52 protein-coding genes and 1 pseudogene (1 of these 53 running past the window's edge) are annotated in these 57,671 nt (G+C 40.1%); 22 read left to right on the plus strand and 31 right to left on the minus strand.

Annotated elements, in window-relative coordinates:
• The 11 genes and pseudogenes from V7K60_RS05160 to V7K60_RS35110 form a co-directional block, all read right to left on the minus strand.
• On the minus strand, nucleotides 1-1,154 hold a 1,154-nt coding region (locus V7K60_RS05160), incomplete at its 3' end, for a hypothetical protein (protein ID WP_334923498.1).
• A gap of 7 nt (nucleotides 1,155-1,161) precedes the next feature.
• Nucleotides 1,162-1,716: a class I SAM-dependent methyltransferase gene (locus V7K60_RS05165; protein WP_334923500.1), complete on the minus strand. Its 555-nt coding sequence runs from the start codon at nucleotides 1,714-1,716 to the stop codon at nucleotides 1,162-1,164.
• On the minus strand, nucleotides 1,713-2,786 hold the full coding sequence (locus V7K60_RS05170) for a polysaccharide pyruvyl transferase family protein (protein WP_334923502.1): 1,074 nt from the start codon (nucleotides 2,784-2,786) through the stop codon (nucleotides 1,713-1,715). Before V7K60_RS05170 ends, V7K60_RS05165 begins: the two co-directional genes overlap by 4 nt.
• Nucleotides 2,787-2,797: 11 nt before the next feature.
• Nucleotides 2,798-3,367, minus strand: a complete 570-nt coding sequence (locus V7K60_RS05175) for a class I SAM-dependent methyltransferase (protein WP_334923504.1) — start codon at nucleotides 3,365-3,367, stop codon at nucleotides 2,798-2,800.
• A 4-nt stretch (nucleotides 3,368-3,371) separates the two neighbouring features.
• Nucleotides 3,372-4,085, minus strand: coding sequence for a TylF/MycF/NovP-related O-methyltransferase (locus V7K60_RS05180; RefSeq protein ID WP_334923505.1), 714 nt, complete (start codon nucleotides 4,083-4,085; stop codon nucleotides 3,372-3,374).
• Nucleotides 4,086-4,095: 10 nt separating this feature from the next.
• Entirely contained in the window at nucleotides 4,096-5,397 is a 1,302-nt protein-coding gene (locus tag V7K60_RS05185) for an ABC transporter ATP-binding protein (RefSeq protein WP_334923506.1), read from the minus strand.
• A 2-nt stretch (nucleotides 5,398-5,399) separates the two neighbouring features.
• Nucleotides 5,400-6,254, minus strand: a complete 855-nt coding sequence (locus tag V7K60_RS05190; RefSeq protein WP_334923507.1) for an ABC transporter permease — start codon at nucleotides 6,252-6,254, stop codon at nucleotides 5,400-5,402.
• A gap of 43 nt (nucleotides 6,255-6,297) precedes the next feature.
• A complete protein-coding gene (locus tag V7K60_RS05195) occupies nucleotides 6,298-7,656 on the minus strand; it encodes a glycosyltransferase family 2 protein (RefSeq protein ID WP_334923509.1) in 1,359 nt (452 codons plus the stop codon).
• A gap of 3 nt (nucleotides 7,657-7,659) precedes the next feature.
• Nucleotides 7,660-8,793: a hypothetical protein gene (locus tag V7K60_RS05200; protein ID WP_334923511.1), complete on the minus strand. Its 1,134-nt coding sequence runs from the start codon at nucleotides 8,791-8,793 to the stop codon at nucleotides 7,660-7,662.
• Nucleotides 8,790-10,160, minus strand: a complete 1,371-nt coding sequence (locus V7K60_RS05205) for a hypothetical protein (protein WP_334923513.1) — start codon at nucleotides 10,158-10,160, stop codon at nucleotides 8,790-8,792. The genes V7K60_RS05200 and V7K60_RS05205 overlap by 4 nt, the downstream gene beginning before the upstream one ends.
• A 350-nt stretch (nucleotides 10,161-10,510) precedes the next feature.
• Nucleotides 10,511-10,811 (minus strand): annotated as a pseudogene (locus V7K60_RS35110) (hypothetical protein); the annotation flags it as partial.
• Nucleotides 10,812-10,970: 159 nt separating this feature from the next.
• Here V7K60_RS35110 and petP point away from each other — a divergent pair.
• From petP to V7K60_RS05230, 4 genes are all read left to right on the plus strand, one after another.
• The gene (petP, locus tag V7K60_RS05215) at nucleotides 10,971-11,162 is read left to right on the plus strand and encodes a cytochrome b6f subunit PetP (protein ID WP_334923517.1); all 192 of its coding nucleotides are present in this window, start codon (nucleotides 10,971-10,973) and stop codon (nucleotides 11,160-11,162) included.
• Nucleotides 11,163-11,282: 120 nt separating this feature from the next.
• Nucleotides 11,283-12,383, plus strand: a complete 1,101-nt coding sequence (locus V7K60_RS05220; protein WP_334923518.1) for a Get3/ArsA fold putative tail anchor-mediating ATPase NosAFP — start codon at nucleotides 11,283-11,285, stop codon at nucleotides 12,381-12,383.
• A gap of 190 nt (nucleotides 12,384-12,573) precedes the next feature.
• Nucleotides 12,574-13,620 carry a chlorophyll synthase ChlG gene (gene chlG, locus V7K60_RS05225; RefSeq protein ID WP_334923520.1) on the plus strand — a complete coding sequence of 349 codons (1,047 nt, stop codon included), beginning with the start codon at nucleotides 12,574-12,576 and terminating at the stop codon, nucleotides 13,618-13,620.
• A 110-nt stretch (nucleotides 13,621-13,730) separates the two neighbouring features.
• Complete coding sequence (locus V7K60_RS05230) at nucleotides 13,731-14,018, plus strand: hypothetical protein (RefSeq protein WP_334923522.1); 288 nt, start codon at nucleotides 13,731-13,733, stop codon at nucleotides 14,016-14,018.
• Between the two features lie 61 nt (nucleotides 14,019-14,079).
• Here V7K60_RS05230 and V7K60_RS05235 read toward each other — a convergent pair whose 3' ends face one another.
• From V7K60_RS05235 to V7K60_RS05255, 5 genes are all read right to left on the minus strand, one after another.
• Nucleotides 14,080-15,036 carry an MDR/zinc-dependent alcohol dehydrogenase-like family protein gene (locus V7K60_RS05235; protein ID WP_334923524.1) on the minus strand — a complete coding sequence of 319 codons (957 nt, stop codon included), beginning with the start codon at nucleotides 15,034-15,036 and terminating at the stop codon, nucleotides 14,080-14,082.
• A 96-nt stretch (nucleotides 15,037-15,132) separates the two neighbouring features.
• Complete coding sequence (locus tag V7K60_RS05240; RefSeq protein ID WP_334923526.1) at nucleotides 15,133-15,705, minus strand: hypothetical protein; 573 nt, start codon at nucleotides 15,703-15,705, stop codon at nucleotides 15,133-15,135.
• 216 nt (nucleotides 15,706-15,921) lie between these two features.
• Complete coding sequence (locus tag V7K60_RS05245) at nucleotides 15,922-16,728, minus strand: inositol monophosphatase family protein (protein ID WP_334923528.1); 807 nt, start codon at nucleotides 16,726-16,728, stop codon at nucleotides 15,922-15,924.
• A gap of 70 nt (nucleotides 16,729-16,798) precedes the next feature.
• Nucleotides 16,799-18,232: a BCD family MFS transporter gene (locus V7K60_RS05250; RefSeq protein WP_334923530.1), complete on the minus strand. Its 1,434-nt coding sequence runs from the start codon at nucleotides 18,230-18,232 to the stop codon at nucleotides 16,799-16,801.
• 102 nt (nucleotides 18,233-18,334) lie between these two features.
• Nucleotides 18,335-18,487: a hypothetical protein gene (locus V7K60_RS05255; protein ID WP_334923532.1), complete on the minus strand. Its 153-nt coding sequence runs from the start codon at nucleotides 18,485-18,487 to the stop codon at nucleotides 18,335-18,337.
• Here V7K60_RS05255 and V7K60_RS05260 point away from each other — a divergent pair.
• The 4 genes from V7K60_RS05260 to V7K60_RS05275 all read left to right on the plus strand — a co-directional run bounded on the left by V7K60_RS05260 (nucleotide 18,486) and on the right by V7K60_RS05275 (nucleotide 23,969).
• On the plus strand, nucleotides 18,486-19,496 hold the full coding sequence (locus V7K60_RS05260) for a hypothetical protein (RefSeq protein WP_334923534.1): 1,011 nt from the start codon (nucleotides 18,486-18,488) through the stop codon (nucleotides 19,494-19,496). The two genes, V7K60_RS05255 and V7K60_RS05260, sit on opposite strands and share 2 nt — an antisense overlap.
• Nucleotides 19,497-19,527: 31 nt before the next feature.
• Nucleotides 19,528-22,230 carry a dynamin family protein gene (locus V7K60_RS05265; RefSeq protein WP_334923536.1) on the plus strand — a complete coding sequence of 901 codons (2,703 nt, stop codon included), beginning with the start codon at nucleotides 19,528-19,530 and terminating at the stop codon, nucleotides 22,228-22,230.
• Nucleotides 22,231-22,560: 330 nt separating this feature from the next.
• Nucleotides 22,561-22,785: a hypothetical protein gene (locus V7K60_RS05270; protein ID WP_334923538.1), complete on the plus strand. Its 225-nt coding sequence runs from the start codon at nucleotides 22,561-22,563 to the stop codon at nucleotides 22,783-22,785.
• Between the two features lie 236 nt (nucleotides 22,786-23,021).
• On the plus strand, nucleotides 23,022-23,969 hold the full coding sequence (locus V7K60_RS05275; protein ID WP_334923540.1) for an aldo/keto reductase: 948 nt from the start codon (nucleotides 23,022-23,024) through the stop codon (nucleotides 23,967-23,969).
• Nucleotides 23,970-23,979: 10 nt separating this feature from the next.
• Here the strand turns inward: V7K60_RS05275 and V7K60_RS05280 are convergent, their stop codons facing one another.
• The 3 genes from V7K60_RS05280 to rimO form a co-directional block, all read right to left on the minus strand.
• Nucleotides 23,980-24,558: a Uma2 family endonuclease gene (locus tag V7K60_RS05280; RefSeq protein ID WP_334923542.1), complete on the minus strand. Its 579-nt coding sequence runs from the start codon at nucleotides 24,556-24,558 to the stop codon at nucleotides 23,980-23,982.
• 196 nt (nucleotides 24,559-24,754) lie between these two features.
• Complete coding sequence (locus V7K60_RS05285; RefSeq protein ID WP_334923544.1) at nucleotides 24,755-26,284, minus strand: DEAD/DEAH box helicase; 1,530 nt, start codon at nucleotides 26,282-26,284, stop codon at nucleotides 24,755-24,757.
• Nucleotides 26,285-26,565: 281 nt separating this feature from the next.
• Complete coding sequence (rimO, locus tag V7K60_RS05290) at nucleotides 26,566-27,885, minus strand: 30S ribosomal protein S12 methylthiotransferase RimO (RefSeq protein WP_334923546.1); 1,320 nt, start codon at nucleotides 27,883-27,885, stop codon at nucleotides 26,566-26,568.
• Between the two features lie 755 nt (nucleotides 27,886-28,640).
• On the opposite strand from rimO, the gene btpA reads away from it, so the two are divergent.
• The 6 genes from btpA (at nucleotide 28,641) to V7K60_RS05320 (ending at nucleotide 35,593) form a co-directional block, all read left to right on the plus strand.
• A complete protein-coding gene (gene btpA, locus V7K60_RS05295) occupies nucleotides 28,641-29,489 on the plus strand; it encodes a photosystem I biogenesis protein BtpA (RefSeq protein WP_334923548.1) in 849 nt (282 codons plus the stop codon).
• Between the two features lie 90 nt (nucleotides 29,490-29,579).
• Nucleotides 29,580-30,563 carry a vitamin K epoxide reductase family protein gene (locus V7K60_RS05300; protein ID WP_334923550.1) on the plus strand — a complete coding sequence of 328 codons (984 nt, stop codon included), beginning with the start codon at nucleotides 29,580-29,582 and terminating at the stop codon, nucleotides 30,561-30,563.
• Nucleotides 30,564-31,186: 623 nt separating this feature from the next.
• Nucleotides 31,187-33,391 carry a CHASE2 domain-containing protein gene (locus V7K60_RS05305; protein ID WP_334923552.1) on the plus strand — a complete coding sequence of 735 codons (2,205 nt, stop codon included), beginning with the start codon at nucleotides 31,187-31,189 and terminating at the stop codon, nucleotides 33,389-33,391.
• A gap of 768 nt (nucleotides 33,392-34,159) precedes the next feature.
• Nucleotides 34,160-34,366 carry a hypothetical protein gene (locus V7K60_RS05310; RefSeq protein ID WP_334923553.1) on the plus strand — a complete coding sequence of 69 codons (207 nt, stop codon included), beginning with the start codon at nucleotides 34,160-34,162 and terminating at the stop codon, nucleotides 34,364-34,366.
• A 166-nt stretch (nucleotides 34,367-34,532) separates the two neighbouring features.
• Nucleotides 34,533-35,042, plus strand: coding sequence for a helix-turn-helix domain-containing protein (locus V7K60_RS05315; protein ID WP_334923555.1), 510 nt, complete (start codon nucleotides 34,533-34,535; stop codon nucleotides 35,040-35,042).
• Complete coding sequence (locus V7K60_RS05320; RefSeq protein WP_442944344.1) at nucleotides 35,039-35,593, plus strand: IS630 family transposase; 555 nt, start codon at nucleotides 35,039-35,041, stop codon at nucleotides 35,591-35,593. The genes V7K60_RS05315 and V7K60_RS05320 overlap by 4 nt, the downstream gene beginning before the upstream one ends.
• Before the next feature lie 48 nt (nucleotides 35,594-35,641).
• Here the strand turns inward: V7K60_RS05320 and nadB are convergent, their stop codons facing one another.
• The 3 genes from nadB to V7K60_RS05335 all read right to left on the minus strand — a co-directional run bounded on the left by nadB (nucleotide 35,642) and on the right by V7K60_RS05335 (nucleotide 39,209).
• Entirely contained in the window at nucleotides 35,642-37,318 is a 1,677-nt protein-coding gene (gene nadB / locus V7K60_RS05325) for an L-aspartate oxidase (RefSeq protein WP_334923559.1), read from the minus strand.
• Nucleotides 37,319-37,467: 149 nt separating this feature from the next.
• Complete coding sequence (gene psbU / locus V7K60_RS05330) at nucleotides 37,468-37,896, minus strand: photosystem II complex extrinsic protein PsbU (protein ID WP_334923561.1); 429 nt, start codon at nucleotides 37,894-37,896, stop codon at nucleotides 37,468-37,470.
• A gap of 533 nt (nucleotides 37,897-38,429) precedes the next feature.
• Entirely contained in the window at nucleotides 38,430-39,209 is a 780-nt protein-coding gene (locus tag V7K60_RS05335) for a DUF3120 domain-containing protein (protein WP_334923563.1), read from the minus strand.
• Between the two features lie 445 nt (nucleotides 39,210-39,654).
• Here V7K60_RS05335 and V7K60_RS05340 point away from each other — a divergent pair, with 445 nt between their 5' ends.
• The 7 genes from V7K60_RS05340 (at nucleotide 39,655) to V7K60_RS05370 (ending at nucleotide 51,064) form a co-directional block, all read left to right on the plus strand.
• Complete coding sequence (locus V7K60_RS05340) at nucleotides 39,655-40,479, plus strand: undecaprenyl-diphosphate phosphatase (protein ID WP_334923564.1); 825 nt, start codon at nucleotides 39,655-39,657, stop codon at nucleotides 40,477-40,479.
• A gap of 264 nt (nucleotides 40,480-40,743) precedes the next feature.
• Complete coding sequence (locus V7K60_RS05345; RefSeq protein ID WP_334923565.1) at nucleotides 40,744-42,069, plus strand: TIGR03279 family radical SAM protein; 1,326 nt, start codon at nucleotides 40,744-40,746, stop codon at nucleotides 42,067-42,069.
• A gap of 1,397 nt (nucleotides 42,070-43,466) precedes the next feature.
• Nucleotides 43,467-46,265, plus strand: coding sequence for a glycoside hydrolase family 10 protein (locus tag V7K60_RS05350; RefSeq protein WP_334923928.1), 2,799 nt, complete (start codon nucleotides 43,467-43,469; stop codon nucleotides 46,263-46,265).
• Between the two features lie 530 nt (nucleotides 46,266-46,795).
• Nucleotides 46,796-47,557 carry a hypothetical protein gene (locus V7K60_RS05355; protein ID WP_334923567.1) on the plus strand — a complete coding sequence of 254 codons (762 nt, stop codon included), beginning with the start codon at nucleotides 46,796-46,798 and terminating at the stop codon, nucleotides 47,555-47,557.
• 215 nt (nucleotides 47,558-47,772) lie between these two features.
• Nucleotides 47,773-48,969, plus strand: a complete 1,197-nt coding sequence (locus V7K60_RS05360; RefSeq protein ID WP_334923568.1) for an EAL domain-containing response regulator — start codon at nucleotides 47,773-47,775, stop codon at nucleotides 48,967-48,969.
• Nucleotides 48,970-49,138: 169 nt separating this feature from the next.
• Nucleotides 49,139-50,482 (plus strand): PQQ-dependent sugar dehydrogenase, encoded by a 1,344-nt coding sequence (locus V7K60_RS05365; protein WP_334923570.1) that lies wholly within the window; start codon nucleotides 49,139-49,141, stop codon nucleotides 50,480-50,482.
• A 174-nt stretch (nucleotides 50,483-50,656) separates the two neighbouring features.
• Complete coding sequence (locus V7K60_RS05370; protein ID WP_334923572.1) at nucleotides 50,657-51,064, plus strand: phosphomannose isomerase type II C-terminal cupin domain; 408 nt, start codon at nucleotides 50,657-50,659, stop codon at nucleotides 51,062-51,064.
• A 60-nt stretch (nucleotides 51,065-51,124) separates the two neighbouring features.
• On the opposite strand, the gene V7K60_RS05375 is transcribed toward V7K60_RS05370, so the two are convergent.
• The 7 genes from V7K60_RS05375 to dndE form a co-directional block, all read right to left on the minus strand.
• Nucleotides 51,125-51,883, minus strand: coding sequence for a HEAT repeat domain-containing protein (locus V7K60_RS05375; protein ID WP_334923574.1), 759 nt, complete (start codon nucleotides 51,881-51,883; stop codon nucleotides 51,125-51,127).
• Nucleotides 51,884-52,057: 174 nt separating this feature from the next.
• Nucleotides 52,058-52,567: a GNAT family N-acetyltransferase gene (locus V7K60_RS05380; protein WP_334923576.1), complete on the minus strand. Its 510-nt coding sequence runs from the start codon at nucleotides 52,565-52,567 to the stop codon at nucleotides 52,058-52,060.
• 21 nt (nucleotides 52,568-52,588) lie between these two features.
• Nucleotides 52,589-52,777: a hypothetical protein gene (locus V7K60_RS05385; protein WP_334923578.1), complete on the minus strand. Its 189-nt coding sequence runs from the start codon at nucleotides 52,775-52,777 to the stop codon at nucleotides 52,589-52,591.
• A 131-nt stretch (nucleotides 52,778-52,908) separates the two neighbouring features.
• Complete coding sequence (locus V7K60_RS05390; RefSeq protein WP_292777370.1) at nucleotides 52,909-53,331, minus strand: ABC transporter permease; 423 nt, start codon at nucleotides 53,329-53,331, stop codon at nucleotides 52,909-52,911.
• Nucleotides 53,316-54,617: an AmpG family muropeptide MFS transporter gene (locus tag V7K60_RS05395; protein WP_334923580.1), complete on the minus strand. Its 1,302-nt coding sequence runs from the start codon at nucleotides 54,615-54,617 to the stop codon at nucleotides 53,316-53,318. Before V7K60_RS05395 ends, V7K60_RS05390 begins: the two co-directional genes overlap by 16 nt.
• A 143-nt stretch (nucleotides 54,618-54,760) precedes the next feature.
• Nucleotides 54,761-56,218, minus strand: a complete 1,458-nt coding sequence (locus tag V7K60_RS05400; protein ID WP_334923582.1) for a DNA phosphorothioation-associated putative methyltransferase — start codon at nucleotides 56,216-56,218, stop codon at nucleotides 54,761-54,763.
• 99 nt (nucleotides 56,219-56,317) lie between these two features.
• Nucleotides 56,318-56,704, minus strand: coding sequence for a DNA sulfur modification protein DndE (dndE, locus tag V7K60_RS05405; RefSeq protein WP_334923584.1), 387 nt, complete (start codon nucleotides 56,702-56,704; stop codon nucleotides 56,318-56,320).
• A 58-nt stretch (nucleotides 56,705-56,762) separates the two neighbouring features.
• On the opposite strand from dndE, the gene V7K60_RS05410 reads away from it, so the two are divergent.
• On the plus strand, nucleotides 56,763-57,143 hold the full coding sequence (locus tag V7K60_RS05410) for a hypothetical protein (RefSeq protein WP_334923586.1): 381 nt from the start codon (nucleotides 56,763-56,765) through the stop codon (nucleotides 57,141-57,143).
• Here the strand turns inward: V7K60_RS05410 and V7K60_RS05415 are convergent.
• A complete protein-coding gene (locus V7K60_RS05415; RefSeq protein WP_334688066.1) occupies nucleotides 57,124-57,324 on the minus strand; it encodes a hypothetical protein in 201 nt (66 codons plus the stop codon). The two genes, V7K60_RS05410 and V7K60_RS05415, sit on opposite strands and share 20 nt — an antisense overlap.
• A 58-nt stretch (nucleotides 57,325-57,382) precedes the next feature.
• Nucleotides 57,383-57,671 carry the final stretch of a maltose alpha-D-glucosyltransferase gene (gene treS / locus V7K60_RS05420; protein ID WP_334923588.1) on the minus strand. The gene runs 3,098 nt beyond the window's last position, so the window shows 289 of its 3,387 coding nt (coding positions 3,099-3,387); the start codon falls outside the window, past its right edge — the gene reads right to left on this strand; the stop codon is at nucleotides 57,383-57,385.

The raw sequence follows: 57,671 nt of genomic DNA on the forward strand, positions 1-57,671 counted from the left end.
TTTTTTTCCAAATTCTCATTATCACTTTTTAATTCCTGAATATTTTTTTCTAAGTTTTCATTTAGTCCCTGAATATTTTTTTCCAAATTCTCATTATCACTTTTTAATTCCTGAATATTTTTTTCTAAGTTTTCATTTAGTCCCTGAATATTTTTTTCCAAATTCTCATTTAGTTCCTGAATATTTTTTTCTAAATTCTCATTTAATTCCTGAATATTTTTCTCCAAATTATTATTTCTCGCACGCAATGAATTAACTTTAGCCTTCATAACGCGGCGCAATTCAGTATTTTCTGATTGTAAACCTTTAATTGTAGATTTAAAATTTAGTCTGTCATTCTGTAGTTCTATAAGTTGTTTTTTTAGAAGTGAATTTTCCTGTTCCCAATTGTTTGAACCATGCAAATAAAGATAATTACGCCAATAAACACTCATATACTTTTTGCGTGGTCCTTTAAAATGCAAAATTTTTTTCTCTTTTAGCTCATATACATCTAAATCAGATTCGTAATCAGGAGAAAAATTATAAATATCACAAGATAATAAAAGAATTTTTATGCTATCAATTTCTATAGTGCCTGGATGAATTTCGCTACCTTTTTGCCAGTTAATTGCATCTGCTAAAGCATATTGATCGCCCCACCATTGAGACTTTTGTCTATATTTTTCTATGTACAATAAATAAAGCTTTTCAAAAAAAGTAACTACGGCTTTTCTATGTAGTTTTGAAATATAAATTACTCCACCATTGATAGGCATTTCTTTATCATCACGAACTGTAAAAGCTAAATCAAATTCTTGTAAAAATAATGATTCTATATTATCGTTAACTAATATATCTGAATCCAGAAAAACAATATCCGATTCAAAGTCATGACTTTTTATAAAATGTAGCTGTGACACCAAACGACTCAGCATAATTGTTCGCGAATCAACTTGGTATCTTTGAACAGTTACATCTAAAGGTAAAAAGGACAAATTAGTATCTAAATCAGTAAGGATAATTTTTTTACAATAACTGTGAAATTTATCAATAGACTTAAACATTAAGTTTATCGACTGTTGATAATCATAAAAATTATTTTGATCCAAAGGAGTATTCTGTTCAATATCCTCTCCTGGAACTTCAGCATGAAATGTGACAAATGTAATCATCTTTAAATTAGTTTTTTACTCCAGACATTACTAAATAAGGATTTGGATATTTGCGAACCAAAATTGATTCATGTATGGTAAACTTTTCTAATATAACTTCCCTAACAGCCTGTTCGCTAAAACGGTAGAAGTCAGCATTGTAAGCAATACCATGACGCTTAAAAGTGAGAGTGGTGTTCATATAGTCCGTGGGTAATGTCATGTAAATGGGAACACCAACAATAAATATACCTCCTGGCTTAAGCACGCGATAAATCTCTTCTACAGACTTCCAAAAATATCTGTCATGTTCTAAAACTGAAGATGACATGACGCAATCAAATTCCTTGTCTGCAAACTCGAGCAGGTTACTATTACCAAGTACAAGTTCATATTTTTGCAATTCCGGGGAATTTTTTTTAATTTTCTGTGCATTTAAAGCTACCTTTCTAGAATATTGAAAGCAAGGTATTGATAGCAATGTCCATGTTGCTGCACCCACTTCTAGTGCAGCAGAGGGAGACTTATTCTGGTAAAATGAAGCTAGAATTTTAGCAAAAGCTGCAAAAACCTTTGGACTCATAATACCTTCTCCTGTAAATAATCGACAAATTTTTGCATATTAGTAAAATAATTAATACAGTTTTTGCGATATATTTCAAAGTCATAATTAAAATATTCGTTCAAATTATTAAAATCACATATAGGAAATTCTAATAAATTAGAAAAGCCAATACATCTTTCGTCTACATAGGTCAGAAATGATTTTTTTGCTTGACTTAAAAAATACAAATGAGCATGTAGTCTACTGCCTATATGTAAATCGCAACTATTGTAAAAGCTTAAACATTCATCTACAGATGTAGGTTTAAAAATTTGAAACCCTTTATCTCGAGCATAATTTCTTAATGACAATGGAGTTTTATCATATTTTTTCAAAACTTTTATCTTCAAGGTGTTCCAAATACTATCTTGATTATTTTGCAAATTACTTTTAATTTCCAGAAAATCTTGATGTAAAGACAGTATTTTACGAGATTTTCTATACTTATTAGCAACAAAATTAATTGTCTTAGTCTCTCTATCCCAAAAATCTTGTCTTTCCGTTACAGTTACTACAACAGTTTTTGCTTGATGATAAAATCCTGCATCGTCAAGGATTTTATCATCATACATAACTGGACAACCAGTCAATAAAAAATTATCAAGAAGTTCTGGCAGGCTATTGTTTAAGTACTGAATAGTTAAAGGACAACGCCACGAAGAGAAGCTAATTCTTTCATGGATAGCTCTGAGTATCTCTTTTGTAGTATTAGACATATCAATATTTTGCTTTGGAATACCATGAATCCCAATACCAAATGGCACAACAGGAACTTTGATCTTAGCTAGTGTAGCAAGGCTCATGCCAGGTACTATAATAAAATTATCATTTAATTGATTAGCCCCTGCTAGAATTAAGGCTTTCGTAGAATTGATTTTATCGATGTCATTTTCAGATAATTCTTTTCTTGATGTAAACAAATATTTGCATTCAGCAGGATATAATAGCTTAATTAAATTATTGAGAATAAATCCGTCACCTATATTGACAGCTTTCTTGTTCTGGATTTCAACAGGAACTATATAAGGTGTAATAACAGCATAAGCCATATTAAATTTATTTATTGAATATTATATGTTTTAGTAAAAGAGTGATTTTGAAGTAACCATAATCCTGTTTTTCCTTCATTTGTTAACTTAAATTTTTTTTGAATTAAATAATTTTTTTTAAATTTTATTTCTAGCTCTTGGCAAGAATAATGATGTAACCATACTTTCTTTGATATATCAGTTGGAGAATATGCTCCTGAGTCACTAACAACGTAGCTGATTAAATAAAAATTAGATATTTCAGAAATTTTAGCTAATAAATTATCAAGATCGCCAATGTATTCTAATAAACCCAAACAAAATACAACATCAAAATTTAAAGACGGCATTTCAGATTCTAGATTTATTTTGTATGTACTTTCTAATTGTGGTTGCAAGTCATATCCATAGTAATCAAACTGATTACCGAGCTTGGCGGTAAGCACAGACTTTAACCTTTCATTTCCACAACCAAAATCAGCAATTTTAATTGGATTAATATTATTAATTAACGAAATATCATTGGCAATCAGCATCTCTACTGCACTTTCTGCACGTATTTGCCAGCTTTCAGCACTTTGACTATCACAGTTAAATCTCATACTCCTAGCGTACCTTAGTTAAAACTATAGATCTTTGACAAAATAAAATATCAAAATTTCCCAGTTCTATTAATTCATCTACCGCTTTTTTACAGCCAGAGTAGGAACTATAATCATCAAATACAATTACAGAATTAAGACTCATCTGAGGAGTAATTCTGTCAATACAAATTTTTACTGAGTCATACCAGTCACAATCAATATGGGCAAATGCTACGGTATCTTGAACATTTAAACTTTCCTGAAAAAGCCCTTGTATTAACTGAATATTATCTGATTCCAAATTGAAGGCAAAACTTTCTATATTGTTAATGACAATATCCTTTAAATTCTGAATATAGCCATAGTATTCATTTCCTCCCAAGCCCTGAGATTTACCGCTGCTAATCTCTGCGTATCTATTGTGTGCATCAACACCATCTCGTTCAGAAGGGGGTGGTATCATACTAAATACATCGAAGAGGTGTAAAGGTACAGAATTTGGCTTCATGTGAGCTATCAGAATTGCAGAACCACCCAAGGCGCATCCAGCTTCGATATAGAAACCATGAACTTGTTTTATTTGAATATATTTGATTGCTCGGCAAATATTCTCTAGCTTTGGGTAGCCACAGTAAGTTAAATTCTTTTCTCGGATCTTATTAATAATTGCAGATTCTTGAAAAAACTCTTTTTCAAATAATTGTATTTGTTCCGTTTTAGAAAGAGGTGTTTCCATATAAACTGAATTAATGACAATCAATTTCCCATTGACACGGTTGATAAAATGATGATTGACTAATAGACTGATTAGCTTTTACTTTAAATTTAAATGATTCAACTATGTCTAAAATTGTATAGTAACTACCATTTGCAGTGATATTAATCTTCATCGAATATACTCCAGTTAATAAACCACAGTATGGCATAATTAGTTTTAATGAGTGTTCTCCCTTTGTTATTTTAATAAATCCAATATCATCTGCACTTTGGATAAAAAGATTACACCTTTCTTTATCAGATAAATCTCTAATTATGAGATTGATACTAGCATCTTCGATTTCTTCGTATGCCTCAAATGTGATCTTGAGGTATGCAGGTTTACCAGATATGAGTGTCTCTAAAAGTTTATCTTTGGAATTCTGAAAAGAAAGGGATTTAATCTTGAGTGTAGAACTGACAGAATTACCAGAAAATAATACTTCGCCAGGGGTTAACACTTTTGCATTACTAACTTGGTTAGTAGATAAATCCTCTTCATACTTTTGAATAACTAAATTTGCATTACCACTCATCACTAGCTTGCCTTTTGCTAGATAAGCAGCAGAATCACAATTAGATGTAATTGCACTTGCACTATGAGAAACTAAAACAAATGATACGCCACTTTTACGAAGTTCGGATAGTTTACGGTAGCATTTTGTTCTAAACTTAAAATCACCGACTGCTAGCACTTCATCAATTAAAAGAATATCGGGATTTGTATAAATAGCACTAGCAAATCCCAACCTAGCTTTCATACCAGAACTGTAAGTTCTCACAGGAGCATCAATTGCATCCCATATCTCAGCAAAATCAAGCACTTCTTGAAAGCGGAGTTCTATCTCTTTTCGAGATAATCCAAAAATAGACATATTAATATAGACATTTTCTCTGCCACTAAGCACAGGATTAAAACCTGCACCTAATGCAATCAGGGCTGCTAATCTACCTTTAACTTTTACATAGCCATTATCTGGTTTAATCAACCCAGTAATAATTTTTAGTAAAGTTGTTTTACCACTACCATTAACTCCAATTAAACCTATAGATTCACCACGCTTAACTTCTATATTGACGTTATCAAGCGCCCAAAACTCTCCTTTTCTTAATTTGTTGCTGTATCTCGGTTTGCCGACTAATTCTGCGCCAATATCTTTGAGACCATAGAGGTAAGATTGCTTGAGATTCCGGCAAAATTTTTTCGATACATTGTTGACAGAAATAATTACATCAGTATCATCTTCACCTTCAGATGATACTGAAACACTGTTATTTATTTGCATAGTCATGCTTAACTTATCCTCTCAATTAGAAAAGGTATAGACAGGCGGTATATTAACCACCCTAGAATGAATCCCACTAAAGTTATAACGCTCATAATTAAAAACAAAGTTAATTGTGATAACTCTCCTGTGGTAATTAACTCTTGTGCTGTTACTAGTAAGGGGGTGACAGGATTTAGCTTGACTAAAACAGATAGGATACCGCTACTAGGGGTAGGATAAGCAATGGGAGTCAAAAAAAACCAAACTAAGGTGATTACTTCCATAGCTCGCGATACGTCTTGCACTAAATTCATTACAGGAACCAGCCAAAGTCCTATAGATACTCCTAATAGAATTAAAATAATGAATGCAATCGGTGCAAAAATTATTGTCCAACTCACTGAAACTTTGAATAGTAGAAATAAAACGATTAGAAAGACTAGCTTGATCGACAAGTTAAATAGTACTTGACCTAATTGAGTTAGAATAATTGCCTCGTGGGGAAATTTAACTTGAGCAAGCAGTGGGCGGGATGTATCTATGGCTATTTGAGGACTATTAAGAGCATCTAAAAATGTTTGCCATAAAATAGTACCTAACATGACGTAGGCAGGGTAAGGTATGTCAGTTTTATCTACACGAACCAGTCCTGTATTATTAGCAAAAGTTAATCCGGCGGCTGTCAGAGCGGGAGGTACAATAGCCCAAGCAATTCCCATGAAAGACCGCCTGTATTCAGCTCTAATATTCCTACTTAGTAATCGCCAAGCCAGTTCACGGCAACCAAACAAATCTTGAAACATTTCCCGAAATAACTGAATCGGATGCAGTACTCTACTTTCAGGGGTATATATTACTTCTGGTCTACTTTTTTTCCTCACCTTTTCTACCACAATTTTTATCAATATTTTGATTTTGTCAATTTTAAGTCAATCCTAGTTTTTTATACAATCGGCGATAAGCTAAACAAATTTTTAATAAAGCTGGCACATTTAAAGACATAGCAAGTACATCTGATGTAACTTTTGTTAAATTAGGGCTGATTCTATGGAAATGCCCCAAGTTAGGATGAAAAGAGCGCAATTTCTCATGAATCTCCTCAACGATAGTGCGGGTTCTGGTTTCAGATTGTCCTGGTTCATGGTAAACCTGAAGAGAACCAACATAAATATGGCGAAAACCAGCGTCTAGAGCGCGCAGGCAATAGTCTGCATCATTATACTGTGTAGGAAATTCTATAGCATTAAGTCCGCCCATCTCACACCAAACTTGTCGGGAAATGGCAGCACAAGCAAACCCATTACCAGCTGCATAGTGAATTGTTTGAGAAAGAGGATTAACTGTGGATTCTTGGATGCGTACTGGACGAGTGCCTATAGGCAAACAAGTTTGTACTCCTGAAGACACGAGTCGTCCTTTTTTCCCTATGGTGCGAAGACCAACGCTAGCAACTTTTGGTGTCATTGCCCAATCAGCAAGGGTTTGTAAAACATTTTTATCTAGAAAGCGGGCATCATTATTCAGCATGAAGATGACTTCACCGACTGATGCTTCTGCGGCCATGTTAGTTTGAGCGCTATGGTTAAAAGGAGCGTCATAATTCAAGTGGCGAACTAGGATTTCTTGAGGTATGAGACGCTTTATTTGTTCCTCCACGGCTTGTCTATTAGCAGGCTGGGACTGATTATCTACAAGTACAATTTCTATATTGGCACTGACTGCTTGCTGAACAATAGATTTCAGACATACTTCCATTAGCTCTGGGCGATCGCGATAGTTAATAATAATACTGATGCTTTTAGCTTTTTTGCTGGGCGTGGGGTAGCTTAAAGCCCGGTAGATAAAACTGTTTTGTAACCCTACGAAGCGTAGAACATGATTTAATTGTATTATTTTGACTGTGGGACTTTTGCTGAGAACAGCCAAAGCACCTGAGGTATCATCTTTCCTAGATAAGTGTCCTTCTTGTAATAACTTGTGTAAAATATCGCCACGAATCGCACACCGGCCTGCATGATTGATATGCGGGTATAAAAGAGAATCTTTCTCTGGCCACTCCACACGAAAAGGGGTCAATCTTCCTCTTCTAGACATGGAAAACAGTAAGTCATCCCAAATGAGCGCTTCCGGTAGTACGTCATTTTCTATATTTTGAGAAATTTTTTCTAAACTAGAGTAGAGACTTTTAGTTGATAACTGACCGTTAATTTTTTCAATTACATAAGTTGTCATAGATGTAGTAATTGGCTTTGTGCTGTCGGCAAAACAGAAATTTATAGACATTTCTCAGGCATTTAATGTGTATTTTTTTTGAATATCAATTGCAATTAAATTTAAAATGCGAGTTACAGCATCACCAGCTATGAGATTGCGACTAATATAGAGATGTGCTTGTTGCTGTATTGCCAAACGTCCTTCAGTAGTTTGTAATTTTTCCACAAACCTAATCCAGTCTCCTAATTCGTTAATTAGTGGCAGTGGTTGATACTTTTGCAAATTTAAACCATAGCTAATTACACCCACAGGACACTGGTATTTGGCTGCATCTAATGCCACGGTTGATGGTGTAGTAATTGCACCATCTGCAATTGCAATCAGTGCTGGTGCAGTAAAAGCTTCCCATTGAGGATTCCGTGGGTTGGCAATGACGATATTATCTGCCTGAGGTAAGTGTCCCTGGTATTTATCTGTTAGCCATACACCAGCATGGTGTGGTTTTACCAAAAAAGTAGTATTGGGAAAATGCTGTGCTGTCTTCTCCATATCTTGAAGAAAAAGTATCCTGTATTGCTCGCTATAGCGTTCCCAATGTAAATTCTCAAATACAACTATTAAGTAATTACGATGATTGGAAAATTCGACTTTTGCAGTCGCGGTTGAATTAATATATTTAGGACAGCCAATAGTAATACATTTGCTGCGTGTTTCCACAGCTAGTTCTTCTGGTAGTAAGGCAGTATCACCCCAAGTTAATAATTTTTTTGAGGCAAATCTGGTGTTTTCTGCCGTATAAAGCTCATCAAAATAATTTAAGCCAATATTCTCAAAACCATGCTGCAAAGTGTAGGTTAATACTCCTGACTTATTTGCTCTTTTAGTCAAAGCATAAGCAGCCTTATGAGGACCAGCAGTACTTTCAGAGGCCGTTATCAACGCTCGGATACCAAGTAAGTTTGGTTCTACTCCTGTTAAAATTCCCAAGCGGGAAACCTTTGAATATTTAACTTCTAATTTTTCTAAGGCGTTTTTAACTCGTGGTGATTTATTTAATATCTGATCGAGTACGCAGACTTGATACACAAGGTCATTCCTACTTTGTAAACCCACCAACAAAGGCAAAACTAAATCCAAATCTTGGATTAAGTGTATAAATAGTAGTACTGTTGGTTTATGGTTCCAAAAACGTATAAAGTTAATCACACTACTTTACCAGTAACTCGATTGATCACATTTGCCCACTGAGTGGCGATCGCTTCACCACTGTAATTCTGCTTAATAATCGATTGTGCCATTTCTATATGCTTATTAACCAAATGATGATCAGTTAGGTATACCCTTAGTCCCTGTTCCCATTCATCACACATTATACAATTTTGAAAATTTTTGAGTGCTGGTGTCTTTGTCGCCACAACAGGTACTCCTAAAGATAAAGAAAGAACTGTACGGTTGGCAGACTTCCCAATGCTAAAGGGAGTTTTAGAGTTGGGTACTATTGTGACATCGCTTTGAGATATATGTTGATAGATATTTATTGGGTCCCAGTCTATATATTCTGTAGAAAAAGGTAATGGAAGTATATGTTTGGAATATTTTTCGTAATTATTACTAACAACCAATAATGTAAAGTTTATTTCATTACTTGTTTTGATTAGATGTTCAGCTATATCCAATATGTTTAGCATACCAAAATTACCATAGCTAGCTCCATGATGACCAAACCAAATTATTCTTTTTACATCCTTTGCTATTAATAAATTGTTGCCTAATTTTGAGTGTTTTGATAGCTTACTAGATATAGATTTATCAATCACTTGCTGTTTTATATCTTTACTTTTAATGAAAAATGTAAATGGCAAAATGGCATTTGATGTCAGGGTTTTTTCAGAAACATTAAATTTTCGTTCAGTCAGCGTTGTTTCATTTACCTCGATTTGCGATCTTAATCTGCTTAACCTAACTTTGATTCCAGATATATTTTTTTTATAAATCTGCATTATTTTTGGGTAAAATTGTTTATATAAGCTAATAAATTTGACTTCAAAAACACTTTTTAGCACTAGCAAAAAGGAGGTTGGTCTATAAATAGCTATTTTAATCCAACGTGTCCATTTAATACAATTCATCGCTTGCTTCACATCTTCCAGTGTTTCGTTGCCATCTGGAATTATGAAGATTGGGATAGATTCTCCTATTTCTGCTCTGATGACATTTTCTAATACTATACCTGTGGTTACTATTGCTGAAGCCACTTTGGCCATTTCTTTAAAGTTCTCAGATGGAATATTGTCTATCCTAGTTGTATATTCTTCGATAAATATATTATCACAAATGTCTATAATTATTGGCACACCCAATTTATGCGCTTTTTTTGCTATATCTAAATCTTCACGTTTAAAACTTTTTACAAAAATAATAACATCTAATTTTTTATTGAATTTTATTTCATCACAATTAGAGTAAATACAGGATTTATAACCACACAATTCAAGATAATGTAATGGTATTAAGCATCGATAACGAAGACTAGCTAAGTTTATATTTAGAGAACTGGCTTTCCAAATTAACATATTTCTTTGGCTGGAGAACACACTTAATTTATATTAAAAACACAACTGTTTTAAAAACTAAAAGTAGGATAATGCAGCTAAGGCTCTCTGCCTTACGGATGAATTTTCATATTTTCTGCAACAATATCTGCTTTCTCGTTCAATCCCGACACACACGATTTTTCTCCATAAAGCTTTGTAGCTATGAAAATATACTGGGTGTTCCTTGGAGAATACATCATGACTAGCAAATAATACTTAAATTATTTTGGATATTATACAATGAATCGGTTATTGCCAAGTGTATCTTTACTACAAAATATAACTTCTGCTGGCAAAACTACTTTCCTTGTTAAAGGTACGAGTTTTGTTTAACTTAAACTACCTGGATCAATTAAGAGCGATCGCAAATACTCTGCTAATCGATCAGCCCGTTGGCACTCCTGTTCAGCCCGTTGATGTTCCTGTTCTGCTTGTTCTCTTCGGGTCAGCATCCAACCTGCAGAATTATACCAACGCAACCACAAACCTGTTGTCTGTTGATAAGAACCATTGCCAAAGACCCAATCCTAGTTCTAACTCTTTTAACCATAAGCGGTTCTCTGGTAAAGATATTGCCTCATAGCGAGTGCTTATGAGTTGAAAGGGACGCAAATGATTTTCATAATGATCGCTGTCGTTCTTGTTATAACCGTCATTGAACCTCAGAAGTCATAAGTCATTTACTATTCTCCTTCATCTCTCTCACTTCCTGATCTCCCCTGAATTTATGAGAGCAGAGTCACGGATTCCGCTACACTGAGACTTGGTTTATCTGAATTGTAATCAGGCATGGAAATCGGACAAAAGGTTAAAGTCTTTCGTTTACGCGATCGTGTTTCTCCCCCAGTTGTGAAAAAACTCGGACAAGTGGGTATCATCCAAGGCTACAAACTCACCGATGGTGGCAGTATCGGTGTAGTGGTGCAGTTTGACGACAATTCTTCCACCTGGTTTTTTGAAGATGAAATCAAACCTGTGTAGTAGTAAATAACTCAGATCCGGATTTTTTTTGGCATCTTAAATTTCAAGCACAGGTTGAGAGTCTTTGTTGAATGTTAAGTTGGAGTTGAAAAGCTCGGCGGTGAAAACAGGAATCAAATAATGGCTCTAATATTGACATTTTTGGGCAAAGGCGGCACCGCTCGTACCAAAATTGCGATCGCCGCCGCCAAATTATTGGCAAGTCAAGGCAAGCGCGTACTCCTAGCAGGACAAGCAGAACCAACATTGCAAATCCTGCTGGGTACTCCCATTGCTGCCGATCCCCAGGAAATCGCTCCCAATTTGCAAGTAGTCCAGTTTCAAGCATCTGTACTGCTAGAACGCAACTGGGACGAAGTGAAGAAACTTGAGGCGCAATATCTCCGCACGCCCATCTTTAAAGACGTTTTTGGTCAAGAACTGGTAGTATTGCCGGGGATGGACAACGCCCTAGCACTGAATGCTATCCGCGAATATGATGCCAGTGGCAAATATGATGCGATCATCTACGATGGCGCGGGCGACTCTTTAACGCTGCGAACGTTGGGTTTGCCAGAATCTCTGAGTTGGTACATCCGGCGATTTCGGCAATTATTTGTCAACTCCGATTTGGGGAAAATGATTACTGAATCACCCTTGATTCAGCCGCTGATTAGCAGTTTTTTCAATATCAACTGGACAGCAGATAACTTTGCAGGTCCCACTAACCAAGTCAATAATTTCTTAGAAAAGGGGAGAGCCGCTCTTGCCGATCCCAAGCGTCTCGTTGCTTTCTTAGTGACTACAAAAGATCCGATTGAAGTAGCAAATGCTCGTTATTTATGGGGTAGCGCTCAACAAATCGGTTTAACTGTCGGTGGTGTTCTGCTTGTGTCTAGTGAGACAAATGTCAATCTGTCAGAGGAATTTATACCCCTACCTGTGAGTGTTGTTCCCGACTCGCCCACAGGTGACTGGCAACCACTGATAGACGCTCTACCCAACTTTGAAGCACAAGCTTTACAGGCTCCCAAACCAATTGAAATAGACATCCACAATCGTCAAGTACGCTTATTCTTGCCAGGATTTGACAAAAAGCAGGTCAAGCTTACCCAATATGGGCCAGAAGTCACGATAGAAGCAGGAGATCAGCGGCGCAATATTCCCTTACCCCCGGCGTTGAGTGGCAGACCCGTTGCTGGAGCAAAGTTTCAGAATAATTATTTGATAATTTCGTTTTAATTTATGGGGGTGGGGAATGGGGAATGGGGGATGAGGGAGATGAGGGAGATGAGGGAGAAAAATTAATAACCAATTCCCAATTCCAAATTCCCAATTCCCAATGACGCCAGTCGCCTCAAGTCGGGAAACCCGCCCACGGCGCTGGCTCCCCAATGCCCAATTCCCAATACCCAATTAATTAGTAAAAATTATGTCAGAATCAACTCCCATTACCCCAGAACCTAACCCATCTGAAGCACTAGACTTAGTGGCAAATAATGCCAATGAGCAAGCGAACGCATCTGCCGATCGCAGTGCGAAAACTAGGCAGATGCTGGGGATGAAAGGTGCAGCGTCTGGGGAAACTTCAATTTGGAAAATTCGTTTACAGCTAATGAAGCCGATCACCTGGATTCCCCTAATTTGGGGTGTAGTCTGTGGTGCGGCTTCTTCTGGTAACTATACTTGGACGCTGGAAAATGTGTTGAAGGTAGCAGCCTGTATGTTACTGGCTGGGCCATTGATGACAGGTTACACCCAAATCCTCAATGATTACTACGATCGCGAAATCGATGCCATCAATGAACCTTATCGCCCCATTCCCTCTGGGGCAATTCCCCTACCCCAGGTAATTATTCAGATTTGGGTATTACTGATTGCTGGCATTGGTTTAGCATTTTTGCTGGATGTGTGGTCTGGTCATGAATTCCCGACAATTACAGCGATCGCGATCATCGGTTCTTTCATCGCCTACATTTATTCTGCACCTCCCCTGAAACTCAAGCAAAACGGCTGGCTAGGTAGCTACGCCTTGGGTGCAAGCTACATTACCCTACCTTGGTCTACAGGACACGCTTTGTTTGGTGAACTGAATTCCACAATTGTGATTTTGACAATGTTCTACAGTTTGGCTGGATTGGGTATTGCCATTGTCAATGACTTCAAGAGTGTAGAAGGCGATCGCCAGTTAGGATTAAATTCACTACCCGTAATGTTTGGCATCACCACCGCAGCATGGATTTGTGTAGTGACAATTGACGTATTTCAAGGATTGATTGCAGCTTATCTCGTCAGCATCCATGAGAATTTGTATGCAGCAATACTAGTACTGCTAATCATCCCGCAAATCACCTTGCAGGATATGTATTTCCTACGCGACCCTGTAAAGAATGATGTTAAGTACCAAGCCAGCGCCCAACCTTTCCTGGTTCTGGGAATGCTGGTAACAGGTTTAGCACTGGGTCATGCTGGCGTTTAACTTATACTTTTATAAGGAAAAAGTTAGGAATTAAGAGCAAAGGCAGAGACGTTCCGCCTCCGGTTAAGAGATAATATACTTTTAACTCCTAATTTGTATTAGGACATACTGTGTTAGAACTGATGTCTTTTCTTCTTCATGGAATTCAACCTTTATTAGTCCCGATTTGCTTTATCGTTGCTTGGACTGTAAGTATTCTCGCCGTTTTGAGTCTCTGGTCGGCGGTGCGAGATAGTGTAACTACAGCCAAGCAAATGTATCAAATCCCCTGTACTGGTTGTCAATTTTTTACCGATAATTACCGTCTTAAATGCACTGTACGTCCATCTATTGCCAATACAGAAGAAGCGATCGATTGTTCTGACTATCAACCGAAGACAAATCCTTATCTGTATTAGGGACTGGGGACTAGGAATTGGGAATTAGAGACTGGGAAAGAGTTTCACCAATGTTCAATAACTAATTACTAATATCCAGTAAGATTTTTAAAACACCCCGACTTTGGGCGTGTTCAAAAGCTGCAAGCCCTTCAATCAGGGGGTAAGTGGCATGAATCAGGGGTTGGACGTCAACTTTTCCTGTGGCTAGTAACTGGAGGGCTGGAGCAAAGGGGCCACAACGGGAGCCGATGAGGGTGATTTCATCCACTACTAAAGAAGAAGCATCTAGGCTGAGGTTGCCAGCATAAGTACTTTTCAGTACAAGAGTACCACGGGGACGTAGGGCGCGGCGGGCGATCGCAAATCCTTCTGGGTTGCCGGTACATTCTACTGAGATATCAAAATATCCATCTGTAACAGCGTCGGCCAGACTCGTTTTTATCCCCCGTGCTTCTAAGTTAGCCAGTTTATCTCGATGACGACCCACAGCTAAGAGTTCACAGCTAGTTAGGGCTAGTGTCTGTGCTACCAACTGCCCTAGTTTGCCATCTCCAACCACTAGCACCCGATCGTTTGGATGCAATTGCACTTGCTGCTGAATTTCCAAAGCTGCTGCTATCGGTTCGGTAAATGTTGCTATTTCTGTTGGTACATTCTCAGGTACGGGATGCAGGTTCTGCACCGGCAAACAGAGATATTCACTAAAAGCTCCGTTGCGGTTGACAATACCCAGAACTGTACGATTTTCGCAGTGAGTTGGTTGTCCACTACGACAAAACCGACAATGCCCACACACAGCGTTGATTTCTCCAACTACGCGTTGGTTAACTAAGTATTCTGGCCCTTGTTCGACAATACCGACAAATTCATGCCCCAAAATACCAGTATAAGGATAGTAGCCTCTGAGTAGTTCCAGGTCAGTGTTACAGATACCTGCACGCAAGACGCGTACCAAGGCTTCTCCCGGTGGTGGTTCAGGAACGGGAATATCTGTACGTAATTGCAACTGGTTGTTTTCGAGCCAAAGTCCTTTCATTTTTCTTCACGTCCTTTGCCTAATTATGTTGTCATACCACTTTGAAAAATTTTTATAAATATATACGGGCGTATATCTGTACCCCTATAACCACACCTATGTCTCTGTAGAAGGTATTTCTTTAATTCTAGTTACATCAACTTTGCTTAACCAAGTAACTAAGTCATCTGAACCAAGTGCAATCTCACTTCCCAAGGTTTTGATATAGAGAAGTCCGTCACTAATAATTAAATCTCTAATTGGATACCAGGAATCTCGTGTTCTAATCAGAAGTTCTAACGGAATCCCTGGTCTGGAAGTATAATTGCGATATTTCCACCAGGCTCGCCATAGGATGACACATTTAGTACAGTGCATTTGATAGCCTTTGGGAACTTCGCAGTATTGATACTGATAAAAACCCCGACTATCTACTTCTCCTTTGAGGATATAACTATATTCTGCTAATGCCTGATTTATCAATTCCCACTGGGTTGATTTTGGAGAAATCGAGAATTCAGATTGGGTGTTAGATAGTTGAGCAGTGGCAATTACGCCTTCGGATTTTGCTGTCAGTTGATTGGTTTTATACACTGTTTGCGCTGTCAAAACAGGATTTGACAACAAAACGTCTTTTTTCTGAATAGAGTTTTGTACAAACTCTCGAATTAAATCTAGATTAGACAACATAAAATTTTTTATACTAAATTAACCAGTGTGATGAAAGCCACAACACTACTTAAATTAATAAATACACTGGTTTTTTGCTTAAACCAGGATTATTACTAGCTTTATTTATACTCAATTCTTTGTTTGACTAGGGTTTTGTTAAGTTTAATATCGGGTATATTATTGTCCACTAGCCTGGTTGAGAAAATCACTGCTTACAAGTGGATGAGCTGCAAATTAAATTTTTATGCCTTCGAGAAAAGGTTGAAATACCGAAACTAATTCAGGACGACTAACTACAAGGGTGGGAAAAGAGCGATCACTATAATCTTCTCCCGGTGACAACGGAAACGGCTCTGACTTAAGTGATGACCACATCCCACCAGCAGCTTGGACAATTACCCAAGCTCCGGCTAAGTCCCAAACTTTTGGTGTCGCCTCAATACCACCTAGAGTAGCCCCAGTGGCAACTGTCAAAAAGTTATAGCTAGCCACACCCAACATCCGAATTTTACAGGGAAAGCCGTTTTGGATAACTGCGGTGCTACGGGAACAGAGGTTAAAAAAGTGATTGTTGCTGGGACTATCAGTACTGGTGTGGATGGGGTGGTTGTTGAGAAATGCTCCTGTTGGTGTTGCTAAACCAGATGAACCTGCCCAGAAACCATGAAAAGCTTGATTCAAGGTTGGTGCGTAAACATAACCAAAAATGGGTGTACCTCGATACAGTAAACCCAGAGAGATTGTCCAGATGGGAATGCCGCGTGTAAAGTTGGTTGTACCATCTAGAGGATCAATTACCCAGCACCACTCCGTACCGGGAAATGACTGATCGCTCTCTTCACTCAAAATGCCGTAACCAGAAAAATTAGAAGCGATCGCATCTCGAATTTCCTGATCTGCCCATTTATCTGCTTGCGTCACCAAACTACCATCAGCTTTTTGGTCAGCCTGTACTTGCCCAAAATCTTGCATTAGCTGCTTGCCCACTCTGGTAGTGGTAGTTTGGGCAAAATCAAGAATTGTTGTCCAAAAATCATTCATTGGTTAATTCTCACGCAAAGGCATTCCTGAGCGACAATTAGGTAGATTCAGGTTAGCTTAAGTTTCTAGTTTAGTCTAAATCGCTTTCTAAAACTGAAGCGATCGCTTGCTTGGTACTGGTTTGAAATTCTGTGACGTTCACCCGATTCAAAAACCAAATCGACAGCACCATTCCCACTGCTTCTAGAACGAATACCAGTCCATAAGCTAACTCTAGGCTTGGTAAAAACTTGCGTCCAATATCCAAAACTGTACCTCCGATTACTACCGCCACACCTCTAGAAAGGGACTGCGCTAATCCCCATGCCCCAATAAATGTACCTGCGGCTTCTGCTGCGGTAAGATCCAACATTAAGCTAATTGCTCCTGTAGTTAGGAAACCTGCGGCTAAACCGAAAAAGAACAAACCTAGTTTGAGAGCTGCTGCATTAGCTGTGAATCCTGATATACCCAGCAATATTGTACAGAATGCTACCAACATACAGCCTAGACGTGCAGTTCTGCGCTTACCCAAACGCGGGACAATGTAAAAGCCCGTAACGCCGTAGGCAATCAGTAAACCCGTTCCATAGAAAATATTTAATTTGGTACTTTCCGCTAAGGGCATTTTAAATACTTGACCCGCATAAGGTTCCAAAATCGGGTCTTGCATAAATAAACTGATAGTCATCACCAGTAGAAAGGTGAAAAAGATGCCTGTTTGTGGACTAGCTGTCAATATTTTCCAAGCATTGCCCAGAGTAATGCTGTCTTCCCGATTTACCAGCGTGGAACGGCTTAAGTATTGAGAGTATTTTTTTTCTACACCGAATGTTGCTGCGATCGCTAAACCAAATACAATTGCTGGGACGATAAAAAATAACCTGTTGACCGCTCCTTGCAAGGTTTCTACCGTTGCTTCTGGCGTTAACTGTTTTAGCAAGCTGCCACTGATAATCGCCCCAACAATAATCCCCACCATTAGCATCGACCAAACTACGCCGACTACTTTAGAACGGTTATCTTCTTCAGATATATCCACCAACAAAGCAGCAAAGGCAGTACTGCTAGCACAAATTCCTAAACCGTATACAGCGAAAACTAAAGCTAAAAGCGCTGTCCAGCCGATTGTTTGGGTTGTCCAAGCCCAACCACCTGCACTAGTAGCGGCAAGATTCATCTGCCACATTACTTGTACAGCTAAAAAGGCTGCGATCGCAAATATTGCTGCACCCACCCATACATAAGCTGTGCGATGGTTTCCCCATAACGGCTTGGCATCTGAAATCTGGCCGAACCAGACACGGGAAGGAGCAACAAATAAGGGCAGTGCTAGAACTACTGATACCAGCGTCGCCGGAATTGCTATTTCTTGAATCATGACTCTGTTGAGTACGCCCAGAGTCAAAATGGACATCATGCTCAACCCCATTTGAAATAAACCCAGCCTGAACATAGTCAGCAGGTTTACTCTTGGCAGAGATAGGGTTTTTGTTTTGGTATCAAATACTTCACCACTTGCCATAGCTACTTTTTTGTATGGTTTATTAGAATTTAATCTCTCTCTCTTTAAATAAAGATAAACCCTAGCTGCTCGAAATCAGCGAATGAAAAGTGAAAGTTGCGATCACGCCAAAATGTGACCGATTACGATGCTCATGACTTCATCGCAGGCGATCGCATCTGATGCCCAAATGGGAACTATAAGAAAATAAGCCAATATCATGCTTTGGTATGAAGCAAAGAAACGTAATACATCACAATATATTTGTTTATCCATGTCTAACGAACAAGAGCATAATTCCGCTTTTAATGCAGCTGCCAACATTAACGTTCAATATGCCCAATTACAAGATTTATCCTTAAGTGCAGCCCGTAGATTATACAAAGGTGGGATTCGATCTGGTGATCCGCTCAGAACCAGAGTGCAAGCCCAAGAAATGTTAGATAAAATCCCTCCATCTCAAAGAGCAGGCATTGATGGCAAATCTACTGATGTTAATACCCAACAATACCTCTCAGATAAGCACGCTAGTCATATCAAACCGCATAGCAAAGGCGGCTCAAATGATTCCAAAAATATCAAGTGGGAAAACGCTAAAGATAATTTAGCCCGTGGCGATAAACCCATGACTTTGCAGGAGCAAATGAGACTAGATGCCAAATGGCATTTTGACAACCTAACAGGTGCAGTCAAAGCAGGTGTTAAAGCCGCGCCCCTTGGAGCAGCTATTGGTGTAGCGACAGCAGCACCATTTTCGTTACTAACTAATGCGCTGCGGGTAGTTCGGGGTGAAATTTCTGCACAAGAAGCCGGTATAGAAACATTGAAAGATACCGTAAAAGGCGGCACAGTTGGGGGTGTGACAGCGTTTGTAACCACAACACTAGCAGCAGCTTGTCCACCAATTGCGATCGCTTTAACCGCAGCCGCACCAGTTTTAGCTGTTGTTGGAACTGCGGGTATGGTTTACGAGTTTTTCAAAATCCTCAATGACCATAAACAAACGGTGAAAATCTATTATGAATCTTTAACTAAGCAAGAATTAGAAAGATTACAAGCAATTGAGAACGAACTGATTTATGAACACCTCAAAAATCTAGAATTTTTGGCTGAAGCATCAGCAATTAATCAAGAAATTACAAATCTTCCAATTGTACCAGGAATAGAAGGGGCTATGCAACGGTTAGGTGAATCAGTCGCTCTTGCTAAATCTCTAGGATTAACATCAGCAGATAGTAAATTGCTTGCTGGTTCTCAGCTGCCTTATCTTCCCACAGAAAAGTAGGAATTAAATTTTAGAGGATTACATAGTTTTTATGCTTCCTTTTATTTTCGGTGCTCTTGGATTAGCTGTTGGAGCTGTTGTTGGTGCTTTTACTACTCACGCTGTTGGGGAAAGTGATAGACAAGCTGCCAAGCATCATAGGACTGTAGCAAATGAACTAGCTGATAAATATACAAACTTGGAGCAAAAATACTATGAACTAGCTGATAAAACAAAAAAACAGATTCTCAATTTAACTCACCAGCACGCTTTAGATGAAGTTGAAAAAGATTGTTTGCGTTTAGCAGTTAGATTACAGCATAATCTGATTTGTCTGATGTGGGCTATTGATAGAGAGCCAACAGAAGCTGCTTTGAAGGAATTTATCAACGCAGTAGAACTAACAAACAATGTTCTCTGCAAAATAAATGAAGAGTTAATTTGTGTACCCAGTGACTATTATGCACGTAATTTTATTGCTATTGTTCAACGCAGAATCATTTCAATGAAACCGAGAAATATAAACAATGAGAGAATGTTAATGAAACTATCTTCTAAAAATATGCCTGAGCACGATTTTCAAGAAACCTATAATAGAATTCGTAATACTGGTGATAAACTCTTAAACTACTTGAAAGAACTTCGTGCTGGACGGCTCAAGGAAGGAGATAGTACCCAAGGATTACAGAGTGTTGAAGATAATATTACCAAAGCTCTAAAAGCTTTAGCGGAACAAAAATATCAGGTGGCTGTGATTGCAGCAATGAAAGCAGGTAAGAGTACCTTTTTGAATGCCATAATTGGTGCAGATGTCTTAGCAAGTGAAGCAGAATCTTGTACAGTTTGTCGTACAGATATCCGTCCAATCGATGCCAGACAAACACCCAGACTTTTAGAATATCAAGCAGATAAACGAGAACCTATAGTTTTAATAGAAGGTAAAGCAAGAGAAGTTCGGCAAAGATTTTTAGAGCGTACCCATGAAATTCGAGCTAAATCTAATCAAGATAATACTACACGCTTTGAATTAGAACATCCCATTGAAGCAATTAGTACAATGCCATCCCTAGCAGGTTTCACATTAGTTGATACTCCTGGCCCCAATGAGTGGAAGTCTACCTCGTTTAACACTACTTCCTTAAAGCAGACTGCTTTAGAAGCTCTCCGAACTTGTGATGCCATATTATTCATTCTGGATTACATAGCATTTAGGAACAACACGAACGCAGAATTGCTTCAAGATTTAATTGAGCAGCGTAGAGAATTTTTAGCAGAGAATACAGGTAAGATTTACTTTATTCTTAATAAAGTAGATAGAAAAGGGGAGAGCGATAGACCTATCGCAGATGTTATAGAATCCTTAAGAATAAATTTAGTTGAATTTGGTATCCCAAAACCAATTATTTATTCAGTCAGTGGATGGCAAGGATTGTTATCTAAACTTATTCAACAGGGGAAGGCAACTGATAGTCATATTAAAGACTTTGAAAAATTTTTTACCCCCACAGATACCGAAAGAGATGAAGAAGGAAACCGTATTATTCCCTCAGCAAAAAAACTTGCACCACAAAGTTTAAATGATAGTGGTATTCCCAAAATTGAAGAGACAGTAATTCAAACTATTACTCAAAATTCAGGATGGAATTTATTGAGCGATGTTTTAAATGAATTGAATAAAGCAGCTAAAGATATTGATGAAATATTTATTACAGATATCCGAGGCTGGCAGTTAGAATTTGAGGAACTGCTACAAAAAGTAGAAAAGTACAAAAAACATTCTGATTTAGCAATAAATCAGGTAGCAACCGTAAAAAAGTCCGTAGAAACACAAAAGCAAATATTAATCAGTACGTTCAGCCAAGGGATTAATAAATTTGCCGAAAGTGCTAAAAAACGCATAGTATCAGAGATTGAGAGAGTGGCTGAAAATCAATCTAAAAAGGTTTTAAAGGACAAAAAGACTCAAAACCTTCTCACATATATATGGGATAACTTCAGTTCTTTACTTGAAGAATCTTCCAGTTCTGATCCCTATAAAATCAAGGTCAAAAACAAAAACGATGCTGAGAAAATCGGTAAAACCATTAATGAATACTGTACCCCTATAATACAAAATTTTTGGTTAGATACTCAAGACAGGCTAGTTAGAGATGGAACAAAAATACGTGAAAGTTTAGTTAAAAAGATTAAACGAGAAATACAGGCTATTTCTGATGAACTATCTGAGTCTATTAAAAATGATTTGCAAGTAGAAATAGGTAATAATCCAATTCAATTTCCTGACTTTGAATTTTCTGGTATTGATGCCAAAATTCAACATCAGCAAGAAGTATTTACTAGAACTAAGAAAGAATCAAGGACGAATAGCCGCTGCTGTCAATCAGATAACGTCTATCAAGTAGATATTCCGTATGAGGAAACAGTATCTTACTATGAAATTGATTTACGACTGACTTCTCAAGGAATTCAGCAAAATATTGACTCACAAGTGAAGAGAAACATAGAGTTGCTTCAGCGTGTTATTGAAAAACAAGTATCAGATGATTTTCGGAAAGGCGAAAAGCAAATCAATGACTACATCAATAGGTTTCAAGTTGAATTTGACTCTTTACTTAAAGAACGGGCAACAAGGGAAGTAGAAGCTTCTGAGGTTATTGCTAATCTCGAAAGTCAAAGAATCAAAGTGACTGAATATCTTAACGAATTAGTGTCTATTCGAGAAAATCTTGATAGTTGGAAACCAAGGAATCGATAGAATCCATTAAAAGCCTAAAAAATCACTTGAAGCCAATGCTATGTAACAGAAGTACATAGCATTTACTCAAAGAACGCTTGTGGTATTAAAGCTGAAAGAGCCATACCACAAGCGTTTATTACTTTTGGCTTTCAAGTAAACCTAATAGTAATACTTACTAAAGTTATAGTATTGCGCTGTAACTTTATCAGACGCAATCAAGTAATATAAAAACATCAATGTGAAAATGTGGTTTTAACTACGCTATTCCATTAAATTAGTAAGATAAACTTGCCGTATGTATGTCATCAAAGTACTTAGCTTCATCTAGTAATCAAAAAGGCATAAGCAATGAGTAAAGAAGCAGTCAAAGTAATATTATGGGAAGAAAATCAAAAAGATTTTCTAAAAAAGTTCTATGATCTCCAATTTACTCCCAGAGTAGGAGAGGAAGTTTACCTAAAAAAGGAAAGATGGAAAGTAACCAGGGTTGAGCATGATGTAGAAATTAGTGAGATTAATGTCTATATGGAATTAATCAAAAAAGCCAAACAGGATAAATCATCTAATTCATAAATACAAGTAAATACACTCAACTATTATTAAAGGGAGGTTATTAGCCTCCCTTAATTCTGAGAATAAATATATTGTCAAATGTAATTTGTTAATCTTTATGCAAGCTGCGATGTCTACGACGGGCTACGCCTACCCACCACAAGATTTGCAGCCAAGTGGTGGCGATCGCACCGTATTTTGCCTATAACGATACACTATAAAAGTAAAGAAATGTAAATAAATTAAATTTTGCAACCGTGGAAAATATTACATTGGGGCAAAATGGCCCAGTTGTTACACCTTTGTGCATAGGCACTTGGGCTTGGGGTGATAAACTATTTTGGAATTATGGCGATCGCTATGGGCCAGAAGAGTTACAAGAAGCCTTCACAGCAGCCTTAGAAGCTGGTATTACCTTCTTTGATACTGCTGAAGTCTACGGAATGGGAAAGAGCGAGAAGTTTTTAGGACAATTTCTGCAACAGACACAACAACCTGTGCAAATCGCTACAAAATTTGGCCCCCTACCGTGGCGATTTACAGCCCAATCCGTCTCAGATGCTTTAACAGCCAGCCTCAAACGCTTGCAATTAGAACGAATCGCCCTGTATCAAGTTCATTGGCCTTTTGCCTTCTTTTTAAGCCAAGAAACTTTGATGAATGCCCTAGCGGATGAAGTGAAGCAGGGTAGAATTGCCGCAGTTGGTGTGAGTAATTACTCAGCAGAGCAAATGCGAGACGCACATCAAATATTGGCGGCCCGTGGAGTGCCTTTGGCTGTAAACCAAGTGCGCTATTCTTTACTCAGTCGTCAAGTTGAAAGCAAAGGTATTATCGCAACTGCGCGTGAGTTGGGTATGACTATTTTGGCTTATAGTCCTTTGGCACAAGGATTACTTACAGGCAAGTACACTATTGATAGTACTGAAACCCCCACTGGCCCGAGGAAAATAGACCCGCGATTCAAGAAAGAAGGTCTGCAAAAAATTGCCCCAGTCATATCTTTGCTACGCAGCTTCGGGGAAAAATACGATCGCACTTCTGCCCAAGTTGCTCTCAACTGGTTAATTGCTCAGGGGAATGTTATTCCTATTGCTGGGGTGAAGACAGCCGAACAGGTGCGGCAGAATGCTGGTGCTTTGGGCTGGAGATTGAGCGACGATGAAATTGGAGAATTAGAACAAGTTAGTCGTCTTTGGCTGTAGTATTTCTAAACTACTCAAACACAGGCGGCCAAAGTTCTGACACTACTAGCTCCCAACCTGGTAATAAGTCTGGTAGTGTCAGTTTATTACTATCCTGCAAGAGAATTGGTTCTTGGTTGAGTCGATAAACGGTGAGCGTCAATTTGTCAGGATCAATTAGGATACCAACTGTACATCCAAGTTGTAGAAATAGCTGAATCTTTTCTACCAATGGTTTGATGCGGTCTGACTTAGATTTTATCTCTACCATCAAGTCAGGCACTAATTCCACAAAGTCACGCTTGCTTGTTTTTAATCTATCAGCACGAAGAAAAGATACATCGGGAGCGCGGAGATTTCGTTTTTCATTATCAGCTTCTTTCCCGTTTTCAGTTTCTAATGTAGGCAAAATAAAACCAGCGCTAGAACCAGTCACCCGTCCTAGCCTCTGTGGGCGTACCCAGTTGCCAAGTAATCTAACTAACTCAGCGCCTATTTCCTCTGACTCATAATCTGATGGCCCCATAACAATTATATTTCCGTCTACCAGCTCCATCTGCCATTCTGGATGCTCTGCTTGTAGTTGCTCTAAGTCTGGGATAGTGAACATAAGACCACGAAGAATGCATCTTTAATTTATCTTCCTACAAACGGGTAGAAGAAATTATCCAAAAAGCCAAAAAGTCAAGAGCTAAAGCCAAAATCTTGACTCTTAACTCTCAACTCTCAATTTTATATGTGGATTTTGGATTGCAGAAAAAATCTAAAAATCTAAAATCCAAAATTGATTAACTTCTAACTGTTGACTAAGAAGCTGATTCTCTAGCTGTAGGTGAACCTATCTTTTTACTAGGAGATACAGAAGAATCCTGCCCACTTGTCCGCAGTTTTGGCTTGGGAGAAGAATGTCTTTCTTCACCATTGTTGCTATCTGATTTCCATGCAGAACGGGGACGATCGCTGGAAGATTCACGACGTTTGCCGAGTCTTGGTTTGGGAGCAGAAGATTCCTCTTGAGGAATTTCCACGTCTGAACTCAACCAAGCGGGACGAGTTTGATCGTAAGCGATTTGTAGTGCAGCTGCGGCGATCGCTTGAGCATCGTATTCTTCAATTAGTTCGCTAACAATCGGCAAGAATGAAGCCAAACGCTCACCTGTCAAAGCTTCCCGCACCTGCTCTTGCAATTTCAGGATGTGTCGCGCTTCAATCTGGGCGCGTGTAGGAATGGTCAGCAATTGCCAACTTTGGCGGTTATGACGTTCAAATGTTTGCTGTTTGCGCCGTTCAAATGGTTGTACTAAAGAAATTGCTGTTCCTTCTTTACCAGCACGACCAGTACGACCAATGCGATGGACATAGGTTTCTACGCTATCGGGTAAGTCGTAGTTGATCACATGGGAGAGTTGATCGACATCTAACCCTCGGGCTGCAATATCAGTTGCTACCACCCAGCGAACTTGACGGTTACGGAATCTGACTAATAACCGTTCCCGTGCTTGTTGAGACAAGTCACCGTGGTATTCATCGACACTATGACCAGCCCCTTGTAACTGACTGGTGAGTTCTGCGGCTGTGCGTCTGGTGCGGACAAAGATTAAAGCTGTTTCTGGATCTTCCATTTCCAGAATTGGCTGTAAAGCTTTGGCTTTTGTCCAGTGGCGAGGGATCAGGTAAGCTACCTGATTAATCTTGTTGGGAGCGGCTTTTGGTTGCTCAACAGTGACAGTTGCAGGCGATCGCAAGAACTTGTTCACCAACATCCGAATCGATGGTGGCATGGTTGCCGAGAATAAAGCTGTTTGGCGTTCTACGGGCGCTTGCGAGAGGATTTTGATTACATCGTCGATAAAGCCCATGCTCAACATTTCATCAGCTTCATCCAATACAAACCACTTCACTTGATCGAGCTTTAAACAACCGCGATCAAGCAAATCGATCACCCGTCCTGGAGTACCCACGACCATGTGAACGCCACGTTTGAGTTGTAACATTTGACGGTCAATTGATTGACCACCGTAGATTGCTAACACCCGCAATCCTTCATTACCGATGAATTGGGCAATCGCATCGTGAACTTGCATCGCTAATTCACGAGTTGGTGTTAAAACTATGGCTTGCACGGCTCTTTGATTAATATCTAGCCGTTCTAAAATTGGCAGTGAAAATGCTGCCGTTTTGCCTGTTCCAGTTTGAGATTGACCTACCACATCACGACCGGCTAGCAATTGGGGAATTGCTTGCACTTGAATGTTGGTTGGTTCAGTAAAACCAATTTTTTCTAGTTGTTCGACACGTTCTTGGGAAATGCCTAATTCTTGAAATGAAAGAGTCATTAATTCGTCCTAAATTTTATCTAAGGATTTTTGGATTAGTCATTTAGTCATTAGTTATTAGTCATTAGTCATTAGTCATTAGTCATTAGTTATTGGCTAGTTAGTCAGCCAAGGGCGATAGCAAAGCCTCAAATCTTGGAGAAGCTATGCCCACGAGTGAGTCCCCGAATTTCAGGTAAACCCTCATGAAAACTGCCATTAATGCAGCGTTGATCTTGGGATAAGGGTGAATCTGTAAGGGTCATTTAACAAAGGACAAAAGACAAAAGACAAAGGACAATTTAGTTATTGACTACTTGACCATAGAGGTCGTATGTATCAGCGTGGTGAATCGCTATTGGCACGATGGTTCCTAACTTTGCCTGGCCTTTGACATACACCAGACCATCAACCTCTGGGGAAAATCTACCTGAACGACCGATTAATTCACCACTTTCAGGATTTTCTTGCTCAATCAGGACATCGACTATTTTGCCTACTTCCTGTTGATTTTTCTTTTGAGAAATCGGTTGCTGGAGTTCCATCAGTTGGTATCGGCGATCGTCCATCACCTCTTGGGACAACTGATTTGGCAACTTATAAGCTGGAGTTCCTTCCTCAGAGGAAAAGGTGAAGACACCAACATGATCGAATTCATGCCGCTCGACGAACTCTAGTAGATGCTCAAAATGCTCGCTTGTTTCTCCTGGGAAACCAACAATAAATGTTGTCCGCAATACGGCTGTTGGTAGCGCCGTTTTGATGCGATCTATAATCCCATCATTTACGCGCCCTTGCCAAGGGCGGTTCATGGCACGGAGAATCTCTGGATGAGAATGCTGCAAGGGCAAATCTAGATAAGGCAGGATGTTGGGTGTTTCTTGGATGGCCGCGATCACATTTGGGGTCAGTCCCGTGGGATAAGCGTAGTGCATTCTGATCCACGGTATATCTACTTTCCCCAAAGCGCGAAGTAATTCGGCTAATTTTGGCTGACCGTAAATATCTAGACCATAATTAGTCGTGATTTGGGAAATTAAAATAATTTCCTTTACCCCTTGACTAACTAACTGCTCCGCTTCGGCGACGATAGATTCAATAGTACGCGATCGCTGGTTTCCTCGAAGATGAGGAATTATACAAAATGCACAACGATAATCACATCCTTCCGCAACCCGGAGGTAAGCAACGCCCTCGGTTGTAGTGCGATAGCGCGGTGTAGTTTCGTCGGCAATGTAGGTTGGCTCTATACTAACCTGTTTGACCCGCTCGCCAAGTTCAACACGCTCAATTACATTTACAATTTTGTGATAATCGCCTGTACCCACAACGGCTACTGCTTCAGGCAACTCTTCCAAAAGTTGTTCTTGGAAGTGTTGCGCCATACAGCCAGTGATTACGATCTTTTTATTTGCCTCTGCCAGTTCTACTAAAGTTCTGACAGATTCTTGCCGGGCCGCTTCAATAAAACTACAAGTATTAACAATAACGTAATCTGCTAACTCTTCATTTGTATCTACACCGTAGCCTGCTTCTACGAGCATTCCCAGCATGTGTTCTGTATCAATTCGATTTTTCTCGCAGCCCAGGTGAGAAATGGCAATCGTTGGCTTGTCACCCATATTTTGAAAATATCTTCATTTTTTTCTTGTAGTCAACATTTTGGTGCTAATTTCGCTTTTTTCCGATCGCTATCCTTCTAATAACAGTACGATGGCAGATTTTCACTGTCAGCAACTGTCCGCATAATTATGACCCTATCAATAATAAAAATAGAGGTCATGTTATGATATTTTTATCAATCTGTTCCCCAGGGTAAATTGAAGTGTCTTTGGGTACATTTGACACTTGTAATGTTTTTTAACAATTCGCCTATTGGTATTTTACATTACCACAGCGTATGCGTTGTTAACCTACCCATCGGGAAGCCGCCCAAAGGGCTTGTTGTGAGAAGTCGCTACCCTCAGGGAAATCGACGAAAGCGACTACGCCTATAAAGCAGTAATGCTACCCTGGCGATTGGCAAGTCCTACGACAGTGCGCGGACAAGACGCCTAAACCACGGAAAGCTGCCTTGCGTCTAGTGAGTGGCAAACTCCTCTTGTAGCCAGGTTTTATCTTAACATATCTTATGGGAGGTTTGACGGCAATTTCCATCTGAGGAAAGAGGCAATAAACCAACTATCATAAAACACATTTGACTAGTTAATGAAAAGTCAAGAGTCAAGGGTCAAAGGGAGCCAGTCACGTGCGGGATTTTCCCCGTTGAAGAGCCACCCTTATATAGAGGTTCCCGACCTTCAGGGGAGTGGTGTTGATCTGGCGTTCAATAGTCAAAAAAATCTGGACTCTGGACTGTGCGAGGCAAATTAAAGACGTGGACTTATATCAGATATTTAAAACTCGCTCACCAATTATTGGCGTGGTTCACCTGCTACCACTGCCTGCCTCACCCCGTTGGGGAGGTAGCCTAAAAACGGTGATTGACCGTGCCGAACAAGAAGCCGCAGCCCTGGCAAGTGGAGGGGTTGACGGTCTGATTGTCGAGAATTTTTTCGACGCGCCGTTTACCAAAAACCAAGTCGATCCAGTGGTTGTGAGTGCCATGACTATTGTGGTGCAGCGGATACAGAATTTGGTGACTTTGCCTATAGGCTTAAATGTATTGCGAAACGATGCCAAAAGTGCAATAGCGATCGCTAGCTGTGTACAGGCGCAATTTATCCGCGTCAACGTCCTCACAGGGGTGATGGCAACTGACCAAGGATTAATTGAGGGAGAAGCCCATCAACTACTCCGCTATCGACGGGAGTTGGGCTGTGATGTTAAAATCCTGGCCGATGTGTTGGTGAAACACGCCCGTCCTTTGAGTTCTCCAAATCTCACAGTCGCTGTAAAAGACACCATTGAAAGGGGTTTAGCAGACGGAGTGATTTTATCTGGTTGGGCTACTGGTAGTCCTCCTAACTTAGAAGATTTGGAACTAGCTTGTGGCGCAGCAAATGGCACGCCAGTGTTCATCGGGAGTGGGGCTAATTGGGAAAATATTGATACATTGATGCAAGCAGCAGATGGTGTAATAGTTTCCAGCTCCCTGAAACGTCATGGACGCATAGAGCAACCAATTGACCCAATTCGCGTCAGTCAATTTGTGGAAGCTGCCCGTCGCAATTGGAACTCCAAAGGTGAAAGCAAATCAGCAGAACAAGTGAAGTTACATTCTTAAATAGGGAATGGGGCATGGGGAAAAATAAATAATACCTAATGCCCACCGCCCACTGCCCACTGCCCAATGCCCATTAACCAATAACAGTTTATGATTCGCCGCCGTTCTACTCCTTGGATTCATAAATGGTCACGTCCATTGATTGCCGCGATCGCTGGATGTGGTGCCCTGATAACAGGTTATCTCACTATAGAAAAGTTAACTGGAGGCAGTGCCGCTTGTGTGGCACAGGCTGGTGCTAAGGGCTGTAATGATGTGCTTTCCAGTCCTTGGGCAACGGTTTTTGGTCAGCCATTAGCCTTGTTTGGGTTTTTGGCATACACCAGTATGGTGATATTGGCTTTGGCTCCCTTGGTATTTAACTCAGGGGAAAACAATAATCGCAAACAATTGGAAAATTGGACGTGGTGGCTGCTGCTGGTAGGTGCGATCGCTATGTCTGTCTTTAGCGGCTACTTAATGTTTGTGCTGACATCTCAACTCAAAGCTATTTGTCCTTACTGTATCGGTTCAGCTTTGTTCTCTGTGAGTCTTTTGGTACTAGCGATTATCGGTCGGACTTGGGAGGATATTGGACAAATTTTCTTTACCGCCTTGATTGTCGGGATGGTAACGCTGATTGGTACTTTAGGCGTCTATGCTGGCGTGAATCAATCAGATGTTACACCTGGAACTCCTGGACAACCCACAAAAATTACCTTTACTCCCAAGGAAAACCCTAACCCAGCGTTCGGTTGGGAAGTTACCACTACTTCTGGTGAGGCAGAAATAGCCTTAGCAAGCCATCTGGCAAAGGTAGGTGCAAAGGAATACAGTGCTTATTGGTGTCCTCACTGTCATGAACAAAAGCTGCTTTTTGGTAAAGAAGCTGAGGAAATAATCAATAATGGTATTAAGGTAGAGTGCGCCCCTGATGGACTCAAAGCTCAACCAGAACTCTGTAAAGCTGCAAAAATTGAAGGTTTCCCCACTTGGATCGTTAATGGTAAAAGCTATAGTGGAGTCCAAAATTTAGAGGAACTAGCGAAAGTTTCTGGTTACACAGGTCCTCGGAACTTCAAGTATTTTAAGTAAAGTATCTACACTGATTTTCAGTAGTTCACACCCCATAGTCAACTGGATGATACAGTAAAATCTGTTTCCAGTTGGCTTTTTTGTATTTGGTAACAGATAATAGGTCTTATCCAATGCCCAATTACCAATTTTCCTGCGGCTTTTATCTGCAAATACTTAAGCTCAAGGAAATTAGATAAGTATATTTATTTAAGAGTAATGTATATTTTAATTCATTTTATAATACTTGAGAGCCACCTTGGGATGTAATCATGTCAGGCTCGAACCGAGAGGTGTGTTGTTGGAAGTTTACGTAATTCTTAGTAAAATACCTAATTGATCGCAAATGTGAGTTTAATTGAGTAGGCTCTACTAGAGAAGGCTTTGAGAGTTAAATTTACTGAACTCACTTTCAACAATATTTATTAATCTGTGCTGATAGCCACAAGAGTCCCAGTTGCCCTTTAGTCAGATAATTGGCCTCAATATATGGTAATACATCACAAATACCACAATGTCTTAAAGAACCTTGCTGAGTAGAAAAAATTTTTAGAAACTCTATTTAGCTCCTACTTGAGCTATGTTAGTCCGATAGTTAATAGCTATAAGAAATAGAGAATATTTCTCCCTACTAGGTAATGGGAATGAATCAGCAGCTAGGCAAGCGTTTTGTGAAGTTAATCTTTAGACTGAAACAATCGCTTAGTCGAGGACACAGAGAATTGATTACTGCGGCCAGCGTTGCAGTCTGCGTCCTGCTTTTGCACTCGATTGGATTATTGCAATCTTTGGAGTTGGCGGCTTTGGATCAATTTTTTCGCTTACGTCCAAATGAACCGTCAGAAGACCGGATTACGATCGTAGTGATTGATGAGGCTGATTTAGACGAAGTAGGTTCGTGGCCAATTCCAGATGCGAATATTGCCCAGTTGTTGCAAAAATTAAATGTCCACAAACCCCGTGCTATTGGCTTAGATATCTACAGAAATTTACCAGTAGAGCCTGGTAATCAAGAACTGCGTAATACTTACAAGTCAACGCCCAACTTAGTTGGTATTGAATTACTAGCAAATGACAAAAACAAAAACGTTAGTGTTTCGCCTCCACTGGGATTAAATCAGAATCAAGTGGGCTTTAATAACGTGCTGTACGATCTTGATAGTAAAGTACGTCGCAGTTTGTTGTATTGGCACGTTAAAAATCAAGTACACGAAAGTTTTGCCCTGAAGTTGGCTTTATTGTATTTAAAGTCAAAGGGAATTACTCCCACGAAAGCAAAAAGCAACCCTGAGTATTTGCAATTGGGTAAGGCAGCATTTACTCGTTTTGAGGCTAATGATGGTGCTTATGTAGGAGCTGATGCTAGAGGCTACCAAATTTTGAGCAATTTTCCCAAACCCAAATGTCAAAGTTCGTCTGGAGAATTTTGTAGTTTTCACCAAGTATCAATGAGAGATGTAGTGGCAGATAAAGTCAAAGCAAACTTAATCAAAGATCGGATTATACTTATTGGCTCTACTGCACCCAGTCTCCAAGATTTTGTATTTATTCCCTACTCCAGCAGTGTAATGAGTACGGCAAAGCCTGTACCTGGTATTCAATTGCAGGCTTATTTTATTAGTGAGTTAATCTCTGCTGCTGTTGATGGAAGACCATTACTCAAAGTTTGGCCTGACTTGGTGGAATACTTGTGGGTTTTTGTTTGGTCTTATCTGGGAGCCGTGACGATATGGCAGATACGACATGCAACTAGGAGTCTCTTCTGTATCCTAGTTTCTTGCTTTGTATTGACCGTGAGTGCATACCTGGCTTTCTTGTACGGTTGGTGGATACCACTCATTCCCTCACTGGTTTGCTTTGGCACTTCAGCTATTTGGATGACTAGTCATATTGCTCACATGCAGGAAGAGTGGAAACGTTCCAAAGAATTTTTGCATCACGTTATCAACACGATCCCCGATCCAATTTTTGTGAAAAATGAACAACACCAGTGGATTGTTTTAAATGAGGCGTATTGTCGATTTATCGGTTATCCAAATAAGTTTTTAATTGAAAAGTCAGACTATGACTTTTTCCCAAAACACGAAGTTGATGTGTTTCGACAACAGGACGATCTTGTTTTTCGGACTCAGCAACCCCAAGAACATGAAGAAGAATTTACAAATGCCGATGGTAAGACTTATCTAATTGCCACTAAGCGATCGCTTCACAAAGACTCGGCTGGTAATTTCTTTTTAGTTGGTGTCATCCGGGATATTACTCAGCGCAAGTTGATCGAAGAACAGCTTAAGCGTACTGCTGCTGAACTATTCCGCTCTAACAATGAATTAAAACTCAAAGAAGACCACTTACGTTATTTAGCGTATCACGACCCCCTGACCAGTTTATACAATCGCAAATTTTTTGTCGAACAACTTTACGAGTCCTTACATTGGGCGCAACACAACAACTTGTTGCTGGGACTGCTGTTTATTGATCTAGATGGCTTTAAGCAAGTTAATGATACTCTGGGGCACGAGATAGGCGATCGCTTGCTAATAACTATTGCTGGACGACTCAGCAACTGTTTACGCGCTAGTGATACAGTTTCTCGTTTGGGTGGCGATGAATTTACTGTGATTTTACGGGCAATTCCTAATGTCCAAATAGCTGCTAAAGTCGCCGAAAAAATTTTAAACAGTATTACCAAGCCAATTGTTTTGGACGGCTATCCAATCCGAGTCACTGCCAGTATTGGCATTAGTGTTTACCCATACAACAGTCAAGATAGTGAAACTTTGATGAAACAAGCTGATACAGCAATGTACCGTGCCAAGCGCCTGGGTAAAAATCGCTATGAGTTTGCTTGATTAGTCAAGAGTCAAATCTCCAGATTTTTTAACTGTAGTTACAATGTTTACTTTTAAATTAGGAATTTAGACTGGAGATACGTCTAAAACACTGTCTTGAAGAAATATAGCGTATATACTGCGAGGTAATTTTTTAGCCAATATGTAGACCTAGCAAGGCTTTTTGGCTTGAAGACTAAACCTCATAACTTATGTCAAAAAGCAATTAGTCATCAAAGATGATTAGGAAAAGAAATTTTCAATGTAAACTTAGTTTTGCTAAAAATTATACTTATATTTATTCGCTGATTACGCTGTTTGATAGGTTTAAAAATCCTTTTAATAAATATGTTGTTTTATCTTTACACATCTTTACTCATTAAGTCTAAACTATACAACCAAATAAGTATTATTTCATATTTTTCTTAACTTCTGATTTAGCGAACATAGTGTTTATACTTAGCAATATTAAAATATTATTAATAAATAGTGAACTTAGCAAAATATTTACAGTAAATTATTGACATATCTAACCTGAGACTGATGTAAAAGCTGCCTATTAACAGTACCACTTAAGTATAAAGACTATTTAATATCGGCAGATTAAGGTTAATCGACAAGCGAATACCACAATAAGTTGTACACTACCAGCAATAATTTCATAAAGTTAAAATACTTTTTTCAAAAAGCCCAGTAAATATACGGTAGTAAAGAAAAAATACCTTTTAAAATAAAAAATTAGTAAAATTACTGAAAGATATGAAGACTAACTTCCGAATCACAAAGTTTATGATATTCTGCATAGGTGCTTATATACTGCTCCCAAAAATTGCCGCTTGCACAGGTATATTCAGTACTGCAAGTGCTAATTCTTTTGGTTCTACTAGCAGTAACACCTTAATCGCCCGCAAGGTCAATTCTCAAAATTTAAAAGACATATATATTCCACCAAATTATGGTGGTCCCGACAGTCATAATGGTAGCGGCACCCGCTAATGGCATTTTTGATTTTTAGATTGTGGTAGAGTAGCTTGATCAGGTAGCTACCGTTTTGGACACCACATATTTTACTTAGCGGCTCATTGCAAGATGTTGTGCTTATACCAATTTTATATGAAGCTGCATATAATGGAGAAAATAAACTCGATAAATTAAAATAACCATGAGCCGCCCTTTTAAAATTGAAATCGCAGAGAGTGAAGAAGAACTTAAAAAACGTCTACAAACACCTAACTTGGGAAACCAGAAAGAAAAACTTATTATGCTGTGGTGGATAAAAAGCGGACAAGTTAAGGAGCAGCAAGAAATTGGAAAACGCTTGGCGAAAGATACCTCAACTGTGACAAGGTGGTTGCAAAAGTATAGATCAGGTGGGCTATATGAATTATTGTCAATCAAAAAAGCTCCAGGAGCAGAACGTAAAATTCATGACGCAGCGATCGCAGCACTCACAGAAGAGTTAAAAACAGGAAAAGGCTTTAGTAGCTATGGTGCAATAGTTGAGTGGTTGAAACAAGAACATGGACTAAATATCGAGTATGCAACGGTTTATGCCTGGGTTCGATATCGATTAGGAGCAAAGCTAAAAGTGCCTCGTCCTCAAAGCCACAAACAAGACGAAAAATTGGTATCTGAGTTTAAAAAAAACTCGGAATCATTCTCAAGTGTATAGAAGAAAATCTAGCCCAAGGAAAATGTGTTCATTACCTGTGCCAGGATGAAACTAGGGTTGGATTAAAAACTTTGACAGGAAAAGTGATTACGGCTTCTGGAGTAAAGCCAACTGTATCCGTTAAATGGGAAAGAGAGAATTTTTGGATTTATGGTGCAATTGAACCATTAACGGGACAACATTTCGAACAAGAATACCCCAAACTTAATGGTGATTATTTTCAACAATTCATAGACTGGCTATCTCAGCAATTAGGTTCAGATTATGCAATTTTACAAATTGACCAAGCTCCTGCTCATGTAAGTTGTGCAATTAATTGGCCGGAAAATATTATTCCTCTACTTCAACCACCTCATTCTCCCGAACTGAATCCGATTGAAAGGCTTTGGCAGTTCCTCAAAAAGTCGCTCAAAAATGAATTATTTTCTTCCATACAAAATTTACGCGAGCGCATACAGCAATTGTTTGATCAACTTACATTCGAGCAGGTAATTTCTGTTTCCTCTTATAACTTTATTTTAGAAGCCCTTTTCTATGCAGCTTCATATTAAATTGGTATTAGGGTTGCGAAAACTGTCAGGCTCTTTAAGGTAGTTTATTTAAGACAATAATGGAGATTTCCACCAATGATTTGTTTGTATAAGTGTATGGACTTGCCAATTTGAGTCTGGTTGAGGATAATCTAAATGGAAGTGTCCGCCTCGGCTTTCGGTTCTAAAAGCAGCACTTTTGAGAATTAAATCAGCTACATCTAATAAATTGCGGGTTTCTGCCCAAAGTCCCAATTGCCGTTCAACATCTGGTAGGTCAAAACTAGCGGGTTCTACTGGACGTAAAGCAAGCAAGAATTGACTTAAAGGCAAGGCAGCGAAATCTTGCTGCCAAGATTCAATAGTAGCGATCGCAGTTTCCAGCCTTGATTGCTCCCGACAAATACCAGCACTTTCCCACACTAGACGCGGTAACTTCTCCCTGAGTGCTTCTAGCTGTGCTTGTTGGATGTGCCACTCACTAGCATCAGGATTAAATTTCCGTAATGGTAGCACTGATGTTTCTGAGGGCAATTTAATATTTTCTAACTTAATATTAGCCATCTGGGCCCCAAACACAATACATTCCAACAGGGAATTACTGGCAAGGCGATTTGCCCCATGCACACCGGTACTAGCGGTTTCACCCACTGCATACAAACCGGGTATATTTGTGCGATTCATCAGATCCGCAACAATTCCACCCATCCAGTAATGGGCGGCTGGCGCTACAGGAATTGGTTCGTGGAAGACATCAACGCCCCAATGCTGACAAACTTTGATGATGTTAGGAAAGCGGTGACGAATCTTCTCGGCAGGGATGGGGCGCATATCTAACCACACATGGGCAGTAGCCAAATCAAGGGCAGTACGTTGCAAATGGCTGAAAATTGCTCTACTGACCACATCTCTCGGTGCAAGTTCACCCGCAGGGTGGTAGTCAAAGGCAAAACGTCGCCCTTCATGATCAATGAGATGTGCCCCTTCGCCGCGTACAGCTTCGCTGATCAAGAAGCGATCGGCACCAGGTTTAGTGAGGGCAGTCGGGTGAAATTGGACAAATTCTAAATCGCGGAGGATAGCCCCAGCCCGACCGGCGATCGCGACCCCATCACCGGTACTCACAGCCGGGTTTGTGGTTTGGGCAAATACCTGACCACCGCCGCCTGTTGCCAGTACCACAGCACCAGCTCTTATCCAGGTAAGTTTACCTTGATAAAACAGGCTAATTCCTTGACAACGACCAGTTTCAGGTTCAATCCACAAACTCAAAGCTAAAGCTTGCTGAATGACTTGAATATTTTGGCGACGTAATACTTGGGCAGTGAGAGTGGTAGTAACTTCCCTGCCTGTGGTGTCTGCAGCGTGGAGAACACGGCGGCGAGAATGGGCGGCTTCCAAAGTTAAAGCTAAAGCTTGACCATGACGGTCAAAAGCGACCCCCAAGTTAACTAGGGATTGAATACAGCTAGGGGCATGTTGGGCGAGAAATTCGACAGCGGTGTGATCGCATAAACCTGCACCCGCCAGGATCGTATCTTCAATGTGCAGTGTTGGAGAATCTTCTGGGGCGATCGCTGCGGCAATACCACCTTGTGCCCAATCGCTGGCGGATAAAGCAACGGTTTCTTTGGTAATCAAGCCGACTTGCAAGGATTCTGGCAGACACAGCGCTGTGTATAGTCCAGCGGCACCAGCGCCGACTACTAAGACATCAAATTGGCTGGGAATATCTATCTGAGACAAGGTAATGGGTAGGGGGAAGTGAGGAGTTAGAAGTTAGGAGTTAGGAGTTTTGAATTTTTAACTCATAACTCCTAACTCCTAACTCATATCATCTCCCACTCCCTAGAATCAGGAGTGGGCTGCTATTTGCTACATTAACTGCAATTCAGTTATCTGTAGATACCGTTGTTAAAGCGATCGTCTCCTTCATTGAAGGCAGGCTCTAGTTCTGTCACGGTGAATTTATCGAAGTTGGCTTGCAGGGTTTCTTTTTGGCGATCGCTCAATCCTGGAAGATCCAATACATCCTCTACCTTTTGGTAGGGAGCATTGGTGATGATTTTCTTAGCCAGGGTGGGATAAAGCCCTGGAAACTGTTGAAAAGCTCGGACGTTGGTATTATTCAAATCAATTTTTTTACCAAATTCCGTTCCTAGTTTAGCGTCTGCCCGATTCTGCCGCTGAATTGCCAGAACTGGGACTTGGGGAAAAGCAAAACTGTTGAAACTAGCAGCTTGGGCTATCTGAGTTGTTCCCAACCATCCCCAGCAACTAAGTAACAAGCTAAACACTGTTAATAAACGCGCCAATCCTTTCACGATTTTTCTACCTCTTTCCATCAAACAGAAATAAAAGTTTTAAGCTAACAGTGGTCATTAGTCATTAGTCATTAGTCATACTCTACGTGAGAGCGCCAAGGACAAAGGACAAGAGACAAAACCTGATAGCTTAATCAACACAGCAGTCATCAGAAACTAATATACAGCGTATTAATATCCACAATATTTACCGTTACTGGGTTTGACTATACTTTTGCCAAAAATTTTCATCGTGGAAAGAGTGCCTGCATAGCTGCGATAGCGTTGCATCGATGATCCCAGGAACATTCCCAACTAGACTAAATCTTTTCGGGGTGGCTGATTCTACCTCTCAAGCAGACACCAAACTGCACGATTTCTAAGATCGAAAACCTTACCAAAAAAGACTTGATGCTGATGGATTTTATGTAATATTTCTTAACTAATTAATCATCTACAGCATCATTTTTGATGTGCCGTAGATTGGGCTGGGAAAAGTTTCCCAAAGAAAAGCCTACACGCTCATTGCAACATAATAGCGTCTCCTGGCTTGTTCACGCTGCGATCGCAGCTAACAAAAATAGGCTGTCTACCAAAATTGTGCTTAAAACTGCGCCACCAAAGGCATACCAGTGTCTTTGATTTCGACCTAAAGCTGAAATCCCTACTGTTAATAGCACTACGGCGAGAATTATCGCCCAAGTTTGTCCCCAAGGTGCTTGTACTTGCATGAGAGCATTTTGTAAGATTTGTGGTACTACATCTGCATCTACTCTCATGATTTGCCGCCAATAGGGTATCAAATCTACTATATAAAAATATATATCTGTTAAAACTGTACCGAGTAAAGAACCTAAATAAAACCAGCTACCTACCTTGCCCCAATTCTTCGCCAGACACCAACAAGTGAAAGGTAAACCGATAAACTCCACCGGCAAATGCCATAAAGGTTCCCAACGTAACCAGCCCCAGTAAATCGCTCCTGCTAACCAACTCCAGCTAAACCCTAAGAGCAAATCCCCCCAGACATAAGTTGCAGGACGTGACATTAAGGCAAAACTTAGCCACACCCAAAATCCTGTCAGCGCTAGACTTAGACTTGGTAGCGAGCGCACTATTGGCGCTTCTATAAATACTGGCACTGTTACCAAAAACACCGCTGCTGCAAACACTAACCAAGTTTGTTGGGCAGAAATAGATAAGCATAAAGAGGGAGAAAGGGAGAGTGTAGATTCCAATTGCCTGATACCCTTCTGCCCAGTATCAGCTAAATCCAACTCAATATCAATAGAAGGGGTAGAAGCGCTGTAGGAGGACAGTGTATTATTAACCAAAGTTTTTAATATTTGTTACTAAACTTTATCTTATTTAAGATATCACACTTTTAAATCCCCCCCTGGGGCATTGTAATTATACTGAAATTTTCAAGAGCGTTGGCGTAAACCAAACAAAACATTCTGCCTCAGACGAATCCATTAAAGTTGCACTATGTACAGAACTGCTATGTAGTTCCTTGTAAATGAGGGACTACAGAGAGGTGAGGGGTAAAATTTAACAGTTAAAAGTGAAATTGCATCAGTCTGCTAAATATTAAAGTTTGATGAATTGACAAAATTCCGTTGACTTATTGAGGCGGGTGTAAGAACATAGTCAGCGTCTTCGATGATGTTATTGATCGGTAAAATTGAATTTTCTACAAGATTGGGTGCAATAGAGAGTATATAAAACATCATCATCTCAAGAATAATGTCTAAAACACGAAAAAGGTATTAATTGCAGATGGAGTTTATTCAAGCTTTTATTTTAGGTATTGTTCAAGGTATTACAGAGTTTTTGCCAATCAGCAGTACTGCACACCTTTTGATTGTGACAAAGGTATTTGGTTGGAAAGAACTAGGTTCTAAAGATTTTGTTGATGCGATACAATTTGGCAGTGTTATAGCAATTGTGGGTTATTTTTGGTCGCTGATTTATAGTATTGTCAAAGGTGGAATCGAAGCACTAATATATCAAGACTGGCAACGCGAAGAATTGAAAATTTTTCTCGGTATTGTAGTAGGAACAATACCTGCCTTATTTTTCGGTTTTCTTTTTAAAGACGTTATACCAGAAAGTGCATTAGTTATTGCCATCATGTCAATCATAATGGCACTTTTACTAGCTTTGGCAGAAAAAATTGGCACTCGCAAGCGAGGTTTTGAGTCATTGCAGATTCGGGATGGTATTTTAGTTGGATTGGGACAAACACTTGCTTTGATTCCGGGCGTTTCTCGTTCTGGTTCGACGTTGACAACTGCCTTATTTTTAGGATTAGAACGCGCTACAGCAGCAAAATTCTCATTTTTGTTAGGTTTTCCAACTCTTACCATTGCGACGCTCTACAAAAGCTTGAAAATATTCAAGTTGTTTCAAGCTCACCAGTTGCCAGATAACATTGTTGCACTGTTAATTGTAGGAATTATTTCAACCTTGATTTTTTCCTACCTATCAATTGCATTTTTGATCAAATACTTAGCAACCAAAAACACTTTGATTTTTGTATGGTATAGACTAGCATTTGGTAGTGCGATCTTACTAGCGATCGCAGCAGGTTGGAAAGGATAATAGTCATTAGTCATTTGTTATTAGTCATTTGTCCTTTGTCCAAAGCAAATGACTATAGCGACCGCTTGTTTGTATGCAATACGATCTAACCTCTCTCCTAAAAGGGGAGAGGCTTTGAATTTTACTCCCCAACGCTAGTAGGGAAGGGGCTGGGGTTAAGTCTGTATTAGACTCAACTAAGAAACGCTATAATGCCCAATACTTCGACTTCTCTACGAGACGCTACGCGAACGCTCAGTACAAGTGCCCAATGCCCCATTCCCCATGACTACCATTTATCCTGCCCGAATTACCAAGGTTCTTCCAGACTCAATAGCTGCAGAGATTGGTTTTGAAGTTGGGGATGCGATCGTTGCAATCAATGGTACACGTCCCCGCGATTTAATTGATTATCAATTTTTGTGTGCTGATGAAGTCTTGGAATTAGAAGTTTTAGACGCTGCTGGTAAAACTCATAGCCTGGAAATCGAAAAAGATTACGACCAAGACTTGGGGCTAGAATTTGAAACTGCCCTATTTGATGGCTTAATTCAGTGCAATAACCGCTGTCCATTTTGCTTTATCGACCAACAGCCACCAGGTAAGCGCACCAGCTTGTACTTTAAAGACGACGATTACCGCCTAAGCTTTTTGTATGGCTCTTATCTTACCCTGACCAATTTACCAGAAAGAGAATGGCAGCGGATTGAACAAATGCGCTTGTCTCCGTTGTATGTTTCTGTTCATTCTACGGAGCCGGAAGTTAGAATTAGACTGCTGAAAAATCCCCGTGCGGGACAAATCTTACAACAACTTAAATGGTTTCAAAAAAGACGGCTACAAATTCATGCTCAAGTGGTTGTTTGTCCTGGTATAAATGATGGCGAACACCTGGAGCAAACCCTAAAAGACTTAGCATCCTTTCATACTGGTGAAGTGCCTACGGTAGCATCAGTGGCAGTTGTGCCAGTTGGGTTGACAAGGTTTCGTCCTCCAGAAGACGAACTTACACCCGTAACCAGAGAAAAAGCGAAAGAAGTAATTTCTCAAGTACGAATACTCTCGCAACAATTTCGCCAAAAGTTTTCCTCTAACGTCGCTTGGTTAGCTGATGAGTGGTTTTTGATTGCAGGTGAGGAATTACCGAGTGAATCTGAATATGAAGAGTATCCCCAAATTGATAATGGTGTTGGTTCAATTCAGTTGTTTATCAAGCAATTTGCAGCCGCGGCAACAGAATTACTACCGCCAAAAGTTTATCCTCAGAGAAAACTAACTTGGGTAGTAGGCAACGCAGTAGAAAACGCCTTTGAACCTATCTTGAAACGGTTGAATTCTGTTGAAGGTTTAAAAGTAAATATGCGTGCTTTCTGTAGTGATTATTGGGGACAGAGTATCACTGTCACGGGATTACTAACGGGTTATGATTTGCTATTGAACTTAGAAGGGCAAGATTTAGGAGACGGAATTTTATTGCCAAATGTAATGCTAAAACATGGTGAATTAGTATTTTTAGATGATATGAGTATTGAAGAATTAGCCTGTAAATTAGAGACAAAAATTTTACCAGTAGGAGGAGTTGAAGATTTAATCAATACCTGTATTCTTTAAGCTGTTTTTGTTAGCTCTTTAGTCTATAGCGCTTCTGGTTTGCGTGAGGTACACCCGTAGGGGCACTGCTGTGCCCATTGGTGTCAACTTAAGCTGAAACTCCTTTAAAACCTCGTTCCAGCTTCTTGCTGGAAATGCTGCTCCTGGCGGCAGAGCCTCAAGGATAAGCATTCCCAGTCGGAGACTGGGAACGAGACAATATCTAAAAGCTTCTTCTAGGCTGGCTTTCACGTTAAGTTGACACCAATGAGCAGTGTCGTGCCCCTACACCCCGCGATATAATGTTATACCGCATCTGAATGGAAACCGCTATATAGCAGTTACTAGGTGGATGAAGCACATATCAAAACCTTACCCCCAAGCCCTATTCTTACCAAGAATAGGGCTTGGGGGTGACGTTATCTGTCGTGAACATTTTTTAAATTAGTATAACTTCAAGCCTTTGAAGTTATACTAATTTTTTTGCATCCAAACATTTGGATGTTAAATCTAAAATTGATAAATTTTAATTAGATGTAAAAATATTGCTTACTTTTGCATCAATTCGATTCAGCCAAGGGTTATTGCTGTAGAAAATTGGTTTTTTGAGACGTGATAAATCACGTTTCTACATCAGGTTTTTGTTGCTTATTCTGAACTGTATTGACTTTTACATTTAATAAATTTTAATGGTTGTAATTGCGACTGTTGAAATTATTGTCTTCTTTCTATCTAAAATTTTCTAGACAAACTCATGAGAAATTATTGTTAATTTAACTCTGGCGATCATCAAGAGTACTAATTAGACCTATTGCACAAATACAAAATTTGTTCAACCTGCGGGATCTTGCTACATCCCCCAACCCCTTTTCCCAAAATTGTGACCGGGGGGAGCCGAGCCAATTTTAAAGTCCCTCTCCTCAGCTTGGGAGAGGGATTTAGGGTGAGGGCTTTAAGATGCACTAGTATTACTTTTTTTACTCACAAAAACCCTGAAAAACAGATAATTAGAACAAGAGTGGCATTTTTGATTTTAGGTTTAAGTGAAAACTCTCTGCAATTATGCAAAAGCCTATGAGAATTGGTAAATGCAAAATTTTCTAAAAACCTAGCCACTAATGGAATTAAAATCACAATGTAATAGCTAACAATTTCTATAGAATCGCCTGGGAATTTGAGTATCCATCTTGGCATTTTTTACTGGTTTTGATAGGCTAGATTGATGAAAGTCATTCACTAAGTACTTCTACAAAAAGCTTATAGGAATTCTATTTGATTTTTGAAAAGCCAAATATTAGCTTTACTTAATCTAGATGAGGATCTCAGTAAACTTACTAGGAATCAAGCTAGAGTCCTATATTGTGTACTAATGAATTCTGACTAATAACTAAATTAATTAATAATGAAGTGAGGAGTCACTGGTGAATTATCAGGAAAACCAAAAAGATATAAGTTTAAAAATTAAAGAATCTAGAAAACTATTTATTTTAAGTTGTGAAATTGTAGTTTTAAATTTTTTGAGTATTTTACCAGTAACGGCGGCGACTGAAGAACCCGTATTGAGCGTAGTATATGGCCAAGAAAATGCAAATCAATGGAGAGGTATAAGTGATCGCTTACAGACAATCGGGGTAAAATATTGTGTAATTTCCCTAAATGATGTCAAGAGTGGGGGAGATTGGGGCGATCGCCGGGTATTATTTTTGCCAAACGTCGAGACATTAACACCAACTCAAGTGATCGCTCTAGAAGACTGGATGAGTAAGGGAGGGCGTTTGATTGCTAGTGGGCCTGTAGGTAGTCTGTCATCGCCAGGAGTACGGCAGTTATTGCGATCACTCTTGGGAGGTTATTGGGGATTCAGCCTTAGTGACACAGAACAGATTCAAGCTGCAAAAACCAAGATCCCAGAATGGGCAAATCAAACTGGACTCTTTGGTAAAGTGCGCGGCGGCGTTGTGATTCCTAATGATATGGGCACTGAATCTCCTGCTGTTTGGAATTCCAAAGATAATCCGGCCGCAGTAGTGACAACTGAGCGTTCTACCTTTTTGGGCTGGCGCTGGGGAACAGATACAGCCTCAGCAGCCGAGTTGGATAATGCCTGGTTAAAAACTACCATCAATCACTATTTGACAGCACTAGCGCCATCAAATCGTACAAAAAAAATAGCAGGAGGTTCCCAAAGCTGCTCTACAACTGTTGCAGCTACGCCCTCAGCGCAGGGGAGCAGAGGGGCAGGGGGGCAGGGGGGTAGTTCATCTCCCTTATCCCCCTCATTAACTCCTCCTAAAACTGCCACTGCTCCCATACCTAGAGCGTTGCCTATGGTCAAACCCCCAAGTTCTCAGGAGGCTATTGACCAATTAGAACAAGCGGTGCGTTTGGATGTTGCACCCAACTCCAATGAGCCGATTGATCACAACCAAGCGATCGCTCTCCAGCAAGAGCTAGAAAATCTGATTGGTCGGGTGGAAAGCGCTCATTTAGCGGTGTTAGCTGATGCAGCTAATGTTGGCGAAACAATATCTGAGGAAAAGCAGTTTTCTAGTCATTTGAACACCCCCCATGTCAAAGAACAGCCAATACAATTGGCCTCAACCAAACTGGGGGCGCTAGCCATAAGTAAAGACCAAGCATTAGCACAAGTAAGGCTAATTGCCAAAAATTTACCCCAATTGATTGCTCAAAAAAACTACGCTTTGGCTCGTCAGCAGTGGCTGGTTGCTAAAACGACTTTGTGGCAGCAGTTTCCTGTTGATCGGAAGCTAGCTCAACCAGAAATTCGCGCAGTTTGGTTAGATCGAGGGACGATTGTTCGCGCTGGTAGTAAGGCGGGACTGGCACAAATTTTTGATCGCCTCGCCCAAGCCGGGATTAATACCGTCTTTTTTGAAACTGTTAACGCTGGCTATACAATTTATCCGAGCCAAGTCGCAAAAGAGCAAAACCCATTAATTCGTGGGTGGAATCCACTGGAAGAAGCGGTGAAATTAGCCCATGAGCGAGACATGGAATTACACGCTTGGGTCTGGACTTTTGCTGCTGGCAATCAACGTCATAATGAAATTCTCAACCTTAATCCTAATTATCCAGGGCCAGTACTAGCGGCTCATCCCGATTGGGCAAACTACGATAACCTTGGCAACATGATTCCCGTTGGTCAGACTAAGCCATTCTTCGATCCAGCCAACCCCGAAGTGCGGCAATACTTGCTCAAGCTGTATGAGGAAATTGTCACTAAATATAACGTGGATGGTCTACAGCTAGACTACATTCGCTACCCTTTCCAAGACCCATCAGCAGGTCGAACTTATGGCTATGGGAAAGCTGCAAGAGCGCAATTTCAAAAACTTACTGGTGTAGATCCAGTGAATATTTCTCCTAGCCAAGCAGACTTGTGGCAAAAATGGACAACATTTCGCACTGAGCAAGTTGATAGCTTTGTTGCCCAAGTATCACAGCAGTTACGACAAAAGCAACCGAATTTGATTTTGTCAGTTGCAGTATTTCCTTTGCCGGAACTAGAACGGATTCAGAAAATTCAACAAAATTGGGAAACTTGGGCAAGGCGGGGGGATGTAGATTTAATTGTTCCCATGACTTATGCTCTGGATACTTCTCGGTTTCAACGACTGGCCCAACCCTGGATTGCCTCTAAACAATTGGGAGCTACCTTGTTGGTGCCGGGAATTCGCTTACTTTCTCTGTCAACAATCGGGGCATTCGATCAACTCCAGTTGGTAAGAGACTTGCCAGTTAGTGGTTATGCACTATTTGCCGCAGAAAATTTTAGCAACGATCTCCAAAAAATCTTTAGTAGCACCCAAGGTAGGATTCAATCCAAAACAAGTGAACCGATTCCTCACCGACAGCCTTTTCAAACTGCCGCCATCCGTTACACCGCACTACAACGGGAATGGAAATTTGTTTTCCAAAATGACCAACGACAAAGGCCATCTCAGAAAATTTCAGATTTTAACAACCAGGCAGAAGTTTTACGCAGTGCTTTAAATCAGCTTGCCGCCTCCCCTTCTGCTAGTAAGTTACTGGTGGCAAGAGCCTCTCTAACTCGTTTCCAGTCTCAATTTCGGGTATTGATGAGCCAAGAAATTAAGTCGAATTCCTATCAAGTCAAAGTTTGGGAAAATCGACTCGTAACTATAGAAAGGTTATTACGTTACGGCGAACGACGGGTGCAGTTGCGTCCTTTGTGAAGAGGTAGAGGGGCAAGAAGCAGGGGAGACAAAGTGACTTGAGTGGAAAACTTGCAACAAGTCTTTCCCCTTGTCCTCTTCCTCATGCCCACTTGCCCTGAGCGTACCCCTGCTCTTAAGCAAGCTACGCGTAGCGTCCCGCAGGGAAGGGATGCTCAATACCCAACTAGCTGGATATAAGCTAGTTTGTAATTCTTAACACACTTTTTGTAGTGTTTGTATCCCAAATATTACTACTTGTTTAGCGTCAAAATATTGGAAAATACTTAGATGACCAGCTTTAGATAACTATTATTTGATGATAGCTATCATTAAAATCTATGCAAGCTTTACCTCAACTCATCGAGCTACAAAGCTTAAAATTAAGAATTGACTGTTTGCCGCTGATGGTTGTGTTAAAAACATCACTTTTAGAGTAGATGCTATGTCTATAATGGGCTACGCTTACGCACTGATGTCGCACCTGGGTAAGAAAAGAGTGTCTTGTTTTTTCATCTTCGCAGGTAGTAGGGTACTTCACCAAGCATGATATGGTACTGCTTGTAGCTTCTGGAACTAGCTTGAAAACAGTCAATATTTTTGAAGTTATGCATACCTTAGTCATGACATTGAACGTGTCAGAATTTTCGGAGATAGTCTCAGTGCTATCACGGCTGTACCAGCAGCAGTTGGAACTACTGCTAGTTGTAGATAACACAGGTAATATTACTCCTGAAAGTATCTATCAAGCACTGGCACAAGAAACAGAGAAAACTAGAGTTAATGCTAGTATTGGTTCCCTTGAGCTAGAAGATCAGATTTTCGTTGAGAGACAATTACTCAAGTCCCAATGGTTACTAGCACACGCTATAGTACGTAAAGCTACGACAGGCAAATACACTCACTTCATTGAAGTTTATGAGGGAGATTTGGACTTATATCGTAAGTCTAATAGGGTCATGCAGACCAATACGCCCAAATATCACATAATCATGACTGAAATGTTGAATGATGTATTGATTATTGGCCAGTTAGAAGTGGGGAAATTAAAGTATAGACCAACATCCTTCAATTTGGTTGAACATAGCCGACAATCGCCAGAACAAATACAGATAAATCTGGGCTATCGGCGCTTGATTTTTTTTACCAGTCAATATAAATTTGTAATCTGCTGCATTGATGAAAAACTTCTGGTACACATTTTGACTAAATTGTTTTCAAATTCGATTAAATCTTTCTCAGATGATAGCACTTTCAAGTTTAGTTTCCTTAGTCAACATAGACAAGCTGTATTTGAAACTCAAGATTGGTAAATTTGTATTTTACAAGAAGATATAGGAGATATTATCGAGTCATTTTATCAAACTATAAATGGTGTTATTATACTAAATACTAGATTAAAAATGGTAATTTTAAAAAAGTGTATATATGTCTACAAAGTTAAAATACTTATTATAAATATCGTGGTTTTTGTAATAAATATTGCTGGCTGTTGCCGTTAAAAAATAAATAAAATATGAGGTAATTTATGCCCAAAATATTAATAATAGAAGATGAAGAAGCAGTCCGGGAAAATATTTTAGATTTGCTAGAAGCTGAGAATTTTGAAACTATTGCTGCGGCTAATGGCAGAATCGGGGTAAATTTGGCTATCTCCGAAGTTCCTGATTTAATTCTTTGTGATATGATGATGCCCGAAATTGACGGTTATGGCGTGCTAACAGCATTACATCAAGATCGATCAACGGCAACAATTCCCTTCATCTTTCTCACTGCCAAATCTGCCAAATCTGACTTACGTCAAGGTATGGATATGGGTGCAGATGACTATATAACTAAGCCATTCACTCGATCTGAGTTATTAAGTGCCATCATCAATAGGTTGGAAAAATACGCTACTTTAAAAAGGCATTTATCTCCTCAGACTGTAATTAATAACTTGTCTCCAAAAATGCAGTTGTTAGAAATTAGCTTACACCGAGCTATCAAACAACATAATTTTCAAGAATTTGAAATTTATTATCAACCAATAGTTGATATAGCATCTGGAAAAATAGTAGGTGCTGAAAGTTTATTGCGCTGGCAAAGTCCAGAATTAGGAATGATTTATCCAACAGAATTTATTCCGTTAGCAGAGTCTACAGGTTTAATTGTTCCGATTGGGAAATGGGTATTAAAAAGGGTATGCAAACAAATTAAAAGCTGGCGTGATGCTGGAATTCATTCTTTGATTGTTGCTGTAAATCTGTCAGTAATTGAATTTAATCAGCCAGATTTTATTCATAATGTAGTCAATTTTATATCTGTGAATAATTTGGAACCACATGACCTAGAACTAGAACTCACTGAAAGTATGATTATGCAAGATGTAAATAGTGCGATCGCTACTATGAGCAAATTGCAATCTTTGGGTGTAAAAATTGCGATCGATGATTTTGGTACGGGTTATTCTTCTTTGATTTATCTGAAAAATTTACCAATTAATACATTAAAAATAGACCGTTATTTTATCCATAATGTTGCTAAGGATTCTCAAAAGTCAGCCATTGCTAAAGCATTAATTGAGATGGCTCATAATCTCAATCTAGATGTAGTGGCTGAAGGTGTAGAAACAGAAGCAGAACTAGGCTTTTTACGCCAACATAACTGTAATTTTATGCAAGGTTTTCTATTTAGTCGTCCGTTACCAGCAGCAGAATTTGAAAGAAAATTTTTTGTTAACTAACTAATGCTTGTATGTGTAAATATTGGACATTGGGAATAGAGTTTAGTCACTAGTACTTTATTTTTGAATTGTTAATAGGTTGACTAATTAAAAAAATCAAACTTTTGACAGGCGACAATTATTAAGCCTCAAGTCTAAAGTAGGAACATTGTGTATAGTGTCTACTACCATGAAAGTCCCTGCGCGTTTCTTGCTGCCAGTTTTTTTAATGACTTTGGCAGCAGCCTGTAACCAGACTCGCGCTAACTCAGATAATCCTGCACCTCAAAAATCTGTACCTTCCACCCAACTGACACAGAATCCTACACAGCCAAAAAATATTGTCCGTACTGAAGCACTTTCACCTACACCCATCCGAATCAATCTGAAGAATTTACCAGCACCCTTCGCAACAGAAAGCGCCTCCAAGCAGCCTGAAGTTGTGCCTATTCCCCAAAATCCGGTGCTGCGTGTACCACCAGGCTTCACAGTAAATGTCTTTGCTGAGGATTTAGATGCCCCACGCTGGCTAGCTTTAACTCCCAGTGGTGATGTCTTGGTGACTGAAACCGGGCAAAATCACATTCGTCTGTTACGTGACAGCAATGCTGATGGAGTTGCTGACGTTCGAGAAACCTTTGCTAGTAGGGACAACGGACTCAATAGACCTTTTGGGATGGCTTTTGCAGGTAATTCCTTTTTTTTGGGGAATACAGATGCTGTAGTGCGTTTTCCCTATACTCAAGGTCGAAATAAGATTACAGGTAAGGGAGAAAAAATTGCCGAGTTGCCTTCTCAAGGTTATAACAATCATTGGACGCGCAATGTCGTTGTCTCGCCTGATCGCAATAAATTATATATTTCAGTTGGATCGGGAACCAATGTAGATGAAGAACCTCTACCACGGGCTTCGATACAAGTGATGAATTTAGATGGTTCCCAACAACAAACTTTCGCTTCTGGCTTGCGTAATCCTGTTGGTTTAGACTTTCATCCTGTTACTAAGGAACTTTACGCCACTGTCAACGAACGGGATGGAATTGGTGATGATTTAGTGCCAGACTATCTGACACGCGTTAAACAGGGGGCATTTTATGGCTGGCCCTATGCTTATCTAACACCAAACAACCTCGATCCGCGCCAAAAGACAGATGACAAAAGTAAACGTCCCGATTTAGCAGCCCGGACTCAAACGCCTGATGTGCTGTTCCAGGCGCACTCAGCAGCATTGGGCTTGCAGTTTTATGATGGTAAAACGTTTCCAAAAAAATACCGGAATGGTGCTTTTGCGGCTTTTCGTGGTTCTTGGAACCGCGATCGCGGCACTGGTTATAAAATCGTATTTGTTCCTTTCGATGCTAAAGGGCGATCGCTTGGCTACTACGAAGACTTTCTCACAGGATTTTTGCTAAATCCTTCTGTACCAAGTACTTGGGGACGGCCTGTAGGTTTACTCGTGTTGCCAGATGGCAGTTTACTACTAACAGAAGAAGCCAATAATCGGATTTATCGGATTCAGTATACGGGGGAGTGAATAATTCAAAATTAATAAATTTGGGGATAGAATCTGTTAGCTGGGTCAAATTAAAGCAGTTGGCATTATTTATAGAAAGATAAAATGTTGTGACTGCATTTTTCTACCCAGCTTGATCTCGTTCACAGTAAATTACTGATAAATACTAATACTCATCTGGTTGAGAAATTGATTATGACTCCCAATGAAAATAATACTCAGTCAAATATCAACGAATTGTCTCCACATTCAGGTACACGATATTGGGGTGAGGTAGAGGTAATCGAGGAGGGAGAAACCTATAGAATTAGTCGTGTGGAAATCAAGCCCAGGCATGGCATTAAACCACAAATTCATTATCACCGCAATGAACATTGGGTTGTAGTTTCCGGTGTGGCAAAGGTGACTTGTGGCGATGCAGAAATATTACTGAATCGAAACGAATCAACTTATGTCCCCGCAGCAACTCTACATAAAGTAGAAAATCCTGGACATATTCCGCTAGTTATTCTGGAAATTCAAAATGGTGAATATTTAGGTGAGGATGATACTGAGCGCCCTTATGACTTAAATTTAGTCAAACCTGTAGCTGAAGGACTGTAAGGGCTGGGGAGCAGGAGAAGAATAATACCCGATGCCCGATGTCCGATGCCCAATGTTTAATCAAAACCATCCCTCTTGTTCTAAGGTTTCAATCAGCTGCAAACCACGGGGATCGCCCACTCCTAATAGTGAGGCTTTTGCGTCTTCCCGGACTCCCAAATCTTCGTCTTCAGCAAAAGCTTGAATTAAGGCATCGATGGCTGTGGCATAAACTACATTTGAAGGTAGTTCGCGGCACAGTTGACCAATTGCCCAAGCACTGTTACTCCGCACCGCTGCTACGGGATCTTGGACTAAGGCTTCAATTAATGGTGGTATTGCCCCTATAACTGCTTCATAACCGACTTCTGCCATCTGTGCTAAGGCGCTAGCAGCCCACAAACGCACTGCGGAAATGTCGGTTCTGAGGGCGTTTGCTAAAGGTGTTAAAGAACGGCGATCGCGACAGTTTCCTAAAGCCCAAACTACACCTTTACGCACATAGCCATTCCAATCACTGTTTAGTTGAGCAATTAACGGACTCACTGCTTCTAAACTGGGATTGCGTCCGATGCCATAAGCTGCACTTACCCGCACTAAGGGACAGGTATCAGTTAACAGGCGAATCAGATGGGGGGTAGCACGCGCATCTTCAATATCACAAAAAGCACGTGCCGCTAACATTCTTTGCTGGGGCTGGGGATTTTCCAGCAAGGCTAGCATCACTTCTGGATCGGGCTTTGCCACAACTGATTCGGCAGTTAGCGGCTCTATTTTATCTAAGGGGCTTTCTAGCTCCTCCTCAATATCGAGTAGGCTTAGATCGTCTTCGTCATACATAATTTCATTTCAATCCCGAAAAGGGATTAACACATAATCCCCCGCGCTAATAAGTTAAAGCTTTATATATATTAGTTGGGTTCTTATACATTTTCCTTTCTTCCTCGTTGAGTTTTATCCAAACGAGAACCTCTATAACTCAGGTGCTACAGTATGTTATCGCTATCCTTGAGTTTATTTTTCTGCACTCAGGAATTTTACCATCCATAAGGATTGGGTTTGATAACCTAACTGATTATAAAGATTCAATGCGGGTTTGTTTGATTGAAACACTTGCAGGCCAATTTGGCGATCGCCTCTTTGAATAGCCCAATTTTCCACATATCGCATCAAGGCTGTACCAATACCCCGTCGCCGATGTTCTGGTACAACGTAGAGGATAAAGATGTGAGCATGACGGTTCCCATGTACTTGATCTATAGCATTGCCTACCCAGAGGCAGGCGATCGGGGGATGGGGGGCAGAGGAAACAGATTTTTTATTACTCCCTTGCTCCCTTTCCTCTTCTACCCACCACGAGGGCGTATCGCTGGAGAAGTATTGCTTAACTGTTTGCTCTAAGTGGGAAAAATCCTCATTGGGAAAGAGATCCTGGTAAGTTCGCTGCATGAATTTAAACAGCAGCGATCGCTCCAAAAGGGAGCCACGGCGAATAATATATCCAGGTAATAGTTGCTCAGACACTGCTAATGTTAATTGACTTCGTTAGCTCGCGTTATGTGCTGCTGGAGGTAAATCAGTTGGAGTAGGTTGAGAAGTTACCTTTACCTCTTCAATTGGTGCGGGTGCTGCCATATCAGACGGTAAAAAGATCCGGGCGCTGACTGCAACTAGGGCAAAGAGAAATACCAATACCGCAAGCAGCGGAGCGATGTATTGACGAAAAATAGCCATATTTTAATTGCAAGAAGCTAGGAACTTTTATGAGAACCTAGCTGAAGATTTGTGAAGTATTCTTGATTTATTTTAGCAATTTTCTGTGCATGGGGAATTGGGCAATGTTATTCTCCTTGTCCCCTACTCCCCTACTCCCGCTGGCGATCACTTTCCAAATCATCAAGTACTCTTTCGCAATACCAATTCTCCGGCATCCCAGGATAAGTTTCTTTTGCCTGTTGAATTAACCGTTCGGCTGCGACAGTATCACCAGATAATTTAGCAATTAGCCTGTTTTTGAGATAGCTATCAGATAAACCCTCCTCTACCTGAGTTGGTATCCCTTCATTTATGGTTGATGGAGTTGATGGCCGGGACTGCTCTCTTCGCAATTGCCAAAATAAAACGTAATAAAGCGTACCAAAAATTAAAATTAGACTGAGTGTTCCAAAAAAAGTTAGGAGGTTAAATGCTAGAAATCCCAGAACTAACTGTGAGAGAACATACCCAAGTAATAAACCAGTGAGTAAGAGGATGAATGTGCCGACAGCAATAACTACTTGATTCCCCATATATCCTCGTCTTCATTCTCTAATCCTGGTCTGGATAATACTACCACTGGCTTTGGATTCCAAGGTGCAAAGAATGGCAATAATAGTAATCCTGGTAAAGCAGCTATTGCTGTCAGTAGAAAGAATGTAGACCAGCCGGTGGTTTGTGCCCACGTACCTGCTGGAGCCGTGAGAATATCTCTACTAAAAGCCTGCAAACTGGAAAGTAAGGCGTACTGTGTAGCTGAAAAGCTTTGGTTACAAAGACTCATCAAAAATGCGACAAAAGCAGCTGTTTCTAAACCGGCACAGAATTGTTCTATATTAATGGCAGCTAACATTAGATAGAAGTTTTTACCTACTACTGCTAACGCAAAGAAAGCCAAGTTACCGACGGCTTGCATGATGGCGAATATCCAGAGGGATCGATTAACACCAATTTTGGTCATTACTGCTCCTGCTGCCAAAGTGCCAATAATAGTGGCGAAAATTCCCAGCGCACCAGGAAATGCGATGTCGGTTTGAGTAAAATGTAAACCTTTATCTAACAAAAATGGAGTGGATACATTCTTTAGTAAAGAATCCCCCAACTTGTAAATTACAATGAATATCAGGATTAAAAGTCCTTGTAGCCAGCCCTGACGCTGGAAAAATTCAATGAAAGGTAATTTGACGGCGGCGGATAAAGTCTGAGGCGGGCGATCGCGTAGGACTGGTTCTGGTGCAAAAATAGAAGTTACCAAGCCTACGAGCATCAACAGCGACATCAACAAGTAAACAGCTTGCCAAGGCATTCTGTCTGCCAAAAATAGGGTGATATAACCAGTTACGAGAATGGCAATGCGATAACCCAACAAGTAAATAGACGCTCCAGCACCTCTTTCTTCTACTTCCACTACATCAGTGCGGTAAGCATCAACTAAAATGTCTTGGCTGGCACTAAAAAAGGCAACGGCCACAGCAGCAATTATTAAAGGTTGTAGCCCTTGGGATGGGTGTTGTAGAGCCATGACAGCTATAGTTGACAGTAATGCTATCTGTGTAATTACCAGCCAACCTCGACGCCGCCCCAAAAAAGGCGGTACAAATCTATCTAGTAAAGGCGACCAGAGAAATTTTAAAGAATAGGGCAGCTTTACTAAACTAAAAGCGGCGATCGCTGCCAAGCTGATTCCTTCTTTGGTCAACCATGCTTGTAATGTCTGACTGGTTAAATATAACGGCAACCCTGATGAAAAGCCAAGAAATAACAAAGCTCCCATCTTCGGGCTGCCAAAAATTCGTAGCAGCGAATTATTTACTTGCACAATCTTGAAGATTCCTTTTTATTTAATTGAATTGCAGTTATCTTGCCATAACTACTGTCTAATTTCGTGTAAGCACACAAACTTGCTAAGATTTACTTTATTTAAGATACATATCAGCAATACTCTAACAGTGTGATTATTCCTTAATTTTCCTTAATTGAATAAACCTGATGTGCCCTGATTTGTACCCTGTGGGCAGCAAGGCATTTTTCCCAACCTTCACGCGTGCCGATGTCGCTTTTGTCCTTGAGCAACCCTAATTCCTGTTCTTGTTGAGTGAGTTTAGCAAATTCTTCGTAGCCTGGGTAGTTGCTGGTAACAAATGTTTCTTTACGGTGTAAAATCGGCGGATTTGCTCTAGTTGCATAGTCTCGGTGAGTGACGAAGAGGGTTTTTAAATCAATACCTATGCTGGCTTTTAATGCCGGATGCGGATCAGTGTCGAATTCGGGGTAAGACAGATAGGATATTTGCGGCTTATCAGTGTGATATTTGATTAATGTAGCTTCATTGACACGCCCAATAGTACGGCTAGCGCAACCTTCACAAATTCGTAGTACGGGATCAAGTGCAGCAAGTGCCGAAACATGGACGTAAAGGGCACCGCGTGTGTGTTTACCAACTTTACTTTTTTCGCACGCAGTTTGAATCACTCCAGGTTTGCCTAAACTGAAAAGTTTTTGGTCAGCAACTTGACAAGCTTCCTCGTAGCTACTAAAAAAGGCTTTGATATCGTGACGCATTTCTGGCGCTAGCTTCTGCCATGCCGGACGTTTATCAAAGTGACTCAGGGCAAGATAAACTTGGATATCGAGAGAACGACGGTAAGCGATCGCATCCCATTCAGCCTCGTCAGTGGCTTGCAAAACTACACCAAAGGCGCGGCGAAAGTTACCAAATTCGCTCAGTAATTCCTGTTCATTTTCTAATTCGCCTTTCACGGGTAGTCTACCGCGTTTGGTAAAAAAAGCCATTAATGGTTGCAGTTGTTCTTGATAGTCTTCAAACCGCTTAACAGGGATGCGGACTCGCGGTGTAGAAGTCGCAGAAAAGAAGCGGATAGCTTTGTAACTTTCTTTTTCAGCCTCATCTCGAAAAACAAAGTAGACACCTAAAGCGATCGGTACTGCATCTACATTTAGGACTTCATCAATATAAGTTTTGAGTTCTTCTTGTTCGTAATATTTCTGAAAAGTATTGCGGCGCGTCACAATACCATCATTGTAAGCAAGTTGGGTTTTGCTGGGAGCGTTAATCAGTATTTGAGCCGCGACAATTAAAACTTTCCCAGTGAGTTCCCAAGCTTGGCGAAGGCTTTGACGGCGTTCTTCTGCATCTTCAATAACGTTGAGGACATAACCCAAATTGACCACATCGGCGGCGATGCGTGGTACATCGGGATAGTAGTAAGGGTCCCAGCCTGCACTGGTGTAGCCTAAGTTTTTTACTCGCTGGACATCACCACCGTAACCGCAACCGTAGTCAAAAAAAGTGGTGTCTTGATTCAGGATTGCCCATTCTATTGCCAATCGCACGGGGCGAGATATATCAGTGCGAGCGATCGCAGCTCTATGACGCTCGATTTCTAGCGCTTCAGGCATAAAAATAATTCGTAATTCGTAATGACGCTCCTGCGTCGCTAACGCTGCGCTAACGTAATTCGTAATTCGTGATTAAGACAGCCAGCAGCTAATATTCTTTCAAGGTTTAACAGCCAGTTCAATTAAATCTTCAATTTTCTTGATATTTGGATCGCCTGCTATGTAGCCAATACCGCGATGCAAATGTAAGCGGAATTGGGTGGCAAGGGTTTCTTTGTCGGTGGGATAGCCGTCATTGTGACAGCGTTGCTTGAGGGCGAGGAGGAGTATATCAGACATTTCACCGCCAAAAACGCGCCAAGTCATTTCGACGTTGCTATCTTGGGGAATTGGGACGGGGGAGGGTGCGGTTGGTTCTGCGAGGGAACGACAAAACGCCCAACGGCATAAAATATTCCATTGGTCGATTTTGGTGCTGCGTTTGAGTTTGGTAAGTTGGTCTTTGGCTGTTTGGGAGAGTTTAATTCTTTCAATTGGGGATTCCATGATTAAAGGTTAAAGGAATACTTTACATTATGCTTTCACCTAATTAACAATATTTATCTTGCAGGCATACACTGAGTTCACAGCTTTAGCATTGTGCAAGTTTGTCATTCGAAAAAAGAATAAATATGTTGGCAAAGATGCCCGTTTACCTAACTCTTATTTGGTGGGATATTTCCTGGCAAAGCTGTGGGAACGTAACTTTAAAAGCGAAGGTTCCGTTCTCACTGAGTCTATTTTGAGCGAGAAAATGGGACTTGTTGGCGTGCTGGGGCTAAAGGCAGACGCGTTACAAGAACAACTAAATCAGTCGGTGGACGGCTATCCCTCTCTATCCTCTCTTGGGTGGAGTTTCCCGCCGACTTTCTATGAAACCGAACTGGTACGTATAGGCTCAACAACCATAACCATTTCAGGTGAAACTATTTATCTTCCAAAATAATAGTTATGTCATCTATTTCGGGAGTATAAATAATCCTCTTCACTCGCCATGTTTTGTTTTTTAATTGTACTTCTTCGCCTATTCTCGGAATACATTGTAAGTTATAATACTTCCCTAGAAATTCTTCTGCATTCCCTTTCCAAAAAATTGTTCTTGTCAGTTCACCAGTTTTGTTACTCATTTTTCTTCCTCCTCATATTATTTATTTCTTGCAGTTTGTTGGTGCTATAAAAAACTGTTTAAGCAGTTTCACTTAATAATCGCAGAATAAATTTGAGTGGAATTTCTACCCGATCAGAGTGATTATTTAGTTCATCGCCTACTGCATCAATCGCTTGCTCTAGAAGATAGGCAAAAAGCAGCACATCTAGTTCTTCTGTTGTCTTTGGAAGGAAAGATTCTTTATTAGCAGTTTCTAAATAAGAATTTAAAAATCTAGTACTGACCCAGGTATACCAAAACTGTCCCCATTGTTCTATAAGGGGTAAATTTTCAGCCAGGATCATCCCAGATTCTTTTTGATAGTGG

It is taken from the genome of Nostoc sp., from assembly GCF_036917555.1.
Lineage (GTDB): Bacteria > Cyanobacteriota > Cyanobacteriia > Cyanobacteriales > Nostocaceae > Nostoc.

Bases quoted from the DNA above. Each gene is read 5' to 3' on its own strand.
- V7K60_RS05165 (WP_334923500.1), bottom strand. From the start codon at position 1,716: ATGAGTCCAAAGGTTTTTGCAGCTTTTGCTAAAATTCTAGCTTCATTT.
- V7K60_RS05170 (WP_334923502.1), bottom strand. From the start codon at position 2,786: ATGGCTTATGCTGTTATTACACCTTATATAGTTCCTGTTGAAATCCAG.
- V7K60_RS05175 (WP_334923504.1), bottom strand. From the start codon at position 3,367: ATGAGATTTAACTGTGATAGTCAAAGTGCTGAAAGCTGGCAAATACGT.
- V7K60_RS05180 (WP_334923505.1), bottom strand. From the start codon at position 4,085: ATGGAAACACCTCTTTCTAAAACGGAACAAATACAATTATTTGAAAAA.
- V7K60_RS05185 (WP_334923506.1), bottom strand. From the start codon at position 5,397: ATGACTATGCAAATAAATAACAGTGTTTCAGTATCATCTGAAGGTGAA.
- V7K60_RS05195 (WP_334923509.1), bottom strand. From the start codon at position 7,656: ATGTCTATAAATTTCTGTTTTGCCGACAGCACAAAGCCAATTACTACA.
- V7K60_RS05205 (WP_334923513.1), bottom strand. From the start codon at position 10,160: ATGTTAATTTGGAAAGCCAGTTCTCTAAATATAAACTTAGCTAGTCTT.
- petP (WP_334923517.1), top strand. From the start codon at position 10,971: ATGGAAATCGGACAAAAGGTTAAAGTCTTTCGTTTACGCGATCGTGTT.
- V7K60_RS05220 (WP_334923518.1), top strand. From the start codon at position 11,283: ATGGCTCTAATATTGACATTTTTGGGCAAAGGCGGCACCGCTCGTACC.
- chlG (WP_334923520.1), top strand. From the start codon at position 12,574: ATGTCAGAATCAACTCCCATTACCCCAGAACCTAACCCATCTGAAGCA.
- V7K60_RS05235 (WP_334923524.1), bottom strand. From the start codon at position 15,036: ATGAAAGGACTTTGGCTCGAAAACAACCAGTTGCAATTACGTACAGAT.
- V7K60_RS05240 (WP_334923526.1), bottom strand. From the start codon at position 15,705: ATGTTGTCTAATCTAGATTTAATTCGAGAGTTTGTACAAAACTCTATT.
- V7K60_RS05245 (WP_334923528.1), bottom strand. From the start codon at position 16,728: ATGAATGATTTTTGGACAACAATTCTTGATTTTGCCCAAACTACCACT.
- V7K60_RS05250 (WP_334923530.1), bottom strand. From the start codon at position 18,232: ATGGCAAGTGGTGAAGTATTTGATACCAAAACAAAAACCCTATCTCTG.
- V7K60_RS05260 (WP_334923534.1), top strand. From the start codon at position 18,486: ATGTCTAACGAACAAGAGCATAATTCCGCTTTTAATGCAGCTGCCAAC.
- V7K60_RS05255 (WP_334923532.1), bottom strand. From the start codon at position 18,487: ATGGATAAACAAATATATTGTGATGTATTACGTTTCTTTGCTTCATAC.
- V7K60_RS05265 (WP_334923536.1), top strand. From the start codon at position 19,528: ATGCTTCCTTTTATTTTCGGTGCTCTTGGATTAGCTGTTGGAGCTGTT.
- V7K60_RS05270 (WP_334923538.1), top strand. From the start codon at position 22,561: ATGAGTAAAGAAGCAGTCAAAGTAATATTATGGGAAGAAAATCAAAAA.
- V7K60_RS05280 (WP_334923542.1), bottom strand. From the start codon at position 24,558: ATGTTCACTATCCCAGACTTAGAGCAACTACAAGCAGAGCATCCAGAA.
- V7K60_RS05285 (WP_334923544.1), bottom strand. From the start codon at position 26,284: ATGACTCTTTCATTTCAAGAATTAGGCATTTCCCAAGAACGTGTCGAA.
- rimO (WP_334923546.1), bottom strand. From the start codon at position 27,885: ATGGGTGACAAGCCAACGATTGCCATTTCTCACCTGGGCTGCGAGAAA.
- V7K60_RS05300 (WP_334923550.1), top strand. From the start codon at position 29,580: ATGATTCGCCGCCGTTCTACTCCTTGGATTCATAAATGGTCACGTCCA.
- V7K60_RS05305 (WP_334923552.1), top strand. From the start codon at position 31,187: ATGAATCAGCAGCTAGGCAAGCGTTTTGTGAAGTTAATCTTTAGACTG.
- V7K60_RS05310 (WP_334923553.1), top strand. From the start codon at position 34,160: ATGATATTCTGCATAGGTGCTTATATACTGCTCCCAAAAATTGCCGCT.
- V7K60_RS05315 (WP_334923555.1), top strand. From the start codon at position 34,533: ATGAGCCGCCCTTTTAAAATTGAAATCGCAGAGAGTGAAGAAGAACTT.
- V7K60_RS05340 (WP_334923564.1), top strand. From the start codon at position 39,655: ATGGAGTTTATTCAAGCTTTTATTTTAGGTATTGTTCAAGGTATTACA.
- V7K60_RS05345 (WP_334923565.1), top strand. From the start codon at position 40,744: ATGACTACCATTTATCCTGCCCGAATTACCAAGGTTCTTCCAGACTCA.
- V7K60_RS05355 (WP_334923567.1), top strand. From the start codon at position 46,796: ATGGTACTGCTTGTAGCTTCTGGAACTAGCTTGAAAACAGTCAATATT.
- V7K60_RS05360 (WP_334923568.1), top strand. From the start codon at position 47,773: ATGCCCAAAATATTAATAATAGAAGATGAAGAAGCAGTCCGGGAAAAT.
- V7K60_RS05365 (WP_334923570.1), top strand. From the start codon at position 49,139: ATGAAAGTCCCTGCGCGTTTCTTGCTGCCAGTTTTTTTAATGACTTTG.
- V7K60_RS05370 (WP_334923572.1), top strand. From the start codon at position 50,657: ATGACTCCCAATGAAAATAATACTCAGTCAAATATCAACGAATTGTCT.
- V7K60_RS05375 (WP_334923574.1), bottom strand. From the start codon at position 51,883: ATGTATGACGAAGACGATCTAAGCCTACTCGATATTGAGGAGGAGCTA.
- V7K60_RS05385 (WP_334923578.1), bottom strand. From the start codon at position 52,777: ATGGCTATTTTTCGTCAATACATCGCTCCGCTGCTTGCGGTATTGGTA.
- V7K60_RS05390 (WP_292777370.1), bottom strand. From the start codon at position 53,331: ATGGGGAATCAAGTAGTTATTGCTGTCGGCACATTCATCCTCTTACTC.
- V7K60_RS05400 (WP_334923582.1), bottom strand. From the start codon at position 56,218: ATGCCTGAAGCGCTAGAAATCGAGCGTCATAGAGCTGCGATCGCTCGC.
- dndE (WP_334923584.1), bottom strand. From the start codon at position 56,704: ATGGAATCCCCAATTGAAAGAATTAAACTCTCCCAAACAGCCAAAGAC.
- V7K60_RS05415 (WP_334688066.1), bottom strand. From the start codon at position 57,324: ATGAGTAACAAAACTGGTGAACTGACAAGAACAATTTTTTGGAAAGGG.